Source organism: Pseudomonas sp. TE6288 (assembly GCF_054062095.1).
Genome location: NZ_JBSSEW010000032.1, coordinates 1 through 42,423, shown reverse-complemented (window position 1 = coordinate 42,423; position 42,423 = coordinate 1). Strand labels below are relative to the sequence as shown.

Sequence of the window (42,423 nt, the reverse complement as noted above, 5' to 3'; positions counted from 1 at the left end):
CGCATGGCCACTTGTGATGCTGATAATCTTGGCGACTATCAGTCCGTACTCACAAGCACCCACACGAATTGCTTGATTCAATTTGTTAAAGAGCGTTTGGCCAAGAGCTTTTCGTCTCAACCGAGGCGCGCATTCTACGCTTTCCTCATTTCGTGTCAAGCGTTTATTTTGAAGTTTTTCAGAAGTCGCTTTTTGCAAAACATCTTCTACCTCAACAACTTACCGCTTGCCTCGTGGCGTTCAACGCTGCGAGGAGGCGAATAATACGCGGTTTGATTTCAGAGTCAACACTTTGATCTGAAAAAACTTTCGATCACCATCCAGCGGCACGTCGGCAACTATTCGCCACGGTTGCCGCTCTGTAGAGAAACACGCAAGCGGAGCGGCTTTGCCATGAGCGATGCACAGAATGAGAAGACCCCGGGGCTGTCGGCGGACGAAGAGCAGGAAGTCAGCCACAACCAGCCGCCGCGGGCGGCAGTGTTGCACGAGATCATCCGCTACCAGGGTGACCAGGAACTGGAGCGCACCCTCGCCGCCTTGTGGTGGTCGGCACTGGCGGCAGGCCTGACCATGGGCCTGTCATTGATGGCCATGGGGCTGTTCTATGCCCGCCTGCCGGAAGGCGACAGCGCCCAGGTGATCGCCAGCCTGGGCTACAGCGCGGGGTTCCTGGCAGTGATCCTGGCCCGCCAGCAACTGTTCACCGAGAACACCCTGACCGCCGTGCTACCGGTGATGACCGCGCCCACCCTGAGCAACCTCGGCCGGCTGTTGCGCCTGTGGAGCGTCGTGCTGCTCGGCAACCTGGCCGGCACGCTGCTGGTGGCCTGGGTGATGCTCGAACTGCCAATCTTCGACAGCAAGACCGACATCGCCTTCCTTGAGGTGGGCCGCAAGGTGATGACCAACGACATCAGCCAGATGTTCGCCAAAGGCATCGTCTCCGGGTGGATGATCGCCACCATGGTCTGGATGATCCCCTCCATGGAGCACGCCAAGATCTGGATCATCCTGGTGATCACCTACCTGATGGCCCTGGGCGACTTCACCCACATTGTCGTGGGCTCGGTGGAAGTGTCGTACCTTGTCTGGGCCGGCGATGAAACCTGGCAGGCGTTCTGGCTGGACTTCGCACTACCCACCCTGGCGGGCAACATCATCGGCGGCAGCTTCATCTTTGCCCTGATCAGCCACGCCCAGGTTCGCAGCGACAGCGGCAAGCCCCCCTCGCAATTGCTCAAGGATGAAAAGCCGAAAAAGGACTAGCGCGCCGCTACCGCCCGCTCGGCTCCCCTGCCCCGCTGCGGCAATGGCCGTGGCCGCCACCAGTTCTGCCCGGGGTGTGGCGAGTCGAGGCTGACCCGCTCGCCCATCTGCGGCGTGCTCAATTGCACCTGGGCGGCGTTGGTCAGGGCCAGGATACGCTCGAAGGGCTCCTGCCAACCGTGGATGGACAGGTCGAAGGTGCCGTTATGAATCGGCAACAACCAGCGGCCTTGCAAGTCCAGATGCGCCTGCAGGGTCTGTTCCGGCTGCATGTGCACATTGGGCCAGGCAACGTTATAGGCGCCAGTCTCCATCAGGGTCAGGTCGAACGGCCCATACTGCTCGCCGATTTCACGGAAACCGTCGAAATAGCCAGTATCGCCGCTGAAGAATAGCCGCAGCCCTTCGTCGATCATCACCCAGGACGCCCAGAGCCTGCGGTTGCTGTCGAACAGCCCGCGCCCGGAAAAGTGCTGGGCAGGCGTGGCGACGAAGCGCACGCCTTCGACTTCGGTTTCCTGCCACCAGTCCAGTTGCCGCACCTTGGCCGGCGGCACGCCCCACTCGACGAGCAAGTCCCCCACGCCCAACGGCGCGAGGAAATGCTCGGTGCGCGGTGCCAGCTGGCGGATGGCCTGCTCATCCAGATGGTCGAAATGGTCGTGGGAGAGAATCACCGCGGTCAGTGGCGGCAGGTCGCCCAGCGCCAGCGGCGGCGCATGGAAGCGCAACGGCCCGGCCCACTGCACCGGCGAGGCGCGCTCGGCGAACACCGGGTCGGTAATGAAGAAGCGCCCGCGCAACTTGAGCAGCACAGTGGAATGGCCGAGGCGCCACAAGCTGTGATCCGGTGCGTCAGCCACCTGCTGGCGGGTCATCGGCTGCAGGCTGAGCGCTGCGTCTGGCCGGGTCTGTGGTGGCTTGCGCAGCAGCAGGTACTTGACGCCGATGCGCAACTTCTTGAGCACGCCGTCCTTGGGCAGTTCGACCTGGTTGTGAAAGCGCCCGTCCCGATACGGAGCCGGCTCGCCGGCGGGGGTAGCCATGGAGACCATGAGCAACAGCACTCCGCAAATGAGGAAAGCCTTCATATTACTCCACAGGGTCGGATCAACCGTGAAATGGCTTGTAAGGTCATTTTTCGCCGATGAACGATTGTTCAACAATATTCACATTACTTATGCGATAAACGGCGCTCCACAGAAGAACGACAACCATGATCGACAATCGCAGCGGCAAGGGGCTCTCTTTCGTCAGGCGCATCTACCTGCCGCGCATCATCGGCCTGGGAATCGGCCTGTTCAGCGTGATGGCTGCCATCGCCCCGCTGACCCCACCGCCCTGGGCCTGGGCCCTGCTGCTGTTCAATGGCCTGGTCTGGCCACACGTGGCCTACCAGTGGGCCCTGCGCTCGGCCTCCCCGTACCAGGCCGAGCAGCGCAACATCCTGCTGGATTCGCTGATGGGCGGTTTCTGGACCGCGGCTATCCACTTCAACCCGCTACCCAGCGTCACCATCCTGTCGATGATGACCATGAACAACGTCGCCGCCGGTGGCAAACGCGTGCTGCTGCGCGGCCTGTTGGCGCAGCTGTGCGGCATGCTCTTGGCCACCACGCTGCTCGGCACCGGCCTGCAGGCACAGGCCACGCAGTTGCAGGTCCTCGCCTGCCTGCCGATGCTGACCCTCTACCCCCTGGCCCTGGGCTGGGTGTGCTACCAGTTGGCGATCAAGCTGACCGAACACAAGCGCCGCCTCAGCGCCCTGAGCCGTACCGACAGCCTCACCGGACTGCTCAACCATGGTTCGTGGAAAGACCTGCTGCTGCTCAAGTTCCAGATCTGCCAGCAGCAGCGGCTGCCAGCGGTCATCGCGCTGATCGACATCGACCACTTCAAGACCATCAATGATACCTACGGCCATGTGGTCGGCGACTGCGTGTTGCGCCAGCTCAGCCAGGAGCTCAAGCGCACCCTGCGCGAGGACGACCTGGCCGGGCGCTATGGCGGCGACGAGTTCTGCGTGATCCTCCCCGGCACCCACGAAGCCCAGGCCTGCCAGGCCATGGAGCGCCTGCGCGAACGCCTGGCCGCCTACCGCAACCCGCACTTGCCGGGCTTGCGCATCAGCCTGAGCATCGGCCTGGCGGACTTTCGACCCGACCTCGCCTCGCCCGAGCATTGGCTGGAACAGGCCGACAAGGCCCTGTATGCCGCCAAGCGCCAGGGTCGCGACCAGGTCAATTTCGCTCGCGGCGAGGCCGCCACGCTCAGGCTGGCCTATCCTGACTGAACCTTCGCCCAGGCCTCGGGCGCAAGACAGCAGTTGAAGGAGTCGCCCGTACATGGACAGGAACGTCGACCTTTCACCCTCCAGCCCCACCTCGCGCCTGCAGGTGCGCCGCCTGGTCGGCGGTTTCTGCGCGCTGTTCGGGCTCGCTTGCGTGTTCACCCTGGTGGCGCTGTTCAACATCGCCGCCACGCTGGACCGCCAGGCGCTGGAGCAAAGCACCTTCCAGGCCACCCAGGCGCTGGAGCAGCGGCTGGTGGCCTCGCGTCAGTTCCTCTCCAGCTACGCCGTCTGGGACGTCGCCTACGAACATCTGGTAGGCAAGGTCGACTGGCAGTGGGCGTATGACGAGAAGAACGTCGGTGAGTCGCTGTACAGCGCCAGCGGCTACGAAGGCGTGTTCGTGGTCGAGGATGGCCGCACCACCTACGCCCTGTTCAAGGGCAAACCCACCGATTCGCCGGCTAGCGCCCATATCGACAGCCCCCTGGCAGCGATCATCGCCGCCGCGCGCAGGGCGGCCCCGGCCCGCGAGCAGGTAACCCATTTCGTACGTTTCAACGGCTGGCCCGCAGTACTCAGCGCCGCGGCAGTACGCCCGGACAAGGAAGTGACCGAGGCTGATGTAAAACAGGCGCCGGTGATGGTGTTCGTCGACCAGCTGACCGAAGCCAAGCTCGCAGTGCTGGGCAAAGGCGCGGGTTTGACTGGCATGCGCCTGGAAAAAAACGCTGTTGCCCAGGCCGGGCAACCGCATATCGCCCTCGGCGAAACCGGTTATCACCTGGTCTGGAACACACCGTTGCCGGGCCGCCAACTGCTTCATGCCTTTCTGCCGCCGCTGCTGGCAGTACTGCTGGTACTTGGCCTGGTGCTGCTCTACCTGTTCCGCCACGCCCTGCGCAGTTCCCAGGCAATAGATGAAAGCCTGCTGCGATTGCAGCAGAGCAACCGCGCCCTGGAAGCCAGCGAGCAGCGCTTTCGCGCAGTGGCCGAAGCCGCCTCCGACTGGATCTGGGAAACCGACCGCCATCACCGCCTGACCTACCTGTCGCAGCGCTTCGTCAGCGTCACCGGCTACCGCATCGAGGACTGGCTCGGCCAGCCGCTCAACCAGTTGCTGGCCTGCGACACCACACCCCTGCTGCCGTGGCTCGACAGCCAGGCCGACGACAACCCGCAGCAACTGGCCAACCTGCGCTGCAACTACGATGACGCCAGCGGCCAGAACCGCTACTGCCGCGTCTCGGCGCGCTCGATCGTCTACGAGGGCAAGCTCGCCGGCTTTCGCGGCACCGCCAGCGACATCACCGACGAGGTCGCCGCCCATGCCCGCATCCAGCACTTGTCGATGCACGATGCCCTGACGGGCCTCGCCAACCGCAACAAACTGTCGCGCCACCTCGAGCAGGCGTTGTTGCGCGGCAGCGATTCACCACCGTTGACCCTGCTGCTGCTGGACCTGGACAGTTTCAAGCCCATCAACGATTCCCTCGGCCATCCGGCCGGCGACGCAGTACTACAGGAGGTGGCCGGCCGTCTGCGCGACACCACCCGCGACAATGACCTGGTCGCTCGCCTGGGCGGCGACGAGTTCGTCCTGGTCTTGCACGGCCTGGACAACCGCAGTGAAATCGACCGTTTCTGCGCGCGCCTGCTCGACCTTTTGCAGCAGCCCATTGGCTTCGAGGAACACCAGTTGCACATCGGCGCCAGCATCGGCATCGCCCAGACCCGGGCCCAGGGTTACGATGCCGGCGAACTGATCCGCTGCGCCGACATCGCCCTGTACCAGGCCAAGGCCGACGGCAAGAACACCTGGCGCTACTTCTCGCCGGAAATGAACCAGCAGATCCAGTACCGCCGCCAGCTGGAAAACGACCTGCGCCGGGCGATCAAGCAGCACGAGTTCGTGCTGCACTACCAGCCACGCTATCGCCTGGACGACCTGCGCATCGTCTCGGTGGAAGCCCTGTTGCGCTGGGAGCATCCGCAAGAAGGGCTGATAGGGCCAGACACCTTCATCCCACTGGCCGAACAGAGCGACCTGATCGTCCCGCTGGGTCGCTGGGTACTCGAAGAAGCCTGCCGCAATGCCCGTGACTGGCCCGAAGAGTTGCTGGTCTCGGTCAACCTGTCGCCTGCGCAGTTCTCCCGCAGCGATGTGGTCGCCGATGTGCGCCAGGTGTTGCTGGACACCGGCTTCCCGGCCCAGCGCCTGGAGCTGGAAATCACCGAGAACGTGATGCTCAACGACATCGAAGGCGCCCTGGGCACCATGCTCGCGCTCAAGGAACTGGGCGTGCGCCTGAACATGGATGACTTCGGCACCGGCTACTCGTCACTGGGCTACCTGCGTACCTACCCCTTCGACAGCATCAAGATCGACAAGCGCTTCATCGCCGGGTTGAGCAGCCAGAGCGGCAACGACCGGGCCGTGGTCCAGGCGATCATCAACCTGGGCAAGGCCATGGGGCTGACGGTGACCGCCGAGGGCGTGGAGACCGAGCAGCAATTGAAGGCGCTGGACAAGGAGCAGTGCCACGAGGTGCAGGGCTACTACCTGAGCAAGCCCGTGGACCGGGCAGGGTTCGAGGCGCTGCTGGCGAACCGGGAAGTTCGCCAGGATGCGTCCTGAACGCGCTGCCACGGGATTCAGCGCAGGCTGCGCTCAGCCACGATTTCGGGCAGGTCGGTACGGTTGAGGTAGATGCGCAAGGGCTCGCCGATGTTCAAGCGATCGTCCACATGCTGCTCCAGCAGCAACGCCAGGCGCTCCCGGCACAGCGCCATGCGCGCATCGGCCTCGGGCCGCCAGACGAACTCGCTGCAGGGGGTGATGCTGTCGTCGGCCACGTCCATGCCGAACGCGTCCTCTGAAAACCGCACGATATGGGTGCCGCGCTTGCCGTGAAAGCCGACGAAGCCCTTGAGCTGGTCGGCGGCGATGCAGATGTCCTGGGATGTGATGGCCATGGCGTAACCTCGCAAAGAATTCGGAAGTGACGCACGCAGAGGGGGCGGTCGCCTCTGGCGGGCAACGCGCAAGTGCCAGCCTAACCCAAGTGCCAGACCGTTCGCCAAGGTTTTTCACCCCTCGCGCCAAGGCCCGCTAGACTGGATTTTCGAGCCCCTTCGTTGTTATCGGATCCGCCCCTCATGACCCAGGCCGTCACCGCCGACATTGCCATCATTGGTCGCATCAACGCCGTGCCGGCCATCCTCCAGGTCATCTGCGAGACCACTGGCCTGCGCTTTGCCGCCGTGGCCCGGGTGACCGAGAGCAACTGGACGGCCTGCGCGGTGCTCGACACCCTGGGATTCGGCCTCGAGGTTGGCGGCGAACTCGAGGTCGCCACCACGCTGTGCCACGAAATCCGCAGCACACGCCGTACCATCGTGATCGACAAGGCCAGCGAGGACGAGCAGTACTGCCGTCACCACGCCCCGCGCCAGTACCGCTTCGAAAGCTACATTTCAGTTCCGGTGCTACGTACCGACGGCAGCTTCTTCGGTACCATCTGCGCCCTGGACGCCAAGCCAACGCCGCTCAAGGGCACGGCGATACAGCCAATGATGGAATCGTTCGCCCGCCTGCTGGCCATTCAGATCGAAAGCGAGGAAAACGCCCAGCGCACCGAGCTCGCCCTGCACAAAGAGCGGGCCATGGCCGAGGTCCGCGAGCAATTCATTGCCGTGCTCGGCCACGACCTGCGCAACCCGCTGTTCGCCATCACCGCCGGTGCCGAACTGCTCAGCCAGCGCCTGACGCACGACAAGCAACGGGCCATCGCCCTGCATATCCTCACCTGCGGCCAGCGGGCCACCGAGCTGGTGCGCGACATGCTGGATTTCGCCCGTGGCCGCCTTGGTGCCGGGATCCCCTTGAACCTGCAACCCTGCCACGATCTGCCGGACGCCCTCGGCCATGTGGCCTCCGAGCTGCAGCGTGTCCACCCGCAGCGGCGCATCATCCTCGACATTGGCCAGGTCGGCGGCCTGCTGTGTGACCGCGAGCGAATCATGCAACTGTTGTCCAACCTGATCGCCAATGCCCTCCTTCATGGCGACCCACAAGGCCCGGTGACCGTGCGCGCCAGCCTCAGCGACAGTACGTTCGACCTGAGCGTGCACAACCAGGGCACGCCGATCGCCCCGCAAACCCTGCCCTTGCTGTTCGAGCCTTTCAGCCGGCCGATCTCTGGCGCGCCCCAGCCCGGCCTGGGCCTGGGGCTGTACATTGCCAAGCAGATCGCCCTCGCCCACGGCGGCCGCATGGAGGTGACCTCCAGTGCCGAGGGCGGCACCCTGTTCAGTTTTCGCCTGCCGAAGGATCGACCTGGGACTCCAGGAGCACCGCCAGCCAGTTCATGAACGCCTGGACCCGGCGCGGCACATGGCGCTGCCGCGCATACAACAGCGACACCGGCATGGCCCGCGCCTGCCAGGGCTCGAGCAGCGACACCAGTTCACCCGCGCGCAGGTGTTCATCGACACCTACCGCCGGCACCTGGATCAGGCCTAGCCCAGCCAGGCAGGCGGCGGAATAGGCCTCGGCGTTGTTCACCGTGACCACGCCGGCCATGGCCTGGAAGCGCAGTTCGCCGCCCTGCTCGTATTCAAACCCGGCACTGCGCGCGCCGAGGTTGCGCACGTAGTGGACCAGCCGGTGGCTATCCAGGTCCTCCAGGCGGCGCGGCACACCGTGGCGTTCGAGATAGGCGGGGCTGGCGCAATTGCGCATGCTCAGGCGCCCGACCGGGCGCGCCACCACGTCAAGGTCGCTGAGCGCGCCGATGCGCATCACGCAATCGAAGCCTTCGCGCAACAGGTCGACCTGGCGGTCGGTGCAGCTGATCTCTACATCCAGGCGCGGGAAACGCTCGAGAAAACGCGGCAGCGCCGGCACGATGACCCGCCGCGCCATCATGGTCGGCAGGTCGATGCGCAGACGCCCGGCCAGCTCGGCGTCGTCGGCGCTGAACAGGCTCTCGATCTCGTCCATGCCCGACAACAGGTCCTTGCTGCGCTCGTACAGCAAGGCGCCGTCCTGGGTCGTGCGCACCCGGCGCGTGGTGCGGTTGAGCAGGCGCGTGCCGAGCAGGTTTTCCAGCGCCCGCACCTGTTCGGAAACGGTCGAGCGCGGCAGGCCCAGGCTTTCGCCGGCCAGGGTGAAACTGCTCAGCTCGCTGACCCTGACAAAGGTACGCAGCAGCTCCAACTTGTTCATACGGCCCCTAATTGTCCAATTGGCGCGAACAGTATTTCCGGATCGCCTGGATTTAACAGCACCTGTCCGACCAATAACCTGTCAGCCACAGCCACCCACCAAAGGTAACCGACATGACTCGCAAGATCGCACTGATCACCGGCGCCAGCCGCGGCCTGGGCAGGAACACCGCCGAACACCTGGCCGCCCGTGGCATCGACATCATCGGCACCTACCATAGCAAGGCCGACGAAGCCCGCGCCGTGGCGGCCACGCTGGAGCAGGCCGGCGGGCGCGCCGCCATGTTGCAATTGGATGTCAGCGACAGCGCCAGCTTCGCAGGCTTCGCCGAACGCCTGGGCGACACGCTTGGACAGCAGTTCGGGCGCCATCAGCTGGATTTCCTTGTAAACAACGCCGGCATCGGCCTGAACGTGCCATTCAGCGAGACCAGCGAGGCGCAGTTTGACCAGTTGCTGAACATCCAGCTCAAAGGCCCGTTCTTCCTTACCCAGCGCCTTCTGCCGCTGCTGGCCGATGGCGGGCGCATCGTCAACATCTCCACCGGCCTGACCCGCTTCGCCCTGCCCGGCTATGCCGCCTATGCGGCCATGAAGGGCGCCATGGAAGTACTGACCCGCTACCAGGCCAAGGAGCTGGGCGCGCGCGGCATCCGTGTGAACATTCTCGCGCCGGGCGCCATCGAGACCGATTTCGGCGGGGGCGTGGTGCGTGACAACCAGCAGGTCAATGACTACATCGCCGGCAATACCGCGCTGGGCCGGGTCGGCCTGCCCGACGATATCGGCGCGGCCATCGCCTTGTTGCTGGAAGATGGCAATGGCTGGATCAACGGGCAGCGGCTGGAGGTGTCGGGGGGCATGTTCCTCTGAGGAGCACGCTGCGCAATGCGCTCAAGCTCGGTTCAAGGCCTGGTGCAGCGCAGCGACGGCAGGAAGTGACAAAGCCTCATGGGTGATGCACAGGCCGACCCGGCGCCGCAGTGCCAGGCCGCTGCCGGGCCGCCAGTAGACCCCGGCACAGCGCTCGGCCAGGGACTGTGGCAACCATGCCGCGCCCAGCCCGGCGGCGACCATGGCCAGCGCCAGTTGCAACGAACCGGCCTGGCCAACCTGCTCGCCTTCGCCGTACAACCCCATCAGGCGCTGGTGCGAAGGATGCTGCGGACAGGTGATCCAGCGCCCGTCCGGCTGGCTGCCGGTCGCCATTACCAGCACGAAGGCCTCCTCCCACAACGGCAGGAACAGTTCGTCCTCGCAGCCCTGGGCCTCGTCGGCCAGCCGCGCATCCCCGTCGCACCCCGCCAGCAAGGTCAATTGCAGGCCCGCAACCGCCTGGCTGGCCAGGCGCACGCAAGCCTCGACCTGGGCCGGCGCGATGTCCGCCTCGATGCCCAGGGCCAAAGGCACCCGCTCCTGCCCCTGGCGAAAGCGCAGGCGCAGCGCGTCGGCCTCGGCCACCATGCGGCAGGCCTGGGGATACAGCTCACGCGCCTGCTCGCTGACTTCGACCCCACGGGCCTGACGCAGGAACAGCTCGGCGCCCAGGTCGTCCTCCAACTGGCGGATGGTCACCGACAAGGTGGGTTGCGCCACGCACAGGCGCTGGGCGGCTACCGTGATGTTGCGCGCTTCGAAGACCGCGATAAATGCCTTGAGATGACGGATATCCATAGATAGAACCGATGCCAGCCAGAGAAATAAGCCGTTTTTCATGGCCGAAAGGGCTATCTAGAATCCTGGCCATCGAAAGCGATTATGCCTGGGAGGCAACCATGAACAAACCCCTGATCATCATCACCGGCGCCAGCTCCGGCATAGGCGCCGCCACCGCCCAACGCTTTTCCGCCGCGGGCCATCCGCTGTTGCTGGTCGCCCGCCGCCTGGATCGCCTGGAGGCGCTGGCGTTGCCCGATTGCCTGTGCCGCGCCGTGGACATCCGCGACCGCGCAGCACTGGTCGCCGCCGTGGCCGAGGCCGAAGCCGTGTACGGGCCCGCCGATGCCTTGGTGAACAATGCCGGGGTGATGCTGCTGGGGCAGATGCACGAACAGGACCCGGAACAATGGGAGCGCATGTTCGACATCAACGTCAAAGGCCTGCTCAACGGCGTGCACGCGCTGGTCGGCGGGATGGTCGAGCGGCGCCATGGCACCCTGATCAATGTCAGCTCGGTGGCCGGACGCAAGACCTTCCCCAACCATGTGGCCTACGTAGGCAGCAAGTTCGCCGTGCACGGGTTGTCGGAAAACCTGCGCGAGGAGCTGGCGCCGCACAATGTGCGGGTGGTGACCATCGCGCCGGGCGCAGTGGAGACCGAGCTGCTCGGGCATACCACCGACGCGGGCATCAAGCGCGACTACGAGGCCTGGAAGGCCAATGACATGGGCGGCGTGGTGCTGTCGGCGGAAGATGTCGCCGGGGCAATCGTCTGGGCCTACCAGCAGCCGCAGCAGGTGTGCATTCGCGAGATCGTGCTGGCGGCGACCGCCCAGCAGCCTTGAGGCTGAGTACCGGGGGCGCGATGCGCCCCTTTCGCCGCGGTTCGTCGCCACGACGAGCCGGCTCCCACACCGACCGCGCCGGCCTCAAGTCATGTGCAATCCCAGGGGGAGCTGGCCTGCCCCCTCAAGGCGCTTCGTGCACCTGCACGCTGGCCGTCATGCCGGCGCTCAGGGTCACGCCCTCCGGCACCTGGTCCAGGCGGATGCGCACGGGTATGCGCTGCGCCAGCCGCACCCAGTTGAACGTCGGCTCCACCTCTGGCAGCAACTGCCCATCCGGCGTCGAGTTGCGGTCGGTGATCCCCCGGCTGATGCTTTCTACCTGCCCTTGCATCGCGTCGCCGGCGCCCATGAGCCAGACCTTGACCGGGTCGCCGACGCGAATCCGCGGCAGCTTGGTTTCTTCGAAATACGCCTGGATATAGAAAGTGGCATCGTCCACCAGCGCCATCACCGACTGCCCGGTGTTGACGAAATTGCCCTCGGCCAGGCGCAGATTGGTGATATGCCCGCCCCGCGGGGCGCGTACTTCGCTGCGGGCCAGGTTGATCTTCGCCACTTGCAACTGAGCCTCGGCCTCGTGCAGTTCGCCACGGGCGACAGCGGCGTTGATCTGGGCGTTCTCGCGCAGTTCGGCACTGATCGCCTCCGGCCCCAGCGCGGTGCGCCGGGCGGCCTCGCGCTCGCGCAGGCGCAACTGCTGGGTACGCGTCTCGACCACGGCGGTGGCCTGGTCGAAGGCGGCCTGGAAGCGTTCGCGGTCGATGCTCATCAGCAGGTCGCCGGCCTTCACCTGCTGGTTGTCATGCACCTTCAACGCGCTGACCCAGCCCGACACGTCTGGGGCGATCACCACCACGTCGGCACGCACCCGGGCATCCCGGGTCCAAGGCGTGAGCATGTAGTACTGCCACAGATGATAGCCAGCAAAAACAGCGAGGATCACCACACACAGGGTGACCAGTGTACGTACGACTGTACGCATGGACTTACTCCTTACAAAGGGCCTGACAGGCGCACCACCCCATACAGCACACAGACGAACAGCGCAGCGTCGAACAACGCCTCGTGCCAGATCCATCGCCCCAGGGGGGTGGCCTGCACGATGAAACGCAACAGCCCGGTGAGCACCAGCGCCAGCAGCACATAGATCAGAAACGGGCTGAGCAGCACGCCGCCCAGTGCCCACTCACGCAACCCCATGGGTTTCCTCCTGCCAGCGGCACCACTTGCCCCAGCTCTTGCGCAATTGCAGCACCGCGCCGATGGCCAGGCGCAGCGGGTCACTGGGCGGCTGGCGGCGCAGGGCCTCGATGAACTGTTCACTGGCAGTGTCCAGGCGCTGGCCACGCCCCGGCGCCGGGCCGCTGGCAAGGACCGCCTGCAACTGCTGCAGGTACTGGCGCTCGGCATTACCCAGCGGCGCCTTGGCCACGGCCAGGCACATGCGCAGGTGCACCAGTTCGTCACCGATATCCAGGCCGTGCAGGCCGTCGTCCCAGCGCTTGCGCTCGGCCTCGGGCAATTCGCTGGCATGCCGCGCCAGTTGCATCAGGCGGTCGGCCATGCGCCCGCCAAACCAGCTGTCGGCGCCGCGCAGGTCGCGCCGGGTCAGGCGCACCAGATCGCCTTGCGTGGCGGCGCGCAGGCGCCGGCCAAGCCAGGCCGGGTGACGCAGCACCAGCAAGCGGAACGCCATTACCGCGGCGCCCACGCCCAGCAGCATGGCCTGGGCGCTGTTGAGCATGGTCGCCACATCGAAATGCATGGCATTGAGCGGCGCGACCAGGACGATGAAGTGCAGGCAATAGGACGTGGCGGTCGCCCCGGTACGCGGGTGGGCCATGCCCAGGGCGCCAAAGAACAACGGCACACCCATGCCCAGGCAGAGCATGGCGAAGCTGCTCCATTGCGGCAGCAGGATCTGCCCCACCAGGAACGCCACCGGGATGGCCAGGAGGATGCCGCGCAGGAAACTCAGGCCGATCTGCGCACCATTCTCGCGGCTGGCGAACAGGCTGCAGACCACACAGGTGAGCACCAGGCCGCCTGGCGCTGATGGCCAGGCCGTGGCCAGCCAGAAACTGCTCATGGCCAGGAAGGCCAGGGCGCTGCGCGAACCGAATAGCAGGGCAAGGGACAAGTCGCGATGGGTTGCCAGGCTCTGCGTCGCCTGCCTCGGCGCCCGCCCCTGCTCGACGTCGTCGAGGGCCTGGGCGCAAGCCATCGTGTAGTCCAGCAGCAAGGTCAGGCGCGCCAGACAGTAGTGCTCGGCGGGGCTGATCCGCTCGTCGTGGGCGGCGTCCCAGACACGCTGGCGCAACACCAGCAAGCTGGGCTGCTCGGGGCTGGCCAGGTGAGCGCGAACCTCGTCCAGCCATGGCGCCAGATGCCTGGCTTCACCCTCGTCAAGCTGGCGCCACTGCCTGCGCACCGAGCGTGAGATGCGCAAAAGCACCATCAGTGTCTGGCTCAGGCCGCTGATCGCCCGGGCGCGCTGGCGGCCACGACTGCCTTCGAACCAGGCATGTTCGCGCTGGGCATCGATGGCGACGATGCGCCCGAGGCTGTCGAGCAGGCCGCCGCGTGCCTCGTCTTCGCCGCCAAGCATGGCGTTGGCCGCCTGCAGGCCGTTCTGCCAGGCCTGGCGGGCTTGGTCGGCCAGTTGCTGCTCCACGCGCATGGGCCAGAGCAGCGCGCTGGTGACGGTGGCGCAGACGATGCCCAGGCAGATCTCGGTGCAGCGCGCCACGGCCTGGTCGAAGACCTGCAACGGGTGGTCGACCGCCGGCAGGGCGATGATCGCCACGGTATAGCCGGCCAACACGAACGCGTAGGCCCAGGCACTGCGCAACTGGGTCGAGGCAGCGGTGCACAGGGCCAACCACAAGGCCAGGGTCAGCAGGAACAGCCACGGGGTCTGGGCGAACAGGCCGATGAACACCACCGACATGCAAGTGCCGACCAGGGTGCCGGCCAACCGCGCCAGGCCCTTCTGCACCACCATCCCCGACAACGGCTGGGCGACGATGAAGGCAGTCATCAGCGCCCACGCCGGTTGCTCCAGGCCCCAGCGCATCGCCAACCACAAAGCCAGGCCGCCACCAAGCAAGGTCTTGATGGCGAACTTGAGGGCGAGGCTGCTGGGGGCAAACAGGGCCTGGAAGGTGATGGGCACGAAACGGACCTTGGGCGCGCTGGGGTAATAGGAAGAAAGATAGACAACGGGAGGAAGGATAAAGCGGAAACGATTAATTAGCTAGCTAATCATCTAAGCAGTCGCAGGCAGATTTTCGCAGGCAAAAAAAATGGGCGACCGAAGTCGCCCTAAATGCCTTGCGTGCTCGTGAATCGGGAAGGATCAGCGCTGGTTGCGCTTTTTCGAGTCCTTCCAGATGAAAATGCCCAGACCGGCGAAGAAGGCCAACATCAACCCGACTGTTACCACCCCGGCGATAACCACGTTGTCGAAGAACATGTCGGCTCCTCCCTTGATGTGCCGTCATCCGATGGGTGCAAGGTAACCAATGCGAGGAGGGGGAAAATTGACCGGAGTCAATGGCGCCCGGGGCCGGGCGCGGGAGGCGGGTGCAGGGTTGACCTGCATCAAGTTTCAGCGCTTCTTCGGTTTGCCCTTGGGCTTTTTCTTCTTGGCCTGGGTCAGCGGCATGGCCTGCTCGAAGGCCTGGCGCATGTCGTCCAGACGCTTGTCATTGAGGTCGTGAATGCGTTTGGCGCGTTCGGCGCCGAAATCGATCAGGTTGTCTTGGCTCATGGTGGGCTCGACGGACAGCAGAGGCCCCAATAATGAAGGCTTGCCAGGGCGCTGACTAGTCAGACTTCGATATCCACCAGCAACCCCTGGCGCGTGCGCTCGCCCAGCGGCGCCACCGGCACGGTGTTGTCGGCATTGAGCTCCTCACCCGGCACCGCCTCGTACCGATCGCCTTCAGCCTGCTTGCGCCTTTTTTGCTGGCGGCGTTGCTCGTCACGCAGCAGCAAGGCCTGCTCTTCGGGATCACGATGATTCTTCAGGTCGATGGTGCCATCGCTGGATGTCGGCTGGGTGGGCACCACCGGTGGAATGGTCGGCGGTGGTTTGACCGGGTCGTGTTGCGAGGTCACGGGGGCGGCACTGAGCGGGATGATCGGCGGCAGCATGGGAGGTCTCCTGTAGCCTTGTTGTCGGCTGATGGCGCGCCGCCTTGAATGCCTGCGGTCGAAGGTGTGCGGCGTGTCACAACGCCGCATCGGGCTGGAGTATAGCGCGGGCCTACTCGGCGTCTTCGTCCGGATCGTCGGGTGAAGGGCTCGACTCGCTCCATGGCCGCTTGTAGACCTGCTGCCAGACCGCATCCATATGTTCGCGCACCCCTGGCGGGGCGTTCTTCAACGAGGCGCTGTCTTCGCGCTCGCCGCCGAACGAGTCTTCACCTGGCGGGCTGATCAGCGACTGGCCGGTGATGGTGTAGATCGCCTGGCCTTCACGCATCTCGATGGCGATGTCGTGGGGGTCGATACCGCCACCGCAGAAGGCATGGCTGGCCACTGTCACTTCGGCGACACCGTCCTTGTTCAGGTCGCCGACATCACTGACATCGGTATAAAAGTCGACGTCGAGGTCCAGACCAGCACAAGTGGTCTCCTGCTCGATCTGCCAGCGCGGCTTGAAGACATCGGCACTGGCGGCGCGGCCATACAGGGTGGCCTTGAGCACCACCTTGTCGACTTCCTCCTCGGTATCGGGGTCGGTGGCCTGGCCATCGACCCGGCTCAGCACCAGCAGGCCCTCGCCCTCGTGGTCATGGAAATGCACGCTCTTGATCGGCGTCTGCACGCCGAGCACTTCCAGTTGCTCGACCGGGATCGGCGGCAGGATCTCGAAACTTTTCTGTTCACAGGCGGCCAGCAGCGCCAGGCTGCCCAGGCCCAAGGTGACGTTCAACCAGCGGTGCTTGGCAAACATGTTGGCGCATGGCCCTCGTGACGGGTGTTCGTCGATGAACACGCTAGACTCACTGAGATTCTTTGGTCTGGCGCAGCCGATCCGGTAACATGGCCAGCTTTTTCACCGCGGGAGTTTTGGCAGTATGGCGCAGCAGTATCAACCGGGGCAACGCTGGATCAGCGACAGCGAGGCCGAGCTCGGTCTTGGGACCATCCTGGCGCAGGATGGCCGCCTGTTGACCGTGCTCTACCCGGCCACGGGCGACACGCGCCAGTACTCGCTACGCAATGCGCCGCTGACCCGCGTGCGCTTCTCGCCAGGCGATCTGATCACCCATTTCGAAGGCTGGAAGCTGACCGTGCAGGAGGTCGAGGACATCGACGGCCTGATGGTCTATCACGGCATCGACCCGCAGAACCAGCCACGCACGCTGCCCGAGACGCAGCTGTCCAACTTCATCCAGTTCCGCCTGGCCAGCGACCGCCTGTTCGCCGGGCAGATCGACCCACTGTCGTGGTTCTCGCTGCGCTACAACACCCTGCAGCACACCAGTAAGCAGATGCTCTCCACGCTCTGGGGCCTGGGTGGCGTGCGCGCCCAACCCATCGCCCACCAGTTGCACATCGCCCGTGAAGTCGCCGATCGCATCGCCCCGCGCGTATTGCTGGCCGACGAAGTAGGCCTGGGCAAGACCATCGAGGCCGGCCTGGTCATCCACCGCCAGCTGCTGTCCGGTCGTGCCAGCCGCGTGCTGATCCTGGTGCCGGAAAACCTCCAGCACCAGTGGCTGGTGGAAATGCGCCGGCGCTTCAACCTGCAGGTTGCACTGTTCGACGCCGAGCGCTTCATCGAGAGCGATGCCAGCAACCCGTTCGAGGATGCCCAGCTGGCGCTGGTCGCGCTGGAGTGGCTGGTCGAGGACGAGAAGGCCCAGGACGCGCTGTTCGCCGCCGGCTGGGACCTGATGGTGGTCGACGAGGCCCACCACCTGGTCTGGCACGAAGAGCAGGCCAGCCCCGAATACTCGCTGGTCGAGCAGCTGGCCCAGGTGATTCCCGGCGTGCTGCTGCTCACCGCCACGCCTGAGCAGCTCGGCCAGGACAGCCACTTCGCCCGCCTGCGACTGCTCGACCCCAACCGCTTCCACGACCTGGCCGCCTTCCGCGCCGAAAGCGAGCACTATCGCCCGGTGGCCGAAGCTGTACAGGAACTGCTCGACGAAGGCCGCCTGTCGCCGAAAGCCCACGCCACCATCCAGGGCTTCCTCGGCGCCGAAGGCGAAGCACTGCTGGCCGCGGTCAGCGATGGCGACAGCCAGGCCAGCGCGCGCCTGATCCGAGAACTGCTCGACCGCCACGGTACCGGCCGCGTGCTGTTCCGCAACACCCGTGCGGCGATCCAGGGCTTCCCCGAGCGCCAACTGCACCCCTACCCGCTGGCCAACCCCGAGGCCTACGCCGACCTGCCTTCGGGCGAGCGTGCCGAGCTTTACCCGGAAGTGGCCTTCCAGGCCCAGGGCGAAACCGGCGACGACGAGCGCTGGTGGCGTTTCGACCCACGGGTCGACTGGCTGATCGACACCCTGAAGATGCTCAAGCGCACCAAGGTCCTGGTGATCTGCGCCCACGCCGAGACCGCCATGGACCTGGAAGACGCCCTGCGCGTGCGCTCCGGCATCCCGGCCTCGGTGTTCCACGAAGGCATGAGCATCCTCGAGCGTGACCGCGCCGCCGCCTACTTCGCCGACGAAGAGTTCGGCGCCCAGGTGCTGGTGTGTTCCGAGATCGGCAGCGAAGGCCGCAACTTCCAGTTCGCCCATCACCTGGTGATGTTCGACCTGCCGGCACACCCGGACCTGCTCGAGCAACGCATTGGCCGCCTCGACCGGATCGGCCAGAAGCACACGATCCAACTGCACATCCCGTACCTGCAGGACAGCCCGCAGGAACGCCTGTTCCAGTGGTACCACGAAGGCCTCAACGCCTTCCTCAACACCTGCCCGACCGGCAACGCCCTGCAGCATCAGTTCGGCCCGCGCCTGCTGCAACTGCTGGCCGGTGGCGACGACAAGGGCTGGACCCAGCTGGTCGGCGAGGCCCGAGCCGAGCGCGAGCGCCTGGAGGCCGAGCTGCACACCGGTCGCGACCGCCTGCTGGAGCTCAACTCCGGTGGTGCTGGCGAAGGCCAGGCGCTGGTCGAGGCGATCCTCGAGCAGGACGACCAGTTCGCCCTGCCGATCTACATGGAAACCCTGTTCGACGCCTTCGGCATCGACAGCGAGGATCACTCGGAAAACGCCCTGATCCTCAAGCCGAGCGAGAAGATGCTCGATGCCAGTTTCCCGCTGGGTGACGACGAAGGCGTGACCATCACCTACGACCGCGGCCAGGCACTTTCGCGCGAGGACATGCAGTTCCTCACCTGGGAGCACCCGATGGTCCAGGGTGGCATGGACCTGGTGCTGTCCGGCTCGATGGGCAACACCGCCGTGGCGCTGATCAAGAACAAGGCGCTCAAGCCCGGCACCGTGCTGCTCGAACTGCTCTACGTCAGCGAAGTGGTGGCACCGCGCAGCCTGCAGCTGGGGCGCTACCTGCCACCGGCCGCGCTGCGCTGCCTGCTCGATACCAACGGCAACGACCTTGGCCCGCGGGTGGCCTTCGAAACCCTCAACGACCAGCTCGAAAGCGTGCCCAAGGCCAGCGCCAACAAGTTCGTCCAGGCCCAGCGCGACGTGCTGGCCAAGCGCATCGCCGCGGGCGAGGCCAAGGTCCTGCCAACCCACGACGAGCGCGTGGCCCAGGCCCGGCAACGCCTCACCGCCGAAGCCGACGAGGAGCTGGCGCGCCTGACTGCGTTGAAGGCCGTCAACCCGAGCGTGCGCGACAGCGAGATCGACGCCCTGCGCAAGCAGCGCGAAGAGGGTTTGGCGGCGCTGGAAAAAGCGGCACTGCGTCTCGAGGCGATCCGGGTGCTCGTCGCCGGTTGATCGCCATAGAGGCCATCGCGGGGCAAGCTCGCACCCACAATTCCGGCTCGGGATTGGTGGGAGCGGGCTTGCCCCGCGCTCGTTTCGTCCTGCAAGCCATCCATTTAGACCATCTGGCTATTGCCTTCATATCCAAATGGTAGAAATCAAATTGCCATTAATCAGGAAGGCTTAGGTACAGGTTCCTATACTCCAGCAGGAACAGTCTCCATCCGTGCTTTTTGGGGACGAGTGAAGACTCGACGAAGAGGCCTGCAATGGAGTGGCTGGGACTGCAATTGTTCGCTGAGCTGCCGGCGACCGGACAGATCATCCTCGACTGCCGACACAACCCCTTCCTGGTGCTGCTTGCCTTCATCGTGGCGAGCGCCGCCTGTTTCGCCACTCTGGACATGAGCGAACGCCAGAGCCAATGCGAAGACCGCTTCGCCCGCCGACAATGGCGCGTGCTCGGTGCCTGCTGCCTGGCCGGGGGCATCTGGGCCATGCATTTCATCAGCATGCTGGCCTTCCAGGCGCCCCTGGAAATCCACTTCGATGCCCCACTGACCGGCCTGTCGCTGCTGGTGGCGCTGTTGGCCGCCTGGCTGGCGATGAACAGCCTCAACCGCAGCCAGATGCGCCTGCGCCATTACCTGCAGACCGCGCTGTTCATCGGCCTGGGCATCAGTGTCATGCACTACACCGGCATGGCCGCCCTGCAGACCAGCGCCCTGCAGTACTACCAGACCGGCCTGCTGCTTGCCTCCGTCGGCATCGCCGTGCTCGCCAGCCTGGTGGCGCTGCTGATGGCACGCTATTTCAACAAGGGCAGCGGCACCCTGCACCTGCTGCTCAAGTACGGCGCCAGCCTACTGATGGCCGCAGGTATCGTCCTGACCCATTTTACCGGCATGGCGGCGATGACCCTGGTGATCCCCAGCGAGACCGCGCTGCGACTGCCTTCGGCCGACAACAGCCTGCAACTGGCGCTGACCATTGCCGTCATCACCCTGCTGATCAGCGCTGGCAGCATCAGCGCGGCGCTGGCCGACAAGAAGCTGCAGAGCAAGGAGCACGACCTGCGCCGCGTCAATGTACTGCTCAGCCAGCTCGACCAGGCCCGCGCCTCGCTGCAGCAGGCCGCCCACTACGACGCCCTGACCAACCTGGTCAACCGCCGCGGCTTCAACCAGGTCTTCGCCGAGCGCCTGGCCGAGCAGGCTGCCCATGACGGTATGCTGGCGGTGATGTTCCTCGACATCGACCACTTCAAGCGGATCAACGACAGCCTCGGGCATGCCGCCGGCGACGAGTTGCTCAAGGTGATCGCCGATCACATCAAGGCCGCCACCCGTGGCCAGGACCTGGTGGCCCGCTTCGGCGGCGACGAGTTCTGCATCGTCACCAGCCTCAACAGTCGTGACGAGGCACGCCACCTGGCCCAGCGCATCATGCAGCGCATGAAGGAGCCGATCGATCTGGCCGGCCGGCGCATGGTGATGACCACCAGCATCGGCATCAGCATCTTCCCCGACGACGGCCAGAGCACCGAAGAGTTGCTGAAGAACGCCGACCTGGCGCTTTACCAGTCCAAAGGCTGCGGGCGCAACAGTCTGAACTTCTTCAACAACGGCCTGAAGACCCGCGCCACCCTGGAGCTGCAACTGGAAGAAGAACTGCGCGTGGCGCTGTTCGAAGAGCGTGGCCTGTGCGTGCACTACCAACCGATCTTCGACCTGCGCAGCGGCCAGGTGGCCAAGCTCGAGGCGCTGGTGCGCTGGCAACACCCACAGCATGGCCTGCTCAGCCCCGACCGTTTCATCTGTATTGCCGAAGCCAACGGCCTGATCGCCGAGCTGGACCTGTGGGTGCTGCGCCGGGCCTGTGAGGACCTGGCCCAGCTCAATCGTCATGGCTATGGCGATCTCAAGGTCACGGTGAACTGCTCGGCCCTCACCCTTGGCCGCGAGGAGCTGGCCACCGAGGTGGAAATGGCCTTGTTCCAGGCCGGCCTGGCGCCGCGCCAGCTGGAGCTGGAGGTCACCGAAAACGCCCTGATGGGTGACATCCACCACACCATCAGCCTGCTCAAGCGCATCCGTGCCCAGGGTGTGGCGTTGTCGATCGATGATTTCGGCACCGGCTATTCATCGCTGGCCTACCTCAAGCGCCTGCCGCTGGACGTGCTGAAGATCGACCGCTCGTTCATCCAGGACGTGCCCGGCAGCCAGAAAGACCGCGAGATCGTCCAGGCGATCATCATCATGGCCCATACCCTGCATCTGAAAGTGGTCACCGAGGGCGTCGAGACTGTCGAGCAGCACGAATTCCTCGCCAGCCACGGCTGCGACTACCTCCAGGGCTACCTGCTCAGCCGGCCGGTGCCACTGGCCGAGTTGCGGCCGATCCTCGAACGGCTCGACCGCCAGCCGGGCGAGCTCAGTCCTTGCTGCGATACAGCGCTACCAGGGTCGCCGGATCTTTTTGCAGATAACCCTGGCTACCGTGCAGGCGCATCAGTTGCGCGGCGAGGCCACTGAGCGGCGTCGCCGAGCCCTGCTCGCGGGAGAATTTCACCGCGCTGTCGAGGTCCTTGAGCAAGGTGCGCACGTGCCACTTGACCGGCTCGAAGCGGCTTTCGGCCATTTGCGGGGCGAGGATCTGCAAGGGTTTTGAGTCGGCAAACCCGCCGGCCAGCGCCTCGGCGATCAGCCGCGCATCGACCCCTGACTGCTCGGCCAGCGCCACCACCTCGGCAATCACCAGCGCGTTGCAGGCCACGATCATCTGGTTGCACGCCTTGGTCACCTGGCCGGCCCCCACTGCGCCCATGTGCGTCACCCTTTGGCCCAGGGTCAACAGCACCGGCCGCGCCCGCTGCAGATCGCTCGCCTCGCCCCCGACCATGATCGCCAGGGTGCCGGCCTCGGCCCCCGGCGTGCCGCCGGACACCGGGGCATCGAGCCAGGCCATGCCGCACAGGGCCGCCAGCTCCGCCGCCATCTCGCGGGTGGCGGTCGGTTCGAGGCTGGAGAAGTCCACCAGCAGCTGACCGCTGCGCCCGCCACGGGCGATGCCCTGCTCACCGAACACCACTTCGCGCACCACCGCCGTGTCGGCCAGGCACAGCAGCACCATGTCCGCCGCCTGGCACAGCTCGGCAGGGCTACCGGCCAGCTGGGCGCCGGCGGCAACCAGTTCGGCGCATTTGTCCGGGCTGCGGTTCCACACGGTCAGCGGATACCCCGCGGCCAGCAGCCGACGGCACATCGGCAGGCCCATCAGGCCGATCCCGGCAAACCCCAACGAAGGCAATGCAGTACTCATGAGCAACTCCAGATTAAAGAAGCGTGACAAACGGACGATGCAATGCGGGTGAGAAGGGAAAAACCTTAGAACGACTAAGGAAACCCCCTATCGCATAAGAAAAAGACGCACTGATAAAGTCGCGAAATTTCTCCGTGATGGCTAGATGATATGCATCACCGGGAAGCCAACCACTCCAGGCAAATGGCGCACTATGACCTCTACGATCACTTCTGCCAATGCGGCTCCCGAGCCCTCCCTCAGCACCACCTCGCTGACTGCCGGCAGTGCTCGAGACCTGCCCGCGGCGCGCAGCATGCCGGCGCAACAGTACCTGTACTTCACCGAACAGGACATCCAACGCATCCTCGACAACCTCGACGGCCTGCGCGACCTGGTGTTTCCGCCCAACCTGCATGTCGAGGACGAGGACCAGTTGCGTCTGGAGCAGCAGTTCCCGTCGGTGTGCCTGATCGGCCTGGGCCGCTGCGGCTCGAACATCGCCCTGGACGTGGCGGAACTGGTGTACAACGCCCGCACCTTCTTCCTCAATGAGTACAACAACGAGGACCGTTTCAAAGGCGAAGCGGGCTACAGCCCGGCGCGCTGGATCCGCCAGAACCTGCGCCTGGTACAGAACAAGGCGGCCAAGCCGGTGTTCCTGGTCGAGCCGCTGGTGATGCTAGGCGACCTGGACAAGGACATCGCCGGGCGCATCCGCTTCTCGCGCAAGGGCGAGCGCGGCGGCTTTTTGCGCGACTACAGCAAGATGAAGATCATGGACCTGTCCGAGGTGCATGCCGGTGGCGCCGGCAACGCGCCGATCCTCGGCCAGTACCTGGCCAAGATCATCCTCAACAAGGACACCCAGCGCTTCTCCAGCGCCGACTGGAAGCTGATCCACTCGTACCTGATCGACTCCTGCGGCATCAAGGCCAACCAGTCGCGCCTGTACTTCTACATCTTCAGCGCCGGCGGCGGCACCGGCTCGGGCATGGCCTCGGAATTCGGCCTGGCCCAGCAGTACTCGTACATGAACAAGACATTCGATACCAAACCGGCCGACGAGAACGACGGCAAGAGCGGGCATTCGTTCGTGTTCGAGCCGATCTTCACCAGCGGCATCTGCGTGCTGCCCAATGCGTCCGATCACCGCAGCGAAATGTCCGAGGCTCTGCACATCAACGCCGGGCGCCTGCTGTGCAAATACCTGTCGGAGGAATGGGACTTCTCGTACAACTTCGACAATGAAGACAGCAGCGAAGCCAGCGTCATGGGCCGCATCCGCCCGTGGAACGCGATGATGCTGATCTCCAACGACATCATGCGCTACGCCGAGGAGAGCGACGACGGCACGATCCAGAACATCGACGTCAATGCCATGGAGAAGCACGCCAACCAGTACATCTCCCAGCAGATCTTCAACATCCTCACCGCCCAGGCGGTGACCACCGACTACGACCAGAACTACTTCCGCCGCGCCGGCATCGACATTGGCGAGACCATCCGCCTGGACGCCAACGACCTGTTCATGAGCCTGGCTGGCCCCGTGGCCATCGCCTATGCCGAGTCGGTGGTGCCGGAAGTGCCGCCGGCAGGGTCGGACAAGTTCAAGGTGTTCGAGCGCGAGCAGCCGCGCCTGGACATCGACGACCTGTTCTTCCGCTCCATCGACCTGCCGCACTTCAACAAGCAGACCCAGGCCATCGAAGGCATCAGCCTGCTGCCGATCGAGTCGCGTCGCTACCGCGCCGCGCTGGAGCAGTACCAGGCCTCGGGCTACGACGCCGCGGCGCTGCACGACCTGCATTTCTTCAAGAACTGCTCGTCGGTGGTGTCGATCGTGTCGCTGCCCAAGGATTACAAACTGTCTTACATGGACCTGAACCGGCTCAAGACCCACCTCAACAGCCTGTTCCCCAACACCACGCTCAAGCGCTATGCGCTGGTGATCGGCGCCTCGGCCAACCTGTCGCTGACCACCCTGATCGCCAAGAGCCCGTGCCTGTCGGACGATTTCCTCACGCTGATCGTGGCGTTCATCAAGCGTTGCTTCGCGCGCAACCCATACCGTTTCGACGACACCATGGACAATGCGATCCTCGAGTTCATCACCAGCGAGCACTTCGATGAAGACAGCATCGACGACCTGCTCAACGAGTTCGAGAACCCGGCGAAGATCCTCGACACCAACTGGTACGCGATCAAGCCGATGTACGAGAAGAAGTACCGCGAGCTGATCAACGACAAGAGCCGTTTCGTCTCGATCAACGACATCCGCCTGTCGCGCGAGTGCGTGAAGAAGGCGGTGAAGTACCTGCGCGAGATCTTCAGGCACCGCATCGGCAAGACCCGGGTGATTTCGCTGAACAGCCATACCGGGCGCGTGGATTACTGATCCAGTGGGGGCCGCAAAGCGGCCCCATTTACGCATCCCGTAAACTGTTACCGCCCCGCCGAATCACCCCGCCACTGTTACCAACTTCCACCTTACGTGAGCGTCAATGCGCACCATTGCGGAGCGTTTGCGCGTTTTCACGCACTAAAAAAGCCCGCGCTTATTCCGCTTTCTTCGCCTGGATCACGATGAACGGCGAAACCACCACCGCCCAGATCTCTGGATCGCGGGTTTGCAGGTCGAGCGCCTGCTCGGAAGAGACCGGCCCGACAGTGCCATCATTGCGCCACTTGGCGAAGATCTCGCCGCGATTCTCGGCCATCGCCTCGGCAACAGCGATCAGGTCGAGGCTAGGGTCGACCCAAATCAGGTCACCCTTGGCCCAGAAACGCTCCAGGGCTTTCCACTCGATGACGGCAGTCTCGCCGAGCAGTTTGGCATAGAGGGTGCTTACTTGATCAGTCATGGGTTTACCTGCGCAAAGATCGGCCAACAAAAAGGCCGGCATTTTTGCAGAAAAACCCGGTTTCAAATACGTAATTTGGTCGATCAGGCCCGAACTTGTGGGGGCGGGCCGGGAATACAGGCAAAGTGATGGCGCTTTTCTGTATCTTTATGTCGATCACGCGACACCCCTTGAGACAGACGCTTTTCGCCCGCTTTTCAAGCGCTCGGACAGCGCTCTACACTGTACCGGTACAGTTCCGGGACATGTTCCGGGGGAAGGTGGGCTTACGGCATTGGCGTAGCCAGGCCGCGAATCCCGCCCGGTCTGTAGCCCTGGCCTCAGGACTATAAGAATTACAACAGAATGAGTGGAGCACTATGATCAAGATTTCCAAGCTGTTTGCCGCGATGGTTCTGGCCGGAGTCGCCAGCCATTCGTTTGCCGCCGACACCATCAAGATCGGCATCGCCGGTCCCAAGACCGGGCCGGTGACCCAGTACGGCGACATGCAGTTCGTCGGCGCCAAACAGGCCATCAAGGACATCAACGCCAAGGGCGGCGTCGATGGCAAGATGCTCGAAGCCAAGGAATACGACGACGCGTGCGACCCTAAACAGGCCGTGGCCGTCGCCAACAAAGTGGTCAACGATGGCGTCAAGTACGTGATCGGCCACCTGTGCTCCAGCTCCACCCAGCCTGCGTCCGACATCTACGAAGACGAAGGCGTGATCATGATCACCCCTGCCGCCACCTCCCCGGAAATCACCGCCCGTGGCTACAAGCTGATCTTCCGCACCATCGGCCTGGACAGCGCTCAGGGCCCGGCCGCCGGCAATTACATCGCCGACCACGTCAAGCCGAAGGTCGTTGCGGTGCTGCACGACAAGCAGCAGTACGGCGAAGGCATCGCCACCGCGGTCAAGACCACCCTGGAAGGCAAAGGCACCAAGGTCGCCGTCTTCGAAGGCCTGAACGCCGGTGACAAGGACTTCTCCTCGATCATCCAGAAACTCAAGCAGAACAACGTCGACTTCGTCTACTACGGCGGCTACCACCCGGAGCTGGGCCTGATCCTGCGCCAGGCACAAGAGAAAGGCCTGAAAGCCAAGTTCATGGGCCCGGAAGGCGTGGGTAACGACTCCATCTCGCAGATCGCCCAGGGCGCCTCCGAAGGCCTGCTGGTGACCCTGCCCAAGTCGTTCGACGCAGCACCTGAGAACAAGGCCATCGTCGACGCCATCAAGGCCGACGGCAAGGACCCGAGCGGTCCGTTCGTGTTCCCGGCCTACTCGGCTGTCGAACTGATCGCCCAGGGCATCAAGGCTGCCGGCTCCGAAGACACCGACAAGGTGGCCGCCGCCATTCACAAAGGCACCTTCAAGACCCCGACCGGCGACCTGTCGTATGACGACAAGGGCGACCTGAAAGACTTCAAGTTCGTGGTCTACGAATGGCACTTCGGCAAGCCGAAGACCGAAGTCTCCCCTCAGTAACTGCGTGACTAATAGCTGACCGAGAAGCCCACTGTGCGAGCAGTGGGCTTTGTTTTACGAGGTTCATGAACCTGATTCCCGTGATCCGGGAGCCGGTTCACCTGAAAATCTTAAAACCGTCACCCGCGGTTTCCTGGCCGTGCCCGCAAAAAGATCACGTGGCGAAGACCACGAGAACAAGGGGCCGGGGTCATCCCCCGCCAGAGAAATGCAAATCAGGTTTTTAGGAGCGCTGTAATGCCTGAGATCTACCATTTCCTACAACAACTGGTTAACGGATTGACCATCGGCAGTACCTACGCGCTGATCGCCATCGGTTACACGATGGTGTACGGCATCATCGGCATGATCAACTTCGCCCACGGCGAGGTGTACATGATCGGTTCCTACGTGGCCTTCATCGCCCTCGCCGGGCTGGCCATGATGGGCATCCACTCGTTGCCGATCCTGATGACCGTGGCCTTCGTCGCCACGATCTTCGTCACCAGTGCCTACGGCTACAGCATCGAACGGGTCGCCTACCGGCCGCTGCGCAACAGCAACCGGCTGATCCCGCTGATCTCCGCCATCGGCATGTCGATCTTCCTGCAGAACACCGTCCTGCTGTCACAGGACTCGAAAGACAAGTCCATCCCCAACCTGATCCCCGGCAGCTTCTCGTTCGGCCCGGGGGGCGCTGAGGAAGTGCTGGTCTCGTACATGCAGATCCTGGTGTTCGTGGTAACCCTCGTCGCCATGACCTGCCTGACCCTGTTCATCTCCCGTTCCCGCCTGGGGCGCGCCTGCCGCGCCTGCGCCGAGGACATCAAGATGGCCAACCTGCTGGGCATCAACACCAACAACATCATCGCCCTGACCTTCGTCATCGGTGCCGCGCTGGCGGCGGTGGCGGCCGTGCTGCTGAGCATGCAGTACGGGGTGATCAACCCCAACGCCGGTTTCCTGGTGGGCCTGAAGGCCTTCACCGCGGCGGTACTGGGCGGCATCGGCAGCATCCCGGGCGCCATGCTCGGCGGGCTGGTGCTGGGCGTGGCCGAAGCGTTCGGCGCCGACATCTTCGGCGACCAGTACAAGGACGTGGTGGCATTCGGTCTTTTGGTTCTTGTCCTGCTGTTCCGGCCGACCGGCATCCTGGGCCGCCCGGAGGTTGAAAAAGTATGAACAGAAATCTCAAACAGGCGTTCTTCAGCGCCTTGCTGGTCTGGGCCGTGGCCTTCCCGGTGCTGGGCCTGAAACTCAGCATCGATGGCATCAGCCTGGTGGTGCATAGCCAGGGTTCGTTCACCATCGGCATCATCGCCGCGTGCTCGGTGCTGATGTTCCTGCGCGTGCTGTTCGACAAGCAGTGGAGCTCGGTGATGGGCCGCCGCTCCGACCGCAAACTGGTACCGTCGTCGGTGAGCAACTTCCTGACCCTGCCGAAAACCCAGCGCTGGGTGATCATGGGCCTGATCGTCGTCGCCCTGATCTGGCCGTTCTTCGGCTCCCGCGGCGCGGTCGACATCGCCACGCTGATCCTGATCTACGTGTTGCTGGGCCTGGGCCTGAACATCGTGGTCGGCCTGGCGGGCCTGCTCGACCTGGGTTACGTCGGCTTCTACGCCGTCGGCGCCTACAGCTACGCCATGCTCTCCCACTACCTGGGCTGGAGCTTCTGGGTCTGCCTGCCGATCGCCGGCCTGATGGCCGCCACCTTCGGCTTCCTGCTCGGCTTCCCGGTGCTGCGCCTGCGCGGTGACTACCTGGCGATCGTGACCTTGGGCTTTGGCGAGATCATCCGCCTGTTCCTGCGTAACCTCACCGACTGGACCGGCGGCCCCAACGGCATCAGCAACATCCCCAAGCCGGAGTTCTTCGGCCTGACCTTCGAGCGCCGCGCCGCCGAGGGGATGCAGACCTTCCACGAGTTCTTCGGGCTGGAATACAACTCGATCAACAAGGTCATCTTCCTCTACCTGGTCGCCCTGCTGCTGGCCCTGCTGGCGCTGTTCGTGATCAACCGCCTGCTGCGCATGCCGATCGGCCGTGCCTGGGAAGCGCTGCGCGAAGACGAGATCGCCTGCCGCGCTCTGGGCCTGAACCCCACCGTGATCAAGCTCTCGGCGTTCACCCTGGGTGCCTGCTTCGCCGGTTTCGCCGGCAGCTTCTTCGCCGCCCGCCAGGGCCTGGTGACACCGGAGTCGTTCACCTTCATCGAGTCGGCGATCATCCTCGCCATCGTCGTGCTGGGGGGCATGGGTTCGCAGTTGGGCGTGATTCTCGCGGCCATCGTGATGATCCTGCTGCCGGAGATGATGCGTGAGTTCAGCGAATACCGGATGCTGATGTTCGGTGCGCTGATGGTGTTGATGATGATCTGGCGTCCGCAGGGCCTGCTGCCCATGCAACGTCCGCACATGGAGCTGCCTCGATGAGCCGCGAAATTCTGCAAGTCAGCGGCCTGAGCATGCGCTTTGGCGGCTTGTTGGCGGTCAACGGCGTGGCCCTGACCGTCAAGGAAAAACAAGTGGTGGCACTGATCGGCCCGAACGGCGCTGGCAAGACCACCGTGTTCAACTGCCTGACCGGCTTCTACAAGCCCAGCGGCGGCACCATCCTGCTCGACGGCCAGCCGATCCAGGGCCTGGCCGGCCATCAGATCGCCCGCAAGGGCGTGGTGCGAACCTTCCAGAACGTGCGCCTGTTCAAGGAAATGACCGCGCTGGAAAACCTGCTGATTGCCCAGCACCGCCACCTCAACACCAACTTTTTCGCCGGTCTGTTCAAGACCCCGAGCTTCCGCCGCAGCGAAAAAGAGGCCATGGAGCGTGCCCAGTACTGGTTGGAGAAGGTCAACCTGACCGAGTTCGCCAACCGTACCGCCGGCACCCTGGCCTACGGCCAGCAACGGCGCCTGGAAATCGCCCGCTGCATGATGACCCAACCGCGAATCATCATGCTCGACGAACCGGCCGCCGGCCTGAACCCCAAGGAGACCGAGGACCTCAAGGCCCTCATCGCCTACCTGCGCGAATCGCACAACGTGACCGTGCTGCTGATCGAGCACGACATGAAGCTGGTGATGAGCATTTCCGACCACATCGTGGTGATCAACCAGGGCACGCCCCTGGCCGACGGTACGCCGGAAGAGATTCGCGGCAACCCTGATGTGATCAAGGCCTACCTGGGGGAGGCGTAAATGCTGAAGTTCGAGAACGTTTCCACCTTCTACGGCAAGATCCAGGCGCTGCACAGCGTCAACGTCGAGATCAACCAGGGCGAGATCGTCACCCTGATCGGCGCCAACGGCGCCGGCAAGTCCACCTTGCTGATGACCCTGTGCGGCTCACCCCAGGCGAGCAGCGGCAGCATCAAGTACCTGGGCGAGGAACTGGTCGGCCAGCCGTCCTCGCACATCATGCGCAAGAGCATCGCGGTGGTGCCGGAAGGCCGCCGTGTGTTCGCCCGCCTGACCGTCGAGGAAAACCTGGCCATGGGTGGCTTCTTCACCAACAAGGGCGACTACCAGGAGCAGTTGGACAAGGTCCTGCAGTTGTTTCCGCGCCTGAAGGAGCGTTACATCCAGCGTGGCGGCACCATGTCCGGTGGCGAGCAGCAGATGCTGGCCATCGGCCGGGCATTGATGAGCAAGCCCAAGCTGCTGTTGCTGGACGAACCATCGCTGGGCCTTGCGCCGATCATCATCCAGCAGATCTTCGACATCATCGAACAGCTGCGCCGCGATGGCGTGACCGTGTTCCTGGTGGAGCAGAACGCCAACCAGGCACTGAAGGTCGCCGATCGGGCGTATGTGCTGGAGAACGGCAAGGTGGTGATGCAGGGTACCGGTGAAGCATTGCTGACCGACCCGAAGGTACGCGATGCGTACCTCGGGGGTTGAATGATCAAAGGGCCTTCGGGCCCTTTTTTCTTGCGCCGCGATGAGGCCGTGCCTCTTGTAGAGGCCCGGCAGGCTCGGTAACGTGACCGGCACTTTTTGCCCGAACACCGGAGCCCGCCTGATGCGCCTCACCCCTTCCCTGCTGCTCACTGCCCTGCTGCCGCTGTTCGCAGGCTGCCAGATGCTGGCCGAAAAACCGGTCGACCCGAACCTGGGCACTACCCGCCTGCAAGGCGAACTGAGCGCGGCCGGCGGCCATCTGCTGTTCAAACCCTGTAACGAAAGCCGCCGCTTCATCGTCAACGACGCTGCTGGCACCGGCATCCTGCAAGAAGCCGCCACCCTGGCCGACGACGCCGGTGACAAGCTGTTCGCCGATGTCCGTGCGCGCATGGCCGGCAGCAAGCAGGCAGGCAGCGACGGCCAGCTCGACGTGACCCGCCTGTACCGCCTCGACACCTCCGAATACCGTGGCTGCGAAGACCCCAACTTCAAGCAGTTGACCCTCCGCGCCGGCGGCCACGAGCCGGACTGGGACATCAAGGCCAGCGGCAAGGGCATGGTGCTCAACCGCATAGGCCAGGAGCCGTTGCCATTGCCTTACCTGGAAGAAGCGCTGCCCGGCGGCGGCCTGAGCCTGTCCAGCGAGGCCAACGGCCAGCGTGTCGAACTGTGGGTCGCGCCACAGCGCTGCGTCGACGGCGCCACCGGCGCCATCCGCCACCTCAAGGCCGAGCTGCGCATCGACGGCAAGACCCTGCAAGGCTGCGCCTACTACGGCGGCGCCCGCGACCTCTGATCACCGGGTGCTTTTATCCTGCCAGTCGGGGCGGCTAACAGCTTATACTTGGCGGTTTGTGTAAAGCCGCCGGCCGCCCATGGCCGGGATACTGGACCCTGCCATGCTACGAATCACCGAACTGAAGCTGCCCCTGGACCACTCCGACGACGAGTTGCGCGCCGCCATCGTCCAGCGCCTGGGCATCAGCGATGAGCAACTGCTCGGCTTCACCCTGTTCAAGCGCAGCTACGATGCGCGCAAGAAGAACAGCGAGCTGCTGTTCATCTACACCATCGACCTTGAAACCAGCAACGAAGACGAACTGCTGCGCCGCTTCGAAGGCGACGCCAAGATCGGCGTGGCCCCGGACGTCAGCTACAAGTTCGTCGGCCAGGCCCCGGCCGAACTGCCTGCGCGCCCGGTCGTGGTCGGCTTCGGCCCCTGCGGCATCTTCGCCGGGCTGCTGCTGGCGCAGATGGGCTTCAAGCCGATCGTGCTCGAGCGCGGTAAAGAGGTGCGCCAGCGTACCAAGGACACCTGGGGCCTGTGGCGCAAGAGCGTGCTCAACCCCGAATCCAACGTACAGTTCGGCGAAGGCGGCGCCGGCACCTTCTCCGACGGCAAGCTGTACAGCCAGATCAAGGACCCGAATCACCACGGTCGCAAGGTGCTGGAAGAGTTCGTCAAGGCCGGTGCGCCCGACGAGATCCTCTACATCAACAAGCCGCACATCGGTACCTTCCGCCTGACCAGCATGGTCGAGAAGATGCGCGAGGAAATCATCAGCCTGGGTGGCGAGGTGCGCTTCGAGCAGAAGGTCACCGACCTGCTGGTGGACGGCGAACAGCTCACGGGCGTGGTACTGCAGAGCGGTGAACAGCTGCACTCGCGCCATGTGGTACTGGCCCTGGGGCACAGCGCCCGCGACACCTTCCGCATGCTCCACGCCAAGGGTGTGTTCATGGAGGCCAAGCCGTTCTCGGTCGGCTTCCGTATCGAGCACCCGCAGTCGCTGATCGACAAGGCGCGCCTGGGCAAATACGCCGGCCACCCGAAACTCGGCGCCGCCGACTACAAGCTGGTGCACCACGCCAAGAACGGTCGTTCGGTCTACAGCTTCTGCATGTGCCCGGGCGGTACCGTGGTTGCCGCCACCAGCGAACCTGGCCGCGTGGTCACCAATGGCATGAGCCAATACTCGCGCAATGAACGTAACGCCAACTCCGGCATCGTCGTCGGTATCGACCCCGAGCGCGACTATCCAGGTGGCCCGCTGGCCGGTATCGAGCTGCAGGAGCGCCTGGAAGCCCATGCCTACGTGATGGGCGGCAGCAACTACCAGGCACCGGCGCAGCTGGTTGGTGACTTCGTCGCCGGGCGCCCATCCACAGCGCTGGGCAGCGTCGAGCCCTCCTACAAACCGGGTGTGACCCTGGGCGACCTGGCACCGAGCCTGCCGGACTTCGCCATCGAGGCGATCCGTGAAGCGCTGCCGGCCTTCGACCGCCAGATCAAGGGCTACAACCTGCACGACGCGGTGCTGACCGGCATCGAAACCCGCACCTCATCGCCGCTGCGCATCACCCGTGACGCCAGCTTCCAGAGCCTCAACCTCAAGGGCCTGTTCCCGGCAGGTGAAGGCGCAGGCTACGCGGGCGGCATCCTGTCCGCCGGTGTCGACGGGATTCGCATCGCCGAAGCGGTGGCACGGGATATCCTCGGGTTGAACGACTAACCCGATCGTCTTTCGCAGACAAAAAGAAACCCCGACACGGCCAAGCCGGTCGGGGTTTTCTTTTCAAGCGCGCTGTCAGTGAGTGACGCGGCTGGTGCCGTCGACAGTCATGATGCGTACACGCTCACCCACACGGAAGATCTCGTTCTGCTGCACTTGCTGCACGTAGGCACGCATGCTGCCGTCGTCTTCACGCACGGTGATTTCGACACCCTGGGTACGGGTCAGGCCTTCTTCAGCGGCGGAGCCCGCCAGGCCACCGGCCACGGCACCGATGACTGCGGCAACGATACTGCCACGGCCACCACCGACGGCACTGCCGGCGACACCACCGACAATGGCGCCAGCACCACCACCGATTGGCGTCTTGGTGCCTTCGATCTTCACCGGGCGCAGGGATTCGATGGTACCCATGCGCACGGTCTGCACGCGGCGGGCCTCATCACGGGAGTAGCTGTCGCCGGTCAGCGACGACTGGCAGCCGCCCAGCAGCAGCGACACGGTGGTGAAGCTGGCCAGCAGCAAAGCGGATTTACGCATGGGACAATCTCCATAAGACAGGTGTCCATTAGACTCCGCGCCTTGACAAGTGTCACGGCGCAAACGTTATAAAATTGTTTTCATTCAGCTCAGGTACAGCCGTTGCTGGCTGAATTGCGGGCCTACAGATGAGACCAAGGATAGCCATGGATTACTTCATCGTCGTCGTCGTGACGGTCGCCGGGCTGTATTTTCACGGGTGGCTGTATGTGCGCATGCGCCGTTGGATGGACCGGGACCTGGCGCTGTCGCTGGCCGGGGAGGATCCGGCGAAGCAGGTCTTAATGCTCAAGTTGCTGGAGCGGGCGCGGGTGGAGAAGGTGCGGCGCAAGGAGTTGGCGGCGTGGCTGGAGCGGGAAGCGACGGGGTCTCGTTGATGATGGGGCCGCGTCGCGGCCCCATTCTTGTCAGGGCGCCAGACGCTCGCGCGCCCACTGGCCATCGACCAGGCGGTAGTTCAGGCGGTCATGCAAGCGGCTCGCACGCCCCTGCCAGAACTCGATGCGCTCGGGCAGCAAGCGGTAACCGCCCCAATGCTCCGGGCAATGCGGCTGGCTGTCGGAAAAGCGCGCCTCGGTGGCCCTGACCAGGCCTTCCAGCTCCTCGCGATCGGCAATCACCCGGCTCTGCGGCGACGCCCAGGCCCCTAGCCGGCTGCCCAGCGGGCGCACCTGGTAATAGTCGTCCGACTCCTTGGCCGTGACCTTCTCCACCCGTCCCTCGATCCGCACCTGGCGCTCCAGCGCCGGCCAGAAGAAGGTCATCGCCGCATAAGGGTTGGCCGCAATGTGCTGGCCCTTGGCACTTTCATAGTTGGTGAAAAAGGTGAATCCGCGTGCATCCAGCGCCTTGAGCAGCAACACCCGGCAATGCGGACGCCCCTCGGCATCAACGGTGGCCAGGGTCATGGCGTTGGCTTCCACCGGTAGCTGCTCGGTCTTCACCGCATCGGCGAACCAGTGGTGGAACAGCGCGAACGGCTCCCCGGGAGCCTGGGCTTCGGCCAGGCCATCACGGGTGTAGTCGCGGCGCATATCGGCCAGGGATTGGGTCATGCTGCGTTTCCTTGACGATCAGTTGGTCTTCGCAGGGCTGTTGGCGGCGACTTTCTTGTCGGTGGCGGCCTTCTTCGCGGCTGGCTTGGCCGGAGCGGCTTTCTTCTTGGCGACGGTGCTGGCCTTGGCTGGCGCCTTGGCTTTGGTGGCAGGCTTTTTCGCAGCCGGCTTGGCGGCGGCCTTGACGACAGGCTTGGCGGCCGGGGCCTTGGCGTCCTGGGTGGCAACCATCGCCGCCGGAGCCGGCGACGGGGCAGCCTGCTGGTACTTGGCCAGCAGCGCGACCATGGTGTTCTGCGGGGTCAGCAGCAGCTCGACTCGGCGGTTCAAGGCACGGCCTTCAGCGCTGTCGTTGGCGGCACGCGGCATCACCGCGCCCATACCCTTGAGCATCAGGCGGTCGCGCTGCAGGCCGCTGAGACGGAAGATCGCCGACACCGAAGCGGCGCGCTCGAGGCTGAGTTTCTGGTTGGCGGCCATGGCGCCGCTGGTGTCGGCGTGGCCGAGGATCAGCACAGCGGTCTTGGTATCGGTCTCGATGACCTTGGCAACCTGGGTGATCGGGCCAAGGGTCGCGGGCAGCAGCATGTTCGGGCGATCAGGGTTGTAGGAGCTGTCGACCGGGATGGTCACCGCCAGCAAATCCTCGCGGCGCTCCAGCTCGAACTTGCTGCCCTTGATCGCTTCGCGGACCTTCGGCTCGTACTGGTCAAGCCAGGCCTGCGTGGCCTTATGGTCGATCTTCGGCACCGCCGCGACCTTGTCCTTCTTCTCATCGCTGCCAAACGGCCACCACCAGCGGCTGCCGCTTTCGGACTTGGCGTCGGCCTTGGCCACGTTCTCGACGACAGCCTCCTTCACTTCCTTGTCAGCGACCTTGTCCGAACCAAATGGCCACCAGTTCAGGCCACCGTCCTTTGCGGCGTCCGGGGAGTGGCTGGCACAACCGGTCATGGCCAGGCACAGGGCGAGTGCTAAGGTTTTATGTGAAGACATCAGCGATACACCATGAAATAGAAAGAAATTTTGCCCATACGCTTCAGGCGTTGGCATTGAGGATAGTCAAAGGGACGTGGCAATACCCGCGTTACCCGATCAAAGGCAACTGCCAAGCACCCGCACCAGATTCTGTGCGCGGGGGTCCATCAGCACGTAAGGGCCGAGGGTATTGGTGACGAAGCCGAAGGCCACGTCATGTTCGGGGTCGGCGAAACCGACCGAGCCGCCGGCGCCGGGGTGACCGAAGGCACGCGCGCCAAGGCCGAAGGTGGCGTTGGCCACCTCTGGCTGGTCAAGCATGCAACCCAGGCCGAAACGGGTCTGGGTGAGCAGGGTGCGGTCCTGGCCGAGGCTGTGCTCGCGGGTCAGCTCGTCGAGCAGTTCGGACTCAAGCAGGCTGCCATCGAGCAGGCCGGCATAGAAGCCCGCCAGGCTGCGGGCATTGCCATGGCCATTGGCCGCCGGCTGCTGCATGCGCCGCCATTCAGGCTTGTTGGTGCTGGTGAGGATCGCCGGCGGGTTGGTGAAGGCCCGAGTGGACAAGGCCTCGGGCTCGCGCATCGTCACCTGCAGCAGGCGCTGGGCGGCGGCATCGCCAGGGTTGCCCTTGCCGCGGGCGATATGCGCCACGCGGTGGAATTCTTCATCCGCCAGGCCGACGTGGAAGTCCAGGCCCAGCGGCTTGGCGGTGCGTGCGACGATGGAGTCGCCCGGACCACGGCCATCGGCGCGGCGGATCAATTCGCCAATCAGCCAGCCGTAGGTGATCGCCGCGTACCCGTGCTCGCTGCCGGGCGTCCACCAGGGCGCTTCAGCGGCGAGGGCATCGACCATGGCCTGCCAGTCATACAGGGCTTCGGCCGGCAGCAGCTCGCGGATGGCCGGCAGGCCGGCACGGTGGCTGAGCAGTTGGCGCAGGGTGACCTGGTCCTTGCCGGCCTGGGCGAACTCCGGCCAGTAGCGCGCCACCGGCGCGTCGAGGGCGAGCTTGCCCTCGCCCACCAGTTGCAAGGCGGTGACGGCGGTAAAGGTCTTGGTGCAGGAGAACAGGTTGGCGATGGTGTCGCTGTGCCAGGCCTCGCGGCCATCCTTGTCGGCACTGCCGGCCCACAGGTCGACCACGGTTTCTCCGCCGACCTGGATGCACAACGCCGCACCACGTTCCTGGGGATCCTCGAACAACGCGGCGAAAGCATCGCGCACCGCCTCGAACTTCAGCTCATAGTGACCCTGGATCTGCACCCGACTACCTCTCTTTACTGCCTGGCTTGCAAAGGGGTGCATTGTTTCAGTAGTTGGGCGATTTGCCTACTGAAGATGGCTGGGTGGTTATCAGGAACTACGGCTTGTCCAACGCTGTGCGCAAATGCCCAAGGGCTTGCAGGTTGCTGCGGCGCACCGCCTCGATGAACCCCGCATAGGGCACATCGGTGACAGCGACCAGGCCAAGATGGCCGTTCTCACCATCGAGCAGGCGCCCGCTGGCGGGTTGATCGAGATACTGGAACCAGTGCGCACCGACGATCATCGGCTGGGCCATGGCCGCCTTGAGGAAGTTGGCATACGCCGGGCCACGGTCTTCCTCGCGGGCCACTTCCAGCGGCCCGGGCCAGAATGGGCCACGATCGCGCGAGCCGAACTGGAACTCCGAGACCAGCACCGGCTTGTCGAGCTCGGCCAACCGCGCAAAGTCGTAGCCGTCGTCAGGCTTCAAGGTATAGAAGTTGAAGCTCAGCACATCGCAGAACTCGGCGCAGGCCTTCACTGCCTCGGGGGTGCTGAGCGCGTAGCGGCCACCCAGCAGCAAGTGGTTGGGCGCATGCCACTTCAGCGCATCGGAAATGGTCTTGAAGTAGGTTTCGGCAAACACCTGCTGGAAATACTGGTAGTCACGCTCGATTTCCGGATGCTCAGGGTTGGGCAACGGCGCCTCGAACCCCGGGTCTTCCATCAGCTCCCAGGCGGTCAGCTCAATACCCCAGGCCTTCGACAGCCCCTGCTGGTTGCGGTACTTGTCGCGCAGTTGCTTGAGGAAAGCGCGCTTGGCCGGCACATCGGTGGTCAGGCGCAAGGTGCCGTAGGCCAGGCCATAACGTGCCTTGGGGTCGTCCCCCGGCGCGGCCCAGGCCAGTTCGTTGTCGGCGAAGTAACCGATCAGCCAGGGATCGTCACGGTGATCCCGCGCAGCAATGGCCACGGCACGCTCGGTGGCCATGGCGAAACGCGGGTCGAACGGGTCGGGCATGCGCCCCCACCAGTCCATGCCGGTGCTGATGCTGGCGTAGTCACCGACGATCGACAGCGGCAAGGTGTACGGCAGGCGCTTGGCTTGCCCGAGCGCCGCATCGCTCCAGTTGCCGAGGGTGTTGAAGCCCCAGGCCTGCAGGCGATCCAGGGTATGGGCCTGCCAGCGCTGGGCATCCAGCACCGCCACCGGGCACGCCACCTCTCCCTGCGGGCAAGGCTTGCCATAGGTGCGCTGAAGATTGGCCGCGTAGAAGTCGAACCAGCGTCCCTGCTTGAAACCACGGCCCTGGGACGACGCATTGCCGTCATCGTTGTTGCCTTCGCCATAGAAGGCACTCAGGGTGTCGCCTTCTCCCGGCAAGGCTTTGAACATGCCCTCACGGCCGGCGACATAGGTACGCCCGCCATCGGCGGCGACGGCATTGACGCCGAGCGAATAGAACGGATGCCCTTCCGGCGTCACCAGGTACCAGCGTCCGTCGCGTTTCTCGGTACGGAAGAAACCCTTGGCGTCGAACGCAGGCCCCTCCAGCAGGCCGCCATAGGTGTCCAGTTTGAGCTTGTCGCGCTCGGCCAGCCAGCCCTTGAGCTGTGCCTGTTCACGGCTGTCGGCAGCCTTGAGCTGCTCGTCGTTGACGATTTTTTCCGGCCAGCGGCCACGGGTCGATTGCCCATAACCATCGATCAGCTCGGCGTAGGCGGCCTTGAACGCCTGATCGTCATCCTGCAGGCCGACCTTCTCGATCAACAGGCTCTGCGCCACCTTGGGGCCGGGGATGCTCAAGCTGACCGAAGTGACCTGCGCCAGGTCAGCTCCTCCTTCGCTGCTAGTCAGCAACAGGCGCTGGCCTTCGTAGGTCCAAGGCATCGGCGGCCCGGCACGCATGCCCTGACTCAGTGGTGAACTGGCCTTGAGCGGAATCATCACGGTCTGCGCAGGCCCTGCCGGCAGGTCGATGCGGCTGGTGAGCGTGCGCCCGTCGCTGCTTTGCACCACCACATCGACGGTCAGCGCCCAGTCCATGCCACTCTGCAGGCGAAGAGTCAGCGCCTGGCCGGCAGACCAGTCCCACGCACCGCTCTGCGGCGCGAGGCGCAGTGTCGGCTGTGCCACCGGGTTGAACACCACTCGCCGCAACACCTCGCCTTCGGCTGTCTGCTCCGCGTTGTACTGCGGCAGGCTGGCGTCCTGGGTGACGACATTCACTACCGAGGCCGGGCGCACGAAGCTGAACAGGGTCTGCTGCCCGGCCAGCAAAGGCGCACTGAACAACACGGAGAACACGACAGGCAAGGCGCGGCGGATCATGGGGCGGTGGCTCTCCTTCGGAGCCCGTCATGGGCTCGCAATCGAGTAATGGACAACGGGTTGTGCGTGTTGCTCCGGCAGTCAGCCGATTTCCCGTCGGAAAGGTGGCAGCGCGTTGAGAATAGCCTTGCCATAGCGTTGCGTGACCAGACGGCGGTCAAGCAAGGTAATCACGCCACGGTCCTGCTCGGTACGCAGCAGCCGGCCGCAGGCCTGGATGAGGCGCAGCGAGGCGTCGGGCACGGCAATCTCCATGAACGGATTGCCGCCACGGGCTTCGATCCATTCGGCCAGCGCGGCCTCGACCGGATCGTCCGGCACCGCGAAGGGGATCTTGGCGATCACCACATGCTCGCAATAGGCGCCCGGCAGGTCGACACCCTCGGCGAAGCTGGCCAGGCCGAACAGCACGCTGTGCTGGCCGTCGTCGACCCGCGCCTTGTGCTTGTTCAGGGTTTCCTGCTTGGACAGGTTGCCCTGGATCAGCACCAGCTTGCGCCAGTCGCGGTCCAGGCCGTCGAACACGTCCTGCATCTGTTTGCGCGAGGAGAACAGCACCAGCGCGCCGCGGGCGTCCTCGACGATGGCTGGCAGCTCGCGAATGATCGCCGCGGTGTGCGCCGTGGCGTCGCGCGGATCGGCACCCAGGTCGGGCACCCGCAGCAGCCCGGCGTCACCATGCACGAACGGGCTGGGCACCACGCACTGCACCGCGTCGCGTGGCAGGCCCGAACGCATGCGGAAGCGGTCGAACTTGCCCAACGCGGTGAGCGTCGCCGAGGTCACCAGGGCGCCATAGGCGACGTTCCACAGGCTCTTGCGCAGCATCTCGGCAGCCAGGATGGGGCTGGCGTTGACCTCGATATCGAACAGCGCGCCGCTTTCGGCCAGGGTCAGCCAACGGGCCATGGGCGGGTTGTCTTCGGGGTCTTCCGCGGTAAAGGCGGTCCACAGCTCCCAGTTGCCCTGGGCCCGGGTCACCAGGCTGCCGAACAGCGGGTACCACTCTTCGGCCTGGTGGCTGGCGATACCGATGTTGTTCTCGCCGTCCATGCCTTCCTTGAGCAGGTCGGCCAGGCGGGTGAACAGGTCGTTGAGACGAGCGAAGCCTTTCTTGAGCTCGATGCCTACTTCGCGGATCTGCTCCGGCACCACGCCGCCCTCGAAGCGATAGCGCGGGCGGTCGCGGCCTTCCATGTCCTCGCCGGCGCGGAAGTCCGCCACCTGCTCGCACAGGGTGAACATGAACTGCTGCTGGGTACGCACCTCGCGGGCCAGCTCCGGCACCTGCTCGATGTACTTGCCAAGGTCGCCCGGCAACGGATGCTGGGCCAGCAGCTTGGTCAGGTTCTTGGCAGTCTGCTCCAGCCAGTCGGCCGTGGAGCGCAGCCGCGAATAATGAGCAAAATGGCCAATGGCCTTGTCCGGCAAGTGGTGGCCTTCGTCGAACACGTACATTGTGTCGCGTGGATCGGGGAGCACGGCGCCACCGCCGAGCGCCAGGTCGGCCAGGACCATGTCGTGGTTGGTGACGATCACGTCGACCTTGCCCATGCCTTCACGGGCCTTGTAGAACACGCACTGCTGGAAGTTGGGGCAGTGCCGACCCGTGCATTGGCTGTGATCGGTGGTCAGGCGCGCCCAGTCCTGGTCCTCGACGGCCTCCGACCAGCTGTCGCGGTCGCCGTCCCAGCGGTTGCCGGCGAGCTTCTCGATCATGCTGTTGAACAGCTTCTGGCTGCGCTCGTCGACCTCGATGCGAAAGCCCTCCTCCTCGAACAGCTGAGCGGTGGCCGACTGAGCGTGGCCTTCCTGCAACAGGACGTCCAGTTTGGACAGGCACAGGTAACGGCCACGGCCCTTGGCCAGGGCGAAGCTGAAGTTCAGCCCGCTGTTGCGCATCAGGTCGGGCAGGTCCTTGAAGACGATCTGCTCCTGCAGCGCCACGGTCGCGGTGGCGATCACCAGGCGCTTGCCGGCGGCCTTGGCGGCGGGGATCGCGGCCAGGCTGTAGGCGACGGTCTTGCCGGTACCGGTACCGGCCTCGACGGCAACCACCGCGGGCTCGCCGGCACGGCGGCCTTCATCGTCGCAGGCGATGTCGCCGAGCACCTTGGCCACTTCGGCGATCATCAGGCGCTGGCCGTAACGCGGCTTGAGGCTTTTGGCTTCGAGGAAACGCGAGTAGGCGCCCTGGATGGTGGCTTTGAGTTCGTTGCTGATCATGGTCTGCAGGCGCCCGGAGGGCTGGATATATTTTCAGTGTTTCACATGGGCCGGCTATCATACCCCGCTATTGCCCTTTGTGCCGCATGGAGATCCCGATGCTTGCCTTTACCTTGCCCTACACCTTGCATGTCCTGGCCGCCCTCGTCTGGGTCGGCGGGATGTTCTTCGCCTGGCTGGTGCTGCGGCCGGCCACGGTTGCCGCGCTGGAAGGGCCTGCGCGGCTGCGTTTGTGGGTGGAGGTTTTCCAGCGGTTCTTCAGATGGGTCTGGCTGGCGGTGGCGGTGTTGGCTGTCAGCGGGGTCGGGATGATTCACCTGCGGTTTGCCGGGTTCGAGACTGCGCCCCGTTATGTGCAGGTGATGATTGGCGGGGGGATTGTCATGTTTGCGTTGTTCATGCGGGTTCAGGGGTTGTTGTTGCCTGAGTTGCGTGCGGCGGTGGAGGCAGGAGATTGGGCTTCGGGGGCTGGGGTGCTGGGGCGGATTCGGCGGTTGGTTGGGGTTAATTTGTTGATTGGCGTTGTGGTGGTGGGGGTGGCGAGTTCGCGGGTTTTGGTTTGAGGGGTTGGGCTTCGGCTTCGGCTTCGGCTTCGGCTTCGGCTTCGGCTCGATAGATTGTTTTTGTATTTGCAAGCACATTCGTAGACGATGTCGACATTTCGTCACCTTTCCGCCTTTACGGCGGCCGACTTTTGTCGTGGCAAAAGTCGGCAAAACCGTTCGGCTCCGTTCATACGGCCCCTACGCTTCGCTCCGGGGTTCCCTCGCTCCGTTCTTGCTCCCGTGGGTACCG

Annotated in this window: 37 protein-coding genes and 1 pseudogene; 19 read left to right on the top strand and 19 right to left on the bottom strand. The window is 64.5% G+C overall.

Annotation, left to right across the window (positions count from 1 at the left end):
• Together ACVWY1_RS24730 and ACVWY1_RS24725 are read left to right on the top strand one after the other, a co-directional pair.
• Positions 1-264: pseudogene (locus tag ACVWY1_RS24730) on the top strand (hypothetical protein); the annotation flags it as partial.
• A gap of 129 nt (positions 265-393) precedes the next feature.
• On the top strand, positions 394-1,269 hold the full coding sequence (locus ACVWY1_RS24725; RefSeq protein ID WP_102684702.1) for a formate/nitrite transporter family protein: 876 nt from the start codon (positions 394-396) through the stop codon (positions 1,267-1,269).
• Here ACVWY1_RS24725 and ACVWY1_RS24720 read toward each other — a convergent pair.
• Positions 1,266-2,360 carry an MBL fold metallo-hydrolase gene (locus ACVWY1_RS24720; RefSeq protein ID WP_277505484.1) on the bottom strand — a complete coding sequence of 365 codons (1,095 nt, stop codon included), beginning with the start codon at positions 2,358-2,360 and terminating at the stop codon, positions 1,266-1,268. The genes ACVWY1_RS24725 and ACVWY1_RS24720 overlap by 4 nt on opposite strands.
• Before the next feature lie 125 nt (positions 2,361-2,485).
• Between ACVWY1_RS24720 and ACVWY1_RS24715 the strand changes: the two genes are divergently transcribed.
• Together ACVWY1_RS24715 and ACVWY1_RS24710 are read left to right on the top strand one after the other, a co-directional pair.
• Positions 2,486-3,562 (top strand): diguanylate cyclase, encoded by a 1,077-nt coding sequence (locus tag ACVWY1_RS24715; RefSeq protein ID WP_277505485.1) that lies wholly within the window; start codon positions 2,486-2,488, stop codon positions 3,560-3,562.
• 52 nt (positions 3,563-3,614) lie between these two features.
• On the top strand, positions 3,615-6,197 hold the full coding sequence (locus ACVWY1_RS24710; protein WP_457378868.1) for a bifunctional diguanylate cyclase/phosphodiesterase: 2,583 nt from the start codon (positions 3,615-3,617) through the stop codon (positions 6,195-6,197).
• Positions 6,198-6,214: 17 nt separating this feature from the next.
• Here the strand turns inward: ACVWY1_RS24710 and ACVWY1_RS24705 are convergent, their stop codons facing one another.
• Positions 6,215-6,535 carry a DUF2025 family protein gene (locus ACVWY1_RS24705; RefSeq protein WP_102684698.1) on the bottom strand — a complete coding sequence of 107 codons (321 nt, stop codon included), beginning with the start codon at positions 6,533-6,535 and terminating at the stop codon, positions 6,215-6,217.
• Between the two features lie 183 nt (positions 6,536-6,718).
• Between ACVWY1_RS24705 and ACVWY1_RS24700 the strand changes: the two genes are divergently transcribed.
• Positions 6,719-7,933, top strand: a complete 1,215-nt coding sequence (locus ACVWY1_RS24700) for a GAF domain-containing sensor histidine kinase (protein ID WP_139669349.1) — start codon at positions 6,719-6,721, stop codon at positions 7,931-7,933.
• Here ACVWY1_RS24700 and ACVWY1_RS24695 read toward each other — a convergent pair.
• On the bottom strand, positions 7,872-8,789 hold the full coding sequence (locus tag ACVWY1_RS24695) for a LysR family transcriptional regulator (RefSeq protein WP_110704410.1): 918 nt from the start codon (positions 8,787-8,789) through the stop codon (positions 7,872-7,874). The two genes, ACVWY1_RS24700 and ACVWY1_RS24695, sit on opposite strands and share 62 nt — an antisense overlap.
• Before the next feature lie 113 nt (positions 8,790-8,902).
• Between ACVWY1_RS24695 and ACVWY1_RS24690 the strand changes: the two genes are divergently transcribed.
• Positions 8,903-9,661 carry an SDR family NAD(P)-dependent oxidoreductase gene (locus tag ACVWY1_RS24690; protein ID WP_457378867.1) on the top strand — a complete coding sequence of 253 codons (759 nt, stop codon included), beginning with the start codon at positions 8,903-8,905 and terminating at the stop codon, positions 9,659-9,661.
• A 21-nt stretch (positions 9,662-9,682) separates the two neighbouring features.
• Here the strand turns inward: ACVWY1_RS24690 and ACVWY1_RS24685 are convergent, their stop codons facing one another.
• Positions 9,683-10,462 carry a LysR family transcriptional regulator gene (locus ACVWY1_RS24685; protein WP_457378866.1) on the bottom strand — a complete coding sequence of 260 codons (780 nt, stop codon included), beginning with the start codon at positions 10,460-10,462 and terminating at the stop codon, positions 9,683-9,685.
• 101 nt (positions 10,463-10,563) lie between these two features.
• Here ACVWY1_RS24685 and ACVWY1_RS24680 point away from each other — a divergent pair, with 101 nt between their 5' ends.
• Complete coding sequence (locus ACVWY1_RS24680; RefSeq protein ID WP_102684693.1) at positions 10,564-11,292, top strand: SDR family oxidoreductase; 729 nt, start codon at positions 10,564-10,566, stop codon at positions 11,290-11,292.
• Positions 11,293-11,416: 124 nt separating this feature from the next.
• On the opposite strand, the gene ACVWY1_RS24675 is transcribed toward ACVWY1_RS24680, so the two are convergent.
• The 7 genes from ACVWY1_RS24675 to ACVWY1_RS24645 all read right to left on the bottom strand — a co-directional run bounded on the left by ACVWY1_RS24675 (position 11,417) and on the right by ACVWY1_RS24645 (position 16,258).
• Positions 11,417-12,277 carry an efflux RND transporter periplasmic adaptor subunit gene (locus tag ACVWY1_RS24675; protein ID WP_457378865.1) on the bottom strand — a complete coding sequence of 287 codons (861 nt, stop codon included), beginning with the start codon at positions 12,275-12,277 and terminating at the stop codon, positions 11,417-11,419.
• A gap of 11 nt (positions 12,278-12,288) precedes the next feature.
• Entirely contained in the window at positions 12,289-12,495 is a 207-nt protein-coding gene (locus ACVWY1_RS24670; RefSeq protein ID WP_102684692.1) for a DUF1656 domain-containing protein, read from the bottom strand.
• On the bottom strand, positions 12,482-14,470 hold the full coding sequence (locus tag ACVWY1_RS24665) for an FUSC family protein (protein WP_277501726.1): 1,989 nt from the start codon (positions 14,468-14,470) through the stop codon (positions 12,482-12,484). The genes ACVWY1_RS24670 and ACVWY1_RS24665 overlap by 14 nt, the downstream gene beginning before the upstream one ends.
• A 183-nt stretch (positions 14,471-14,653) precedes the next feature.
• Entirely contained in the window at positions 14,654-14,770 is a 117-nt protein-coding gene (gene ccoM, locus ACVWY1_RS24660) for a cytochrome c oxidase subunit CcoM (RefSeq protein WP_023629476.1), read from the bottom strand.
• A 135-nt stretch (positions 14,771-14,905) separates the two neighbouring features.
• Positions 14,906-15,067 (bottom strand): hypothetical protein, encoded by a 162-nt coding sequence (locus ACVWY1_RS24655; protein WP_172670873.1) that lies wholly within the window; start codon positions 15,065-15,067, stop codon positions 14,906-14,908.
• A gap of 59 nt (positions 15,068-15,126) precedes the next feature.
• The gene (locus ACVWY1_RS24650) at positions 15,127-15,453 is read right to left on the bottom strand and encodes an aspartate-semialdehyde dehydrogenase (RefSeq protein ID WP_198755480.1); all 327 of its coding nucleotides are present in this window, start codon (positions 15,451-15,453) and stop codon (positions 15,127-15,129) included.
• Between the two features lie 112 nt (positions 15,454-15,565).
• A complete protein-coding gene (locus ACVWY1_RS24645) occupies positions 15,566-16,258 on the bottom strand; it encodes a M949_RS01915 family surface polysaccharide biosynthesis protein (protein WP_457378864.1) in 693 nt (230 codons plus the stop codon).
• 124 nt (positions 16,259-16,382) lie between these two features.
• Here ACVWY1_RS24645 and rapA point away from each other — a divergent pair, with 124 nt between their 5' ends.
• Both rapA and ACVWY1_RS24635 read left to right on the top strand, forming a co-directional pair.
• The gene (rapA, locus tag ACVWY1_RS24640) at positions 16,383-19,229 is read left to right on the top strand and encodes an RNA polymerase-associated protein RapA (RefSeq protein ID WP_277501728.1); all 2,847 of its coding nucleotides are present in this window, start codon (positions 16,383-16,385) and stop codon (positions 19,227-19,229) included.
• A gap of 257 nt (positions 19,230-19,486) precedes the next feature.
• On the top strand, positions 19,487-21,751 hold the full coding sequence (locus tag ACVWY1_RS24635; RefSeq protein ID WP_102684687.1) for a putative bifunctional diguanylate cyclase/phosphodiesterase: 2,265 nt from the start codon (positions 19,487-19,489) through the stop codon (positions 21,749-21,751).
• On the opposite strand, the gene ACVWY1_RS24630 is transcribed toward ACVWY1_RS24635, so the two are convergent.
• Positions 21,651-22,538: an NAD(P)-dependent oxidoreductase gene (locus ACVWY1_RS24630; RefSeq protein WP_102684686.1), complete on the bottom strand. Its 888-nt coding sequence runs from the start codon at positions 22,536-22,538 to the stop codon at positions 21,651-21,653. The two genes, ACVWY1_RS24635 and ACVWY1_RS24630, sit on opposite strands and share 101 nt — an antisense overlap.
• A gap of 295 nt (positions 22,539-22,833) precedes the next feature.
• Here ACVWY1_RS24630 and ACVWY1_RS24625 point away from each other — a divergent pair, with 295 nt between their 5' ends.
• The gene (locus tag ACVWY1_RS24625) at positions 22,834-24,915 is read left to right on the top strand and encodes a hypothetical protein (RefSeq protein ID WP_371918144.1); all 2,082 of its coding nucleotides are present in this window, start codon (positions 22,834-22,836) and stop codon (positions 24,913-24,915) included.
• 160 nt (positions 24,916-25,075) lie between these two features.
• Here the strand turns inward: ACVWY1_RS24625 and ACVWY1_RS24620 are convergent, their stop codons facing one another.
• Positions 25,076-25,381 carry a DUF2288 domain-containing protein gene (locus ACVWY1_RS24620; protein ID WP_277501731.1) on the bottom strand — a complete coding sequence of 102 codons (306 nt, stop codon included), beginning with the start codon at positions 25,379-25,381 and terminating at the stop codon, positions 25,076-25,078.
• 359 nt (positions 25,382-25,740) lie between these two features.
• Between ACVWY1_RS24620 and ACVWY1_RS24615 the strand changes: the two genes are divergently transcribed.
• The 7 genes from ACVWY1_RS24615 (at position 25,741) to ACVWY1_RS24585 (ending at position 33,252) form a co-directional block, all read left to right on the top strand.
• The gene (locus ACVWY1_RS24615; RefSeq protein WP_038706647.1) at positions 25,741-26,856 is read left to right on the top strand and encodes a branched-chain amino acid ABC transporter substrate-binding protein; all 1,116 of its coding nucleotides are present in this window, start codon (positions 25,741-25,743) and stop codon (positions 26,854-26,856) included.
• A gap of 237 nt (positions 26,857-27,093) precedes the next feature.
• Positions 27,094-28,017: a high-affinity branched-chain amino acid ABC transporter permease LivH gene (livH, locus tag ACVWY1_RS24610; RefSeq protein WP_028692119.1), complete on the top strand. Its 924-nt coding sequence runs from the start codon at positions 27,094-27,096 to the stop codon at positions 28,015-28,017.
• A complete protein-coding gene (locus ACVWY1_RS24605; protein ID WP_102684683.1) occupies positions 28,014-29,270 on the top strand; it encodes a high-affinity branched-chain amino acid ABC transporter permease LivM in 1,257 nt (418 codons plus the stop codon). Before livH ends, ACVWY1_RS24605 begins: the two co-directional genes overlap by 4 nt.
• Positions 29,267-30,034, top strand: coding sequence for a high-affinity branched-chain amino acid ABC transporter ATP-binding protein LivG (livG, locus tag ACVWY1_RS24600; RefSeq protein ID WP_023631159.1), 768 nt, complete (start codon positions 29,267-29,269; stop codon positions 30,032-30,034). Before ACVWY1_RS24605 ends, livG begins: the two co-directional genes overlap by 4 nt.
• Complete coding sequence (locus ACVWY1_RS24595; RefSeq protein WP_102684682.1) at positions 30,035-30,736, top strand: ABC transporter ATP-binding protein; 702 nt, start codon at positions 30,035-30,037, stop codon at positions 30,734-30,736.
• A 121-nt stretch (positions 30,737-30,857) separates the two neighbouring features.
• Positions 30,858-31,535, top strand: a complete 678-nt coding sequence (locus ACVWY1_RS24590; RefSeq protein ID WP_046854484.1) for a COG3650 family protein — start codon at positions 30,858-30,860, stop codon at positions 31,533-31,535.
• Between the two features lie 103 nt (positions 31,536-31,638).
• Entirely contained in the window at positions 31,639-33,252 is a 1,614-nt protein-coding gene (locus ACVWY1_RS24585; protein ID WP_102684681.1) for an NAD(P)/FAD-dependent oxidoreductase, read from the top strand.
• Positions 33,253-33,327: 75 nt separating this feature from the next.
• On the opposite strand, the gene ACVWY1_RS24580 is transcribed toward ACVWY1_RS24585, so the two are convergent.
• A complete protein-coding gene (locus ACVWY1_RS24580) occupies positions 33,328-33,792 on the bottom strand; it encodes an outer membrane lipoprotein (RefSeq protein WP_023632818.1) in 465 nt (154 codons plus the stop codon).
• Positions 33,793-33,938: 146 nt separating this feature from the next.
• Between ACVWY1_RS24580 and ACVWY1_RS24575 the strand changes: the two genes are divergently transcribed.
• Positions 33,939-34,169, top strand: coding sequence for a hypothetical protein (locus ACVWY1_RS24575; protein WP_139669330.1), 231 nt, complete (start codon positions 33,939-33,941; stop codon positions 34,167-34,169).
• Positions 34,170-34,199: 30 nt separating this feature from the next.
• On the opposite strand, the gene pdxH is transcribed toward ACVWY1_RS24575, so the two are convergent.
• From pdxH to dinG, 5 genes are all read right to left on the bottom strand, one after another.
• Positions 34,200-34,847, bottom strand: coding sequence for a pyridoxamine 5'-phosphate oxidase (gene pdxH / locus ACVWY1_RS24570; RefSeq protein ID WP_457378863.1), 648 nt, complete (start codon positions 34,845-34,847; stop codon positions 34,200-34,202).
• Between the two features lie 18 nt (positions 34,848-34,865).
• Complete coding sequence (locus ACVWY1_RS24565; protein ID WP_139669328.1) at positions 34,866-35,843, bottom strand: OmpA family protein; 978 nt, start codon at positions 35,841-35,843, stop codon at positions 34,866-34,868.
• A 99-nt stretch (positions 35,844-35,942) separates the two neighbouring features.
• Positions 35,943-37,088, bottom strand: coding sequence for a serine hydrolase domain-containing protein (locus ACVWY1_RS24560; protein ID WP_457378862.1), 1,146 nt, complete (start codon positions 37,086-37,088; stop codon positions 35,943-35,945).
• Positions 37,089-37,185: 97 nt separating this feature from the next.
• Positions 37,186-39,402, bottom strand: a complete 2,217-nt coding sequence (locus tag ACVWY1_RS24555) for a beta-galactosidase (RefSeq protein ID WP_457378861.1) — start codon at positions 39,400-39,402, stop codon at positions 37,186-37,188.
• Between the two features lie 81 nt (positions 39,403-39,483).
• Positions 39,484-41,628, bottom strand: coding sequence for an ATP-dependent DNA helicase DinG (gene dinG, locus ACVWY1_RS24550; RefSeq protein ID WP_110704376.1), 2,145 nt, complete (start codon positions 41,626-41,628; stop codon positions 39,484-39,486).
• Between the two features lie 98 nt (positions 41,629-41,726).
• On the opposite strand from dinG, the gene ACVWY1_RS24545 reads away from it, so the two are divergent.
• Positions 41,727-42,191 (top strand): CopD family protein, encoded by a 465-nt coding sequence (locus tag ACVWY1_RS24545; protein WP_277501744.1) that lies wholly within the window; start codon positions 41,727-41,729, stop codon positions 42,189-42,191.
• Positions 42,192-42,423: the final 232 nt, after the last annotated feature.

What these genes read in the sequence shown, in the direction of transcription:
- ACVWY1_RS24605 (WP_102684683.1), top strand. Translation starts at nt 28,014, where the DNA reads ATGAACAGAAATCTCAAACAGGCGTTCTTCAGCGCCTTGCTGGTCTGG.
- ACVWY1_RS24715 (WP_277505485.1), top strand. Translation starts at nt 2,486, where the DNA reads ATGATCGACAATCGCAGCGGCAAGGGGCTCTCTTTCGTCAGGCGCATC.
- ACVWY1_RS24705 (WP_102684698.1), bottom strand. Translation starts at nt 6,535, where the DNA reads ATGGCCATCACATCCCAGGACATCTGCATCGCCGCCGACCAGCTCAAG.
- ACVWY1_RS24720 (WP_277505484.1), bottom strand. Translation starts at nt 2,360, where the DNA reads ATGAAGGCTTTCCTCATTTGCGGAGTGCTGTTGCTCATGGTCTCCATG.
- ccoM (WP_023629476.1), bottom strand. Translation starts at nt 14,770, where the DNA reads ATGTTCTTCGACAACGTGGTTATCGCCGGGGTGGTAACAGTCGGGTTG.
- ACVWY1_RS24635 (WP_102684687.1), top strand. Translation starts at nt 19,487, where the DNA reads ATGGAGTGGCTGGGACTGCAATTGTTCGCTGAGCTGCCGGCGACCGGA.
- pdxH (WP_457378863.1), bottom strand. Translation starts at nt 34,847, where the DNA reads ATGACCCAATCCCTGGCCGATATGCGCCGCGACTACACCCGTGATGGC.
- ACVWY1_RS24585 (WP_102684681.1), top strand. Translation starts at nt 31,639, where the DNA reads ATGCTACGAATCACCGAACTGAAGCTGCCCCTGGACCACTCCGACGAC.
- ACVWY1_RS24580 (WP_023632818.1), bottom strand. Translation starts at nt 33,792, where the DNA reads ATGCGTAAATCCGCTTTGCTGCTGGCCAGCTTCACCACCGTGTCGCTG.
- ACVWY1_RS24620 (WP_277501731.1), bottom strand. Translation starts at nt 25,381, where the DNA reads ATGACTGATCAAGTAAGCACCCTCTATGCCAAACTGCTCGGCGAGACT.
- ACVWY1_RS24630 (WP_102684686.1), bottom strand. Translation starts at nt 22,538, where the DNA reads ATGAGTACTGCATTGCCTTCGTTGGGGTTTGCCGGGATCGGCCTGATG.
- ACVWY1_RS24645 (WP_457378864.1), bottom strand. Translation starts at nt 16,258, where the DNA reads ATGTTTGCCAAGCACCGCTGGTTGAACGTCACCTTGGGCCTGGGCAGC.
- ACVWY1_RS24625 (WP_371918144.1), top strand. Translation starts at nt 22,834, where the DNA reads ATGCCGGCGCAACAGTACCTGTACTTCACCGAACAGGACATCCAACGC.
- ACVWY1_RS24575 (WP_139669330.1), top strand. Translation starts at nt 33,939, where the DNA reads ATGGATTACTTCATCGTCGTCGTCGTGACGGTCGCCGGGCTGTATTTT.
- ACVWY1_RS24590 (WP_046854484.1), top strand. Translation starts at nt 30,858, where the DNA reads ATGCGCCTCACCCCTTCCCTGCTGCTCACTGCCCTGCTGCCGCTGTTC.
- livG (WP_023631159.1), top strand. Translation starts at nt 29,267, where the DNA reads ATGAGCCGCGAAATTCTGCAAGTCAGCGGCCTGAGCATGCGCTTTGGC.
- ACVWY1_RS24655 (WP_172670873.1), bottom strand. Translation starts at nt 15,067, where the DNA reads ATGAGCCAAGACAACCTGATCGATTTCGGCGCCGAACGCGCCAAACGC.
- ACVWY1_RS24725 (WP_102684702.1), top strand. Translation starts at nt 394, where the DNA reads ATGAGCGATGCACAGAATGAGAAGACCCCGGGGCTGTCGGCGGACGAA.
- ACVWY1_RS24565 (WP_139669328.1), bottom strand. Translation starts at nt 35,843, where the DNA reads ATGTCTTCACATAAAACCTTAGCACTCGCCCTGTGCCTGGCCATGACC.
- livH (WP_028692119.1), top strand. Translation starts at nt 27,094, where the DNA reads ATGCCTGAGATCTACCATTTCCTACAACAACTGGTTAACGGATTGACC.
- ACVWY1_RS24670 (WP_102684692.1), bottom strand. Translation starts at nt 12,495, where the DNA reads ATGGGGTTGCGTGAGTGGGCACTGGGCGGCGTGCTGCTCAGCCCGTTT.
- ACVWY1_RS24595 (WP_102684682.1), top strand. Translation starts at nt 30,035, where the DNA reads ATGCTGAAGTTCGAGAACGTTTCCACCTTCTACGGCAAGATCCAGGCG.
- ACVWY1_RS24685 (WP_457378866.1), bottom strand. Translation starts at nt 10,462, where the DNA reads ATGGATATCCGTCATCTCAAGGCATTTATCGCGGTCTTCGAAGCGCGC.
- ACVWY1_RS24695 (WP_110704410.1), bottom strand. Translation starts at nt 8,789, where the DNA reads ATGAACAAGTTGGAGCTGCTGCGTACCTTTGTCAGGGTCAGCGAGCTG.
- ACVWY1_RS24650 (WP_198755480.1), bottom strand. Translation starts at nt 15,453, where the DNA reads ATGCTGCCGCCGATCATCCCGCTCAGTGCCGCCCCCGTGACCTCGCAA.
- ACVWY1_RS24680 (WP_102684693.1), top strand. Translation starts at nt 10,564, where the DNA reads ATGAACAAACCCCTGATCATCATCACCGGCGCCAGCTCCGGCATAGGC.
- ACVWY1_RS24700 (WP_139669349.1), top strand. Translation starts at nt 6,719, where the DNA reads ATGACCCAGGCCGTCACCGCCGACATTGCCATCATTGGTCGCATCAAC.
- ACVWY1_RS24545 (WP_277501744.1), top strand. Translation starts at nt 41,727, where the DNA reads ATGCTTGCCTTTACCTTGCCCTACACCTTGCATGTCCTGGCCGCCCTC.
- rapA (WP_277501728.1), top strand. Translation starts at nt 16,383, where the DNA reads ATGGCGCAGCAGTATCAACCGGGGCAACGCTGGATCAGCGACAGCGAG.
- ACVWY1_RS24710 (WP_457378868.1), top strand. Translation starts at nt 3,615, where the DNA reads ATGGACAGGAACGTCGACCTTTCACCCTCCAGCCCCACCTCGCGCCTG.
- ACVWY1_RS24555 (WP_457378861.1), bottom strand. Translation starts at nt 39,402, where the DNA reads ATGATCCGCCGCGCCTTGCCTGTCGTGTTCTCCGTGTTGTTCAGTGCG.
- dinG (WP_110704376.1), bottom strand. Translation starts at nt 41,628, where the DNA reads ATGATCAGCAACGAACTCAAAGCCACCATCCAGGGCGCCTACTCGCGT.
- ACVWY1_RS24690 (WP_457378867.1), top strand. Translation starts at nt 8,903, where the DNA reads ATGACTCGCAAGATCGCACTGATCACCGGCGCCAGCCGCGGCCTGGGC.
- ACVWY1_RS24675 (WP_457378865.1), bottom strand. Translation starts at nt 12,277, where the DNA reads ATGCGTACAGTCGTACGTACACTGGTCACCCTGTGTGTGGTGATCCTC.
- ACVWY1_RS24615 (WP_038706647.1), top strand. Translation starts at nt 25,741, where the DNA reads ATGATCAAGATTTCCAAGCTGTTTGCCGCGATGGTTCTGGCCGGAGTC.